General features: G+C 43.0%; 54 protein-coding genes, 1 tRNA gene and 1 rRNA gene (1 of these 56 cut by a window edge). 17 read left to right on the top strand and 39 right to left on the bottom strand.

Annotated features, from left to right (window positions below; translation table 11 throughout):
• Positions 1-121, bottom strand: the beginning of a protein-coding gene (gene rpsF / locus HQN88_RS23245; RefSeq protein ID WP_056622648.1) for a 30S ribosomal protein S6. The gene continues 167 nt to the left of window position 1, outside the view; the window shows 121 of its 288 coding nt (coding positions 1-121); the start codon lies at positions 119-121; its stop codon lies beyond the left edge, outside the window.
• A gap of 243 nt (positions 122-364) precedes the next feature.
• Here rpsF and HQN88_RS23250 point away from each other — a divergent pair, with 243 nt between their 5' ends.
• Positions 365-556, top strand: coding sequence for a YjzC family protein (locus tag HQN88_RS23250; RefSeq protein ID WP_028557224.1), 192 nt, complete (start codon positions 365-367; stop codon positions 554-556).
• A gap of 77 nt (positions 557-633) precedes the next feature.
• On the opposite strand, the gene HQN88_RS23255 is transcribed toward HQN88_RS23250, so the two are convergent.
• The 18 genes from HQN88_RS23255 to HQN88_RS23335 form a co-directional block, all read right to left on the bottom strand.
• Entirely contained in the window at positions 634-1,080 is a 447-nt protein-coding gene (locus HQN88_RS23255; RefSeq protein WP_173117005.1) for a hypothetical protein, read from the bottom strand.
• 879 nt (positions 1,081-1,959) lie between these two features.
• Positions 1,960-2,394 (bottom strand): phBC6A51 family helix-turn-helix protein, encoded by a 435-nt coding sequence (locus HQN88_RS23260; protein ID WP_173117007.1) that lies wholly within the window; start codon positions 2,392-2,394, stop codon positions 1,960-1,962.
• A 15-nt stretch (positions 2,395-2,409) separates the two neighbouring features.
• On the bottom strand, positions 2,410-3,000 hold the full coding sequence (locus HQN88_RS23265) for a hypothetical protein (protein ID WP_173117009.1): 591 nt from the start codon (positions 2,998-3,000) through the stop codon (positions 2,410-2,412).
• On the bottom strand, positions 2,997-4,946 hold the full coding sequence (locus HQN88_RS23270; RefSeq protein WP_173117011.1) for a phage tail tape measure protein: 1,950 nt from the start codon (positions 4,944-4,946) through the stop codon (positions 2,997-2,999). Before HQN88_RS23270 ends, HQN88_RS23265 begins: the two co-directional genes overlap by 4 nt.
• Positions 4,947-4,991: 45 nt before the next feature.
• Positions 4,992-5,372, bottom strand: a complete 381-nt coding sequence (locus tag HQN88_RS23275; protein ID WP_173117013.1) for a hypothetical protein — start codon at positions 5,370-5,372, stop codon at positions 4,992-4,994.
• Between the two features lie 61 nt (positions 5,373-5,433).
• Positions 5,434-5,715: a hypothetical protein gene (locus HQN88_RS23280; RefSeq protein WP_173117015.1), complete on the bottom strand. Its 282-nt coding sequence runs from the start codon at positions 5,713-5,715 to the stop codon at positions 5,434-5,436.
• A 17-nt stretch (positions 5,716-5,732) separates the two neighbouring features.
• On the bottom strand, positions 5,733-6,572 hold the full coding sequence (locus HQN88_RS23285; RefSeq protein ID WP_173117017.1) for a hypothetical protein: 840 nt from the start codon (positions 6,570-6,572) through the stop codon (positions 5,733-5,735).
• Between the two features lie 29 nt (positions 6,573-6,601).
• Complete coding sequence (locus HQN88_RS23290) at positions 6,602-6,943, bottom strand: cold-shock protein (RefSeq protein ID WP_173117019.1); 342 nt, start codon at positions 6,941-6,943, stop codon at positions 6,602-6,604.
• Positions 6,944-7,055: 112 nt separating this feature from the next.
• Positions 7,056-7,277 carry a hypothetical protein gene (locus tag HQN88_RS23295; RefSeq protein WP_173117021.1) on the bottom strand — a complete coding sequence of 74 codons (222 nt, stop codon included), beginning with the start codon at positions 7,275-7,277 and terminating at the stop codon, positions 7,056-7,058.
• Between the two features lie 128 nt (positions 7,278-7,405).
• Entirely contained in the window at positions 7,406-7,615 is a 210-nt protein-coding gene (locus tag HQN88_RS23300; RefSeq protein WP_173117023.1) for a hypothetical protein, read from the bottom strand.
• Complete coding sequence (locus HQN88_RS23305) at positions 7,605-7,991, bottom strand: hypothetical protein (protein WP_173117025.1); 387 nt, start codon at positions 7,989-7,991, stop codon at positions 7,605-7,607. The genes HQN88_RS23300 and HQN88_RS23305 overlap by 11 nt, the downstream gene beginning before the upstream one ends.
• A 98-nt stretch (positions 7,992-8,089) precedes the next feature.
• Positions 8,090-8,314 carry a helix-turn-helix transcriptional regulator gene (locus tag HQN88_RS23310; RefSeq protein WP_173117026.1) on the bottom strand — a complete coding sequence of 75 codons (225 nt, stop codon included), beginning with the start codon at positions 8,312-8,314 and terminating at the stop codon, positions 8,090-8,092.
• 111 nt (positions 8,315-8,425) lie between these two features.
• A complete protein-coding gene (locus HQN88_RS23315; protein ID WP_173117028.1) occupies positions 8,426-9,295 on the bottom strand; it encodes a hypothetical protein in 870 nt (289 codons plus the stop codon).
• 12 nt (positions 9,296-9,307) lie between these two features.
• Positions 9,308-10,510 (bottom strand): hypothetical protein, encoded by a 1,203-nt coding sequence (locus HQN88_RS23320; protein WP_173117030.1) that lies wholly within the window; start codon positions 10,508-10,510, stop codon positions 9,308-9,310.
• An 839-nt stretch (positions 10,511-11,349) separates the two neighbouring features.
• Positions 11,350-11,541 carry a hypothetical protein gene (locus tag HQN88_RS23325; RefSeq protein WP_173117032.1) on the bottom strand — a complete coding sequence of 64 codons (192 nt, stop codon included), beginning with the start codon at positions 11,539-11,541 and terminating at the stop codon, positions 11,350-11,352.
• A gap of 47 nt (positions 11,542-11,588) precedes the next feature.
• Positions 11,589-11,915, bottom strand: coding sequence for a hypothetical protein (locus HQN88_RS23330; RefSeq protein WP_173117034.1), 327 nt, complete (start codon positions 11,913-11,915; stop codon positions 11,589-11,591).
• 14 nt (positions 11,916-11,929) lie between these two features.
• A complete protein-coding gene (locus HQN88_RS38160) occupies positions 11,930-12,055 on the bottom strand; it encodes a hypothetical protein (RefSeq protein WP_274319845.1) in 126 nt (41 codons plus the stop codon).
• Positions 12,052-12,279, bottom strand: a complete 228-nt coding sequence (locus HQN88_RS23335; protein WP_173117036.1) for a hypothetical protein — start codon at positions 12,277-12,279, stop codon at positions 12,052-12,054. The genes HQN88_RS38160 and HQN88_RS23335 overlap by 4 nt, the downstream gene beginning before the upstream one ends.
• A gap of 142 nt (positions 12,280-12,421) precedes the next feature.
• On the opposite strand from HQN88_RS23335, the gene HQN88_RS23340 reads away from it, so the two are divergent.
• Positions 12,422-12,670 carry a helix-turn-helix domain-containing protein gene (locus tag HQN88_RS23340; protein WP_173117038.1) on the top strand — a complete coding sequence of 83 codons (249 nt, stop codon included), beginning with the start codon at positions 12,422-12,424 and terminating at the stop codon, positions 12,668-12,670.
• Positions 12,671-12,901: 231 nt separating this feature from the next.
• Here HQN88_RS23340 and HQN88_RS23345 read toward each other — a convergent pair whose 3' ends face one another.
• A complete protein-coding gene (locus HQN88_RS23345; protein WP_173117040.1) occupies positions 12,902-13,729 on the bottom strand; it encodes a hypothetical protein in 828 nt (275 codons plus the stop codon).
• 118 nt (positions 13,730-13,847) lie between these two features.
• On the opposite strand from HQN88_RS23345, the gene HQN88_RS23350 reads away from it, so the two are divergent.
• The 4 genes from HQN88_RS23350 (at position 13,848) to HQN88_RS23365 (ending at position 16,085) form a co-directional block, all read left to right on the top strand.
• Entirely contained in the window at positions 13,848-14,039 is a 192-nt protein-coding gene (locus HQN88_RS23350) for a hypothetical protein (RefSeq protein WP_173117042.1), read from the top strand.
• A 177-nt stretch (positions 14,040-14,216) separates the two neighbouring features.
• A complete protein-coding gene (locus HQN88_RS23355; protein ID WP_173117044.1) occupies positions 14,217-15,227 on the top strand; it encodes a fibronectin type III domain-containing protein in 1,011 nt (336 codons plus the stop codon).
• 158 nt (positions 15,228-15,385) lie between these two features.
• Positions 15,386-15,571 (top strand): type II toxin-antitoxin system HicA family toxin, encoded by a 186-nt coding sequence (locus HQN88_RS23360; protein ID WP_173117046.1) that lies wholly within the window; start codon positions 15,386-15,388, stop codon positions 15,569-15,571.
• Between the two features lie 85 nt (positions 15,572-15,656).
• Complete coding sequence (locus HQN88_RS23365) at positions 15,657-16,085, top strand: type II toxin-antitoxin system HicB family antitoxin (protein ID WP_173117048.1); 429 nt, start codon at positions 15,657-15,659, stop codon at positions 16,083-16,085.
• Between the two features lie 165 nt (positions 16,086-16,250).
• On the opposite strand, the gene HQN88_RS23370 is transcribed toward HQN88_RS23365, so the two are convergent.
• Entirely contained in the window at positions 16,251-16,592 is a 342-nt protein-coding gene (locus tag HQN88_RS23370; RefSeq protein WP_173117050.1) for a hypothetical protein, read from the bottom strand.
• Between the two features lie 380 nt (positions 16,593-16,972).
• Between HQN88_RS23370 and HQN88_RS38690 the strand changes: the two genes are divergently transcribed.
• The gene (locus HQN88_RS38690; RefSeq protein ID WP_420794190.1) at positions 16,973-17,104 is read left to right on the top strand and encodes a putative holin-like toxin; all 132 of its coding nucleotides are present in this window, start codon (positions 16,973-16,975) and stop codon (positions 17,102-17,104) included.
• Between the two features lie 184 nt (positions 17,105-17,288).
• On the opposite strand, the gene HQN88_RS37805 is transcribed toward HQN88_RS38690, so the two are convergent.
• From HQN88_RS37805 to HQN88_RS23395, 6 genes are all read right to left on the bottom strand, one after another.
• Positions 17,289-17,657: a tyrosine-type recombinase/integrase gene (locus HQN88_RS37805; protein WP_337995206.1), complete on the bottom strand. Its 369-nt coding sequence runs from the start codon at positions 17,655-17,657 to the stop codon at positions 17,289-17,291.
• Complete coding sequence (locus HQN88_RS37810) at positions 17,546-18,337, bottom strand: tyrosine-type recombinase/integrase (RefSeq protein WP_274319853.1); 792 nt, start codon at positions 18,335-18,337, stop codon at positions 17,546-17,548. The genes HQN88_RS37805 and HQN88_RS37810 overlap by 112 nt, the downstream gene beginning before the upstream one ends.
• Before the next feature lie 153 nt (positions 18,338-18,490).
• A tRNA-Ser gene (locus tag HQN88_RS23380) sits at positions 18,491-18,578 on the bottom strand.
• A gap of 76 nt (positions 18,579-18,654) precedes the next feature.
• Positions 18,655-18,870: a DUF951 domain-containing protein gene (locus tag HQN88_RS23385; RefSeq protein ID WP_173117052.1), complete on the bottom strand. Its 216-nt coding sequence runs from the start codon at positions 18,868-18,870 to the stop codon at positions 18,655-18,657.
• Position 18,871: 1 nt separating this feature from the next.
• Positions 18,872-19,726, bottom strand: a complete 855-nt coding sequence (locus HQN88_RS23390) for a mechanosensitive ion channel family protein (protein WP_274319856.1) — start codon at positions 19,724-19,726, stop codon at positions 18,872-18,874.
• Between the two features lie 12 nt (positions 19,727-19,738).
• On the bottom strand, positions 19,739-19,981 hold the full coding sequence (locus HQN88_RS23395) for a putative Se/S carrier protein (RefSeq protein ID WP_063868179.1): 243 nt from the start codon (positions 19,979-19,981) through the stop codon (positions 19,739-19,741).
• Between the two features lie 96 nt (positions 19,982-20,077).
• On the opposite strand from HQN88_RS23395, the gene yyaC reads away from it, so the two are divergent.
• Positions 20,078-20,701, top strand: coding sequence for a spore protease YyaC (gene yyaC / locus HQN88_RS23400; protein ID WP_173117054.1), 624 nt, complete (start codon positions 20,078-20,080; stop codon positions 20,699-20,701).
• Here yyaC and HQN88_RS23405 read toward each other — a convergent pair.
• From HQN88_RS23405 to rpmH, 12 genes are all read right to left on the bottom strand, one after another.
• Complete coding sequence (locus HQN88_RS23405) at positions 20,676-21,167, bottom strand: DUF4446 family protein (protein ID WP_173117056.1); 492 nt, start codon at positions 21,165-21,167, stop codon at positions 20,676-20,678. The genes yyaC and HQN88_RS23405 overlap by 26 nt on opposite strands.
• A gap of 15 nt (positions 21,168-21,182) precedes the next feature.
• Positions 21,183-22,343 carry an aminotransferase class V-fold PLP-dependent enzyme gene (locus tag HQN88_RS23410; RefSeq protein WP_173117058.1) on the bottom strand — a complete coding sequence of 387 codons (1,161 nt, stop codon included), beginning with the start codon at positions 22,341-22,343 and terminating at the stop codon, positions 21,183-21,185.
• A gap of 138 nt (positions 22,344-22,481) precedes the next feature.
• Positions 22,482-23,354 (bottom strand): ParB/RepB/Spo0J family partition protein, encoded by an 873-nt coding sequence (locus HQN88_RS23415; protein WP_056622671.1) that lies wholly within the window; start codon positions 23,352-23,354, stop codon positions 22,482-22,484.
• On the bottom strand, positions 23,351-24,109 hold the full coding sequence (locus tag HQN88_RS23420; RefSeq protein ID WP_056622827.1) for a ParA family protein: 759 nt from the start codon (positions 24,107-24,109) through the stop codon (positions 23,351-23,353). Before HQN88_RS23420 ends, HQN88_RS23415 begins: the two co-directional genes overlap by 4 nt.
• Before the next feature lie 165 nt (positions 24,110-24,274).
• Complete coding sequence (noc, locus tag HQN88_RS23425) at positions 24,275-25,090, bottom strand: nucleoid occlusion protein (protein WP_056622673.1); 816 nt, start codon at positions 25,088-25,090, stop codon at positions 24,275-24,277.
• 304 nt (positions 25,091-25,394) lie between these two features.
• On the bottom strand, positions 25,395-26,120 hold the full coding sequence (gene rsmG / locus HQN88_RS23430) for a 16S rRNA (guanine(527)-N(7))-methyltransferase RsmG (protein ID WP_173117060.1): 726 nt from the start codon (positions 26,118-26,120) through the stop codon (positions 25,395-25,397).
• Between the two features lie 4 nt (positions 26,121-26,124).
• Entirely contained in the window at positions 26,125-28,020 is a 1,896-nt protein-coding gene (gene mnmG, locus HQN88_RS23435) for a tRNA uridine-5-carboxymethylaminomethyl(34) synthesis enzyme MnmG (RefSeq protein ID WP_173117062.1), read from the bottom strand.
• A gap of 46 nt (positions 28,021-28,066) precedes the next feature.
• Positions 28,067-29,443, bottom strand: coding sequence for a tRNA uridine-5-carboxymethylaminomethyl(34) synthesis GTPase MnmE (gene mnmE, locus HQN88_RS23440; RefSeq protein ID WP_173117064.1), 1,377 nt, complete (start codon positions 29,441-29,443; stop codon positions 28,067-28,069).
• Positions 29,444-29,517: 74 nt separating this feature from the next.
• Positions 29,518-30,135, bottom strand: a complete 618-nt coding sequence (gene jag / locus HQN88_RS23445) for an RNA-binding cell elongation regulator Jag/EloR (protein WP_057314190.1) — start codon at positions 30,133-30,135, stop codon at positions 29,518-29,520.
• Positions 30,132-30,905: a membrane protein insertase YidC gene (yidC, locus tag HQN88_RS23450; protein ID WP_068667027.1), complete on the bottom strand. Its 774-nt coding sequence runs from the start codon at positions 30,903-30,905 to the stop codon at positions 30,132-30,134. Before yidC ends, jag begins: the two co-directional genes overlap by 4 nt.
• Before the next feature lie 71 nt (positions 30,906-30,976).
• Positions 30,977-31,336, bottom strand: coding sequence for a ribonuclease P protein component (gene rnpA / locus HQN88_RS23455; protein ID WP_173117102.1), 360 nt, complete (start codon positions 31,334-31,336; stop codon positions 30,977-30,979).
• A gap of 135 nt (positions 31,337-31,471) precedes the next feature.
• On the bottom strand, positions 31,472-31,606 hold the full coding sequence (gene rpmH, locus HQN88_RS23460) for a 50S ribosomal protein L34 (protein ID WP_028557239.1): 135 nt from the start codon (positions 31,604-31,606) through the stop codon (positions 31,472-31,474).
• Positions 31,607-32,230: 624 nt separating this feature from the next.
• On the opposite strand from rpmH, the gene dnaA reads away from it, so the two are divergent.
• The 9 genes from dnaA to HQN88_RS23505 all read left to right on the top strand — a co-directional run.
• Entirely contained in the window at positions 32,231-33,598 is a 1,368-nt protein-coding gene (dnaA, locus tag HQN88_RS23465; RefSeq protein ID WP_056622690.1) for a chromosomal replication initiator protein DnaA, read from the top strand.
• Positions 33,599-33,778: 180 nt separating this feature from the next.
• On the top strand, positions 33,779-34,921 hold the full coding sequence (dnaN, locus tag HQN88_RS23470; protein ID WP_173117066.1) for a DNA polymerase III subunit beta: 1,143 nt from the start codon (positions 33,779-33,781) through the stop codon (positions 34,919-34,921).
• Positions 34,922-34,933: 12 nt separating this feature from the next.
• Positions 34,934-35,149 (top strand): S4 domain-containing protein YaaA, encoded by a 216-nt coding sequence (gene yaaA / locus HQN88_RS23475; RefSeq protein WP_056622694.1) that lies wholly within the window; start codon positions 34,934-34,936, stop codon positions 35,147-35,149.
• A gap of 27 nt (positions 35,150-35,176) precedes the next feature.
• A complete protein-coding gene (gene recF / locus HQN88_RS23480) occupies positions 35,177-36,295 on the top strand; it encodes a DNA replication/repair protein RecF (protein WP_173117068.1) in 1,119 nt (372 codons plus the stop codon).
• Between the two features lie 5 nt (positions 36,296-36,300).
• Positions 36,301-36,549: an extracellular matrix regulator RemB gene (gene remB / locus HQN88_RS23485; RefSeq protein WP_173117070.1), complete on the top strand. Its 249-nt coding sequence runs from the start codon at positions 36,301-36,303 to the stop codon at positions 36,547-36,549.
• Positions 36,550-36,584: 35 nt separating this feature from the next.
• The gene (gene gyrB / locus HQN88_RS23490; RefSeq protein WP_173117072.1) at positions 36,585-38,501 is read left to right on the top strand and encodes a DNA topoisomerase (ATP-hydrolyzing) subunit B; all 1,917 of its coding nucleotides are present in this window, start codon (positions 36,585-36,587) and stop codon (positions 38,499-38,501) included.
• A gap of 48 nt (positions 38,502-38,549) precedes the next feature.
• Complete coding sequence (gyrA, locus tag HQN88_RS23495; RefSeq protein ID WP_173117074.1) at positions 38,550-41,042, top strand: DNA gyrase subunit A; 2,493 nt, start codon at positions 38,550-38,552, stop codon at positions 41,040-41,042.
• An 82-nt stretch (positions 41,043-41,124) separates the two neighbouring features.
• Entirely contained in the window at positions 41,125-42,192 is a 1,068-nt protein-coding gene (locus tag HQN88_RS23500; RefSeq protein WP_173117076.1) for an HD-GYP domain-containing protein, read from the top strand.
• A 342-nt stretch (positions 42,193-42,534) separates the two neighbouring features.
• A 16S ribosomal RNA gene (locus tag HQN88_RS23505) occupies positions 42,535-43,130 on the top strand; the annotation flags it as partial.

Consider the following 43,130-nt stretch of genomic DNA (forward strand, 5'->3'; position numbering starts at 1 on the left):
CATGTTTGGAGATTTCTCCCCCACCGTTCGAGATGATGCCTTGAAATTTTTCTACCGTAGATTGAACAACTTCTTGCTCAACGTCAGTACGAATGATGTACATCAATTCATATTTGCGCATGTATTTCACCTCCTTTTGGACTAAGCGGCTCCTATTCTAACTTGCTAGGCAAGCGAAGGAGCAAGGAGCGAGGATTCTTATTCAAAACTCGCACCTGAATACTATAGCAAATCATGCGGCAAATTACAAGTTTTTATCACAAGCTTCGCACAGGTGGAAGCTGGAAGCCCAGCAGGTACATGCTTCCCTTTCTTGCGGGCATGCTAACTATGATTGTTATTCTTACAAAGAGGTGATTCAATCGTGGGTGAATGGACACATTTTAATGAAGGCGATCATGTTCCTAACGACGGTGAATATATGGAAATTGGCGAGAATGCCTTCCATATGGGGATTAACAATCCCAAGACTGTTACCCTTCGTAAAGGGGACACCTTTCCGGCAACAAGCAATCATAATCGCAAATGGCACAAAAAAGGCGGCAAGCGAATGTAGTTCTTCTATATGAAAAGAAAGGAACACCTCTCAGTTTAATGAGAAGTGTTCCTTTCTTTCACCTTTACCTGTATCCTCTACTTCTGAAACACACGCTTCTCTGAAATCTTCCCATCGTTAAAATAGACGATTTCCGCATAATACCCTGCTTGATTAGAGATCGCAAATTCATAGGTTCGTTTACCATTTTCCTCTTTCACGAGTTTCCCCTTGGATCCCGTCTGCTTAACCAGATCATCGTAGGTACTCGTCAAGGTGATTTTCTCAATTTGCTCCTTCGTTATCGTTGAAGGTGTCTCTGCTGTTCCACCACCTGTTCCACCACCGGTAGTTCCCTTTGGTGTACTCGTAGGCGTCGCTGTCACAGCCCCTCCAGTGGTCGTCCCACTAGGCGTCGCAGAAGCCCCTCCTGAGGGCTGTACCGTCACTCCCGCTGATGGACTAACAGTCGACGAATCATCCTTCTTAGAGCAGCCTGAGGCCACCACAGTAAGTATTGCAAGGGCCAGTATCCATTTCTTCATTTATCTCGTCCTCCTATGTAGCTGTTTTCCATGACCTAACTGTTAGGTTGCTTCGGATCTTTAGTTTTTATCCCTCTCTTTCATATAAACCAATACCATGATGTCGAAACACGGCAATAAAAAAGCCGCCCATATCCCCGAAGGATATAAACGGCTTTCATCTGATTGTTCTAGTACGGAAAGAGTGGGAGTCGAACCCACGCACGCCTCGCGACGCCTAACTGATTTCGAGTCACATTCTTCCGTATATTATATTATAAACCCGCTGTATACAACGATTTGCTTACGATCACATATCGGACTGATTCCGTTACTTCTACGCTTATTGAGTTTGTTTCTACTATTATAATACCATATTCGCGCGATATGATTCAACGAATGGAAATAACCCCCGAGTAAATTTTATTTTGCGGTATGTTCGCGGGCCTGCTGGCGGGGTATTGGCGTATGGCCTTGGGGGGTCACGGAGTATGCATACGGTATTCATACGCGTACCTAGCTGATTGTTAATCATATCGATGTGCTTTCATTCGTAGATGTGGCGGAGATCCCTTACGCGGCGTGACTTTCGAGGGTACGTGTGGATATCTTTTTCATACGGATATTTATGCACCCGTATGCATTAACGCGAATAGCCCGTCGTTACGCGGTTCTTCATTTAGCGCCAGGCGATCGGTATGCAGCGTTTATGCACGCCCCCCCCGAGTTACAGGCGCACGTCCATCCGGAGCCTCCACCCGGTAAATCTCGCTAATTCACATAGAATCACAACGTACTGAGTCGCGTTTCTGTGCATTATTGCGCATATCTCCGTTAAACAAAAAATAGCGCCAGCACAACGTTTTTAGGCGTTATACTGGCGCTTAGTTTATTGCACGCTTATCCGTTCATCATCGCGTCTAAATCAGCGATATCTTGACGAATTTCATCGTCTGTCTTACGTTTTGGTGCGTCAGATTCGCGTGAATCCTTAATTTCGGTAACATTCGTGAGCAAACTATGGCGACGGTAGAATAAATCGAGTGCCTTTACGCTACCAGCCTTAATCAATCGCATAACAGACGCGTTCGCCACTGGCCTCATCGCGCTAAACTGTATGTCTGATATGTAATTCAGATACTCTCCGAACTCCTCTTTATCTTTCCATTCGTAAAGTGTCCGCCTGCTAACGCCTACCTCCTCCGCGATTTGCTGCATCGTCTTCTTTTCTACGCCTTCAACGATACCGGCCCATTCGTTCTCCGCCATTAAATCAGCCGCTTTCCGCTGTTGAGCGGTAATTTGCGCCTCTAATACGCTCCTTCGCTTACCCATACGTATCCCCTCCGTCTAAATTTCGTGTTTTATCGTCTCATAGTGCGCCCAAGCTGCGGTTAATTCTGCTTCGAACGCTTCTGTATCCGCTTTAAGGCGTTCAATCTCAGCTTCAGCTAGTGTTATCTGGTTCGAATAGCTAACGTTTATGGTCGAGTTGTAAGCGTCATCGATCGGATCATGACCGCGCATCATCTTTATCGAGAAATGTAGCAAACGCAACACTTCTCCTACGTGAATAGCTTCGATATTACCGCTCTCTATCGCGCTATTAACTTCGTCCATTTGGCGGAGTATCCTATTTACCATACCTGCGTACAGTCCCGTTTCGAATCCAACCGACATACGTAATAATTCCGCAGTCTTTCGATACTCTACGAGCTTCGACATATCAATTGAAATTAGGCGTCCCTCCGCGATGATACCGGCATACTTGATTGCGATTGGTTCAAACGGTTTCAGCCGCTCAGCTAGTATGATCGATAACGGTAGCGGTACGAAATCCTCCGGAGGCTCCGCTGATTGACCGTTTTCTAAGCGTGCTTTCGTTAGTCGCTCTCTCAACTCTTCGGTTCGCTTGCGTATATCATCTAGAGTTTCCGTCATCTCGTCATCCCCCTTTGCTGCCATGCCTGCGTTGCGATGGCCTTCGCGATTGCGTCAATATCGGATTCATTGCGGATATTAAACGTGTTTCCGGTTACCGTGACGTTTCCGCCTGAGCCGCCTCTGTTAGCTCGGTAGTCATCTGCAGAAGCCTTATCGAGGACCATTTCATCGCGGTGAAGGAGTGCGGGCATACGATTATAACCTACCCTGCTCAGACCTCCGGCGTATCCGCTAGGTTCCGGTGATTTGATCCCGAAGAATCTTCCGAGTCCTCCGTTAACCTTGGTTAGCCCATCGTCGCCGAGAATTGCTTTCGGAATACCGAGAATCTTATTCCAAGCGTTATTTAACTGCTTCATTCCTGGGACGGTAGTCATCTTAGCTGTGAAATCAGTCGCAAACTCGGGAATTCCGCTATTATTAAATGCATCGCGAGCCTGATTCGAGTAACCCTGTGCAGCAATAGTTGCAGCGACTATTGCTTTACCTTGAATAGGAACAGGTGCTGCGGTTCCAGCTACAAGTCCTGACAGCAATGGGTGTTTTGTCAGCATCCCATCCAGGCCTTGGATTACTCCCTCACCTATTGCGCTACCCAGTTTAATTCCTGCGTCTGCTAGAGGGCCTGCTAGTACTCCGAGCTTTTCACCAAGAAAAGAGGTTATTTTCTCTGCGGTACTCTCGATAGAAGTCTTCCCACCGGTTGCATACCATTTTTGATACGCTTTATCTATCTCTTCAAAAGCGAAGTCAATCTTAGCGGAGAACGACATATCTCGGAAAGCTTGGTTATTCTTGAATGTGTCGTTAATCCACTTCGAAGCTTTTGTGGTAGCCGTCTCCATAGCAGCCGTAATCTGCGGAGTCTTATTGTTCACGTAATCACCTAGCGCATTAAACGTCGTCTTAATTGCAGGCAGTAACGGTTTGACAGCTTTTATCTGCAACGTTTCCAGTGCTCCTTTAAACTGCTCGATCGCACCTTTACCGTTGTTCATCTTCTCCGTAGCGACTTGGAGCGCAGTTACGTTGCTCATTTCGTCATAGAATTTCTTAACGCCATCAGCGCCCTCTTCGTAAAGAATATTACCGGCTCGTATTGCATCCGTTCCAAACATCGCCTCTAATGCCGCTTGACGCTGCATCTCATTCATTTTTCCGAGTGACTTGCGCAATGTTTCCGCAACGTTAGCGAGTGACTCAATCTTCCCGCTCGCCGTGAAAAACTTATTACCGGCGCCCTTCGTCGTGATACCGAGTTTATCGAATAGTGCGATTTGTTCTTTCGTACCAGGCTGCAAGTTTTGGAGCATCGTTTTCAGCGACGTACCGGCATCGGAGCCCTTGAATCCGTTATTAGCGAATAATCCCATCGCCGCATTCGTATCTTTGAACGTCATACCGAATCCTGCCGCAACTGCGGATACAGCCGCCAGTGACGTACGCAAATCCTCGACACCTGTTGCAGAGGCATTTGCAGTCCCGGCGAGAATATTCGATGCTTCAGCGGCAGATATCCCGTCCTTCTTATATGCGTTAAGAGCTGTCGACATAATCTCAGCTGCGTTCGCTAGTTCTATTCCGCCCGCTGTCGCGAGATTAAGGGCCGCTTCAAGTCCGCCAGTCTGCACTGTTGCCGGCGTTAAACCTGCTTTAAGCAACTCTTCTATACCGGCCGCAGCTTGAAGCGCGGAGTATTTCGTTTTACTTCCCATGGTGAGTGCGAGCTCTTCCATTTGTGCCATTTGAGCTGTACTGGCGCCGGTTAAAGCTTTAATCGTCGACATTTCTGCTTCGAAATCGAGCGCTTTACTGAACGATTTTGTCGCTATCGCAGCGGTTCCAAGCCCCGCCGTTAATGCGCCAACCGCCGCACTTACTCTGGTGATTTTCGCCCCGAGGCTAGCCATTTTTCCGATTGCTTTTGTCGCAGTTGGCGTCATATTATCGATTAATCGTAGACGCGCTATTAAATCAAATGCGATAGGTCATCTCCCCTTTCCGATCGGTAGCGCTTCACACGCGCTTACTAGGTTTTGAAAAGCCCGCGCCATTAGATCGATCTGCTTGCGAGCATGGCGTGGTACTGGCTTGCCTGGCACGTACTGTGCGAACGTCTTATCGGTTTCTGTTAGCTCCAATAGCACGCGGTCCATGCGGAAGGCTAGACGTGATAATTGCGGGATCCCTGACGTTCGGAACTCGCCAGCAATACTCTGATACTGCGCGTGGTCATCCGGATGCCTCGTTTCAAACCGGAAGTCTCCGAGCTCGCATCGCTCCGTTATTTGCGCAATAATTTCGTTAATACGACCGGCCTTCTCAATGAGCTCCCATTGATGGTCGGTTAACTCCGTGTTATTTTTCAATTTGATCACCTCTCCGTTTAAATAAAAGAAGCCAGCGGTAACCCGCCGACTCCTCACGTTTCTATTCGTATCTGGCGCCTGTTTGATCACGCTTGTTAAATGACGCGATAATCCTCGCCTTATGCTTCACGTAGGCCGCCGCATCGATCGGCTGTTTACTAGACTCCGCTTTTAAATAAAGCGAGCTGAGTGCGCCTAGATTCGGTCTCATACCGCGAATATCGAGCGTCGTTCCATCCGGATACGTCCACGTTGCCGCTTCTAGATCAACGCCCGCTGACAATGCTACCACTATCTCATCTTGATCAATCGTTGTTACCGCGTTACTTGTAGATACTCTCATACTCATCCTCTTTTCGGTTATTGTCTAATAGTTCTTGGTGACTGCATCGACATCGTTGGTCGCGAATTTTGCGGGCTCGCTTTAGGTATACGGGCAATAGGGTCCTCGAAAATAAACCCTGTCTCCTCAGGGATAACAGGCGCATCTTCGTCCGGATTATTCGCAAAATACTCATCCGGTCGATTTACGAACGATGAAATCCGCGGACCGAAGTTCTGTCCGATTGCAGTCTCGATTGCAAGGTTAAACGTCCGCGTTTGCAGTAGCTCCTCACTTACCCCCAGAAGTTCAATCGCCTCTTGCGCTTCCTCAGATAATGTCGACGTTTTCACTCCCTCGAACAAACCTAGAAGCTGTTGCCTATACGATCCCGCATCCGATCCGGCTGCTTGGAGAATCGGTGTAACTAAATCCGTAAATATATCTCTTACTCGCGTTGCAAATGCCGGCTCGTCGATCGACTGAATGAACGCAGCCAGCTTGTCTTTAGCGGTTTTAGGATTCGCAAGTAAAATTTCCGTTCTCAATTCAGTAAGGCATTTTTCGAATCGCTCCTGTTTCTCTGCGTCCACCTTCGGGACCTTAGCATGAATTAATCGCTCAGCTAACTGCTTAGCTTGTAATAGGGATTCGGTGTATTCTCGTTTCTGTGAGCGCAATGATAACAAGAGTTCGCGTGCCTTTACTTTGCCAAAGTAGTCCGATACCTCTGCTGCTTCATCTGAAGAATACTTGCGTTTTATTTGCGCCTTTTTCACGACGTAGTCGTCTTGGAATTGGCGATATTTGTATGTAGACGTCTGCTTAACCTCTTGCGCTTTTTCGATTAATGATACAATTTCTTGTACTTTACTCATGGTTTGGTTCCCCCTAGTTTTGTGTAATTTTAATGAATATCGGAAATGTTTACAGCGATCTCGCGACCGCTACGTTCATCAATTCGCAGTTTAAATCGAAGTTTATCGCCTCTTACAACGCGATCAATTCCTGCCTGTTGTAACTCTGTTGCGTGGATAAAGGCGTCCTTTTCACGTCCTGGGACTTTCGCGAATCCAAAACCACGGTCAAAGTAGTAGTGTACAACGGTCCCCGTAATCTTTTCCTCGCCTGGTGTCGGTTTAGGCTTCGGTTTTTCAACTTCTATCTTACGATCGTAATCTGCGAATGGGACTAACCAATCAAGTTCCTCGCCAGTACCCGTACCGCCACGCCATGTGTTTGATCTCATCGTAATTCCTCCTCTAACGTGTCCGTGATTGCTTCTAATTCTTCTTGAAGTCGCGTAATCTCCGCTTTAATAGCGCTTTGTTGTTCTTTCAGATGCTCTTGCAACGTAATCTTCATAGAAAATCCTCCCGTTTCATTGGTTTAGTTTTAGAATCGTTAACTAGCGTTGATAGCAGCACTTTTGCGCGAGCCTCCGTGCAGTCATCCCCGACGCGATAAAACAGCGCACGTTCATCGGAAGTGATAACGCAGGCCAGTTTCGTCTTCGTGCCGGGGTAATATTGGCCGCCATCGCACAGCATAATCGAAGCTACCTCCGCTTTACGTTTAGGCATTGGCTAACCTCCCCGTTATTTCCGTGCATATTTGGTACGCTTTTGGCATCGTATGCCTTAAAGCGCGACAAAGAGGCCCCGAAGGTGTTTATACCTTCCGTGCTTTGAACCGCTTATATTGCGGCGAATCAGCGTAAAACGTCCACTTCGAACAGATTACGCGCCGAGCGTTTTCGTTCGGATGGGATTCGGTACTGTAGCGCAACTAACTCGCCATCTCGGTAATATCGCGCCATAATTTCAAAATGGTATGAGCGTTTGATCTTCGCCATTACTGCGTGATCCTCTGTATATCCTGCGAGGTTGTCCCCGTCCAGTCGCCATAACTTATTGCCCACGATAATCACCGCCAAACTGGACGAACGTGTCTTTCCGGATCGGGTACGCCTCGGGCCACTCTCCGTGTTTAACGGCTTCTAGAAGCAAGAAATAAATGGCTCCGCGAATCTCGAATTTAGGAATATTGCGATTCGTTTTAGGTGAGTACTCGTAACAGAACATAGTGCTGAATCGCTCGATCAGCGCAAAAAACTTCCCAGGTTCCATACGCGAAATATATTCGAGTTTGTTTGCTTCCCTCTTTATGAAACGTAATATTAGGTTCAGAAACTCCTGGGATTCTGGCGAGTCAATAATAAACACGTCTAACTTGATTGCTCGTTTGGTTTCTGAATATCTGACGTATGTATATCCCTTATCATCGTGATAAAACATTTCCCCTCTTCCTCATTGCGATTGCTGCGGTCTACATTCGACTAATTTTCGCCCGCGTGAAGCCCGACCGTTTAACGTCCGGAAGTAAGACGTATTTATCACAGCGCCAGTTTAGCGGAAGCCTTCGCTGCTGCGATCGCTTCAAGTATGTCCGCGCTCATTCCGAAACGTTGCGCAACTATAACCCGCAACTTATCTGAAACATTAAGGTAGCCTGACTCTGCCGACGCTACGCATGACTTCGAGATGCCGAGCGCAGCCGCGAATTGCGATTGCGTCATACCGTGGTAGATACGAATTGCTCTCAATGCTTCTCTGTTCATATCACAAATCTCCTTTCTGTTTTTGAATAGTCACATTTCAGCACAAAAAATTAGATGGCCGAAGCATCTCGCCTCTGCCTTCTTCCCACCTACGTATAGTAATACGCCAAACTAGGACACTTTTTTAGTCATCACCCTCAGCGCCCTCCCTAAACTGTCCTCGCGTAACTTCAATTTACGGGCAATGTAGCGTACTTTAATCCTTATCCTACCGTTTAAATCCGTTACATAATCGGCTAAATCGAAGCCTGACGCCATATCCGCCAATATTACCGCATCTATTGACTCGACTAACGCAGCCTGCCGCCTGGATAATCTCCCTCTTTTCGCTGTCCCGATACCAAATATAGCGTAATCGACAGTGTAAAAATGCTTATCTACATACCGTGTCTTACCACCTCTCCGGACTCGCCGCTTATCGGCGAATTGCTGGCGGACGTAAGCCGTCTTAGTTACGCGATTGATATAGCGGACTATCTCTCTCGGAGTCCTCGCAGAGTCGACGTGTAATAGTGCGTAAACTAGCGCCTCCTCAATATCGGACCAGTGTTCCGCGATAATGACCGCCGCCGCTTTGGCTCTTTCGGACTGCGCCTGCCCGTTCAGCACCTTATACGCCTGCCACAAGTCCCAGTAGGCGTCTCCGTAGTATCGGTAAAGGTACGGCGCGTGTTGGGCGTAATTCTCTAAAGTACAATCGCGACTATACAAACGGTTGTATACTCCAACGTAATAATCGAACGTCGAGCGCGGGCTATCCTCTGCATGCCCACCTGTATCCGGCATTCCGTACTTTATCGTTGATAATCGGCCGCTGATTAGGCGTAGACATCGAAGCGCGATATAGTTTACGTCAGGTAGATCGCGCACCCCGCGGCTGAGATAATCATAAGACATGGCCGTTTTGATATCGTCGAGAATAGCGCGGTTCCCGTCCGTCTGGTATGCTTGGATCGCTTCGTTTATTAACGTTACCAACACGTCTCCCCTCCCCTAAATTTCGTATTTACTCCACGCTATCAGCAGCGAGCGCATGCGACTTGACGGTAAATATAAGCGGATAGGCTGTCCAACACGAATACGCGAGCGCCATATCCACTGTAAGAGGTCGGATACCGCCAGTAGGTCCTGGTCAACGCTGATGCCGCGATCTTCAAAAAATACTCGCTCAATTGGGCTCAAAAATTGATTGAATATATAAGCGAGTGCCCACCGATCCTTAAACTCGTTCGTTGCGCGGATATTTACAGGAACAAACGACTTCGCATAACCTCTCCCTCTCAAGTCGTTTTGACAATCCTTTAAAGTTGTCCAAAGGATTTCCTCCCCCTTAGCTTTGCAGATATTTCGGAAATAGTTATAAGTGTTTCGTTGTATACGTCCTAGTGTGTCGGCATCATAATTGCGTAATCTCTTTGAACTTAAAGCGTAATAGGTGTCGCCGTACTCGTTTAGGGGACCATCATAAACGTCGATCAAACACATTACTTCCTCGCGTTTCTCTTGCCTTCTATCATACTCAACTAGCTCATAATCGCCGTCTTTGCGCCTAGTTACCGACTTGTACTCATATACCATCCCGTGGAGATCGTAATAATAGCGCTGAACCTGTGCTGCGAACAAATAAGTCATGACGATAACCTCATCGAACGCTTGAAATACACGAGGAGGAAACGCCCATAAAAAGAAATTGTCGCGGTGAACGAAAAGGTTTCCGGCTTTGGCGAGCAGCTTAATATCGTCGAAGCGCCCGTCTGTATAGTCGTCGCTAATCCAATAAACACGCGTGTCACGCACCTCTATACGCCCGGAGTCAATCAGCGTTCTGATATCCGATGCGCTGATAGGAGCCCGATCGATCACGTCCATCACCTCATCAAGTAACAACGTATAGCCTGCGTCTGTAAGCAGCTCTATCAACTCATCGTCCGCGGATTGAAATAAGCTGTGCGTGGCTACGATATTCCGTTCCGTCGCGATTAACTCCTTGAGACTCCGTAATTTCCGCCCTTCACTATTAGCGTTATTTGGTTCGCTGAATCTCCGATTTGTAACCGTGGCTATCACGCGTTGTACTTCGTCAAGGTATGGCGTTATGTATATGAACTTCTGGTCCGCTGGCGCTTCGTTAACGTGCTGTAACGCCCATGACGTTTTACCGCTACCCATAATCGAATCTACAACCGTTATCTTCATACCATCCGAGCCTCCTCTTATTTGTAGATAGCGCTACTCCTTCCGCTAATTACGTCTGACTCCGATCTAGCACGTCTATATATCCTCTCTATAGGAAATCGCGATAAAAGCCCGTAGTGGCGCGGGTTTTCAGCTACGTTTAGCACGTTTGATGTGCTAACATTATCAAAACGTTCGTTCGCGTTGATTCAGATTGAATCCTCGGGAACTAATGTGACTGCCGCGGCCGAAGATCGGCCTTGCCCCTTCCGCGTAAAGAACACGCGTCAGGGATGGTGTTAGTAAATATATAAATATAATTTCATCGCGGAGATTTGAGGACGGCAAGCCGGACTCAAGCAAGGGGGCGGTTTATTGCCCCCGCGCTAGGTTCCTACATTGCTTTTATGTACAATCAAGGTAGGTTCGCGCATTTTTACGTAAAACTTAATCTCGTTCTATACTAATACTTACGCAGTAACTTTCGTTCTCGCACATTTATTACGACGCCGTCCGGAAGATTTCCGTACAGTTGACTGTATCCACCTTATGTGACTTTCGCGCACATTTTTTCGAAAAAAGTTTTGAAACGTTGAAACAAAGCGAATGTACGTTCGTATTATTAGGTATAAGAAACGCGCAGACGATTTTACGGTCGCCTACGCGTTATAATTAAACCGACGCAATGCCTATGAGCGTTAGCGCGCTCCACATTCTAATGTAAACAGGGGCAGAAGATTCCGGCGTGGCGATTCCACACAGTTAGCGCTATGTAGACACCGGTAAAACAACGGAGTTGGCGTACGAGCATTTGGCGCTGCTCCTCCAGCAAGTACGGTTAACAGACGTTGGCGCGCGAGTTAACCAAGGCATACATTACGTATAATTGCGAGTTGATCCGGTGTTTCAAACGCTCGAATCGTTGAAACACCGGTGTAGCCGTTCTCACTTTGCTTAACGCGTTGTAGAAGCACGGCAGCAGATTCGTTATTGTAAACCAATGCTACAGCATCACACACGATTACGGCGGTATTCCCGTCGACAGTAATCAAATAAATCACCCCCTTTCCGGCCATTTTCGGAAAAAGAAAGACGCTTATCAGGCGTCAGGAACGAGATTTAGCTCAATATCGTATTCGGTTTCGATAAGTTCATGCGTAACAAAGTCGTAGGCGGAGCGCCCCTTTAACATCGCGACAATCTCCGGAATAACGGTTTCATCGCGATCGGTACGGCCGATTAAAAGGAATGCACCAATTTGACGGTATAAGTCCGGCTTGTCCAGCACTTCAACTCGGATAACCCAAACGTTACCGCCATCTTCGCGATCAATGAAAAACACGGTGTTTTCTGAGGTAAGGACGCCAGGAACTGGTCTATATTCACCTTGGTCAAAAGGTCCAATTTCAGCAATAACTTTTTTCATTAGTTAGCGACCCCCTACGATAATAATTGGCGAATGACTTCCGAAATCGTAAACGCAAGCAGCTTCGCGAGTGCCCGTCCACTAATGCGGCGACGGCGGCCTGGTGGCGGCGGGTAAAGAGATGCTCTAACGTAAGTCATACAGCGACATCTCCTTTCGCGAGAGATACGATGAAGCCGAGTGCGGCTGCAATGGATGGCGCTACTTCTACGGCACCTAACACAGCGTCACGTCCTACGCCTGTTATCGCGCAAAAATATCCGCGTTGAAGCGAAATAGTCTGACGATCGGTAGCGTTTAACATAGTTGCGTGAATAGTTCCGGACAAAGAGTGCATAATGAATTGGATATGTACGTTATTCATAATTTTTGAAACCTCCTCGAATTGTTATCGTATAGTGTTTAACTTCTGTCGTTTAACATTAGTTTATACGCCCTAACGTTAAACGTCAAGAAGTAATTTCCAGTTGATAAGTATTACGTTATAATCGGGAGGTGAGGAGTTGATGGAGTTGGCAATTCGGATTAAGTTAAACGAAGTTCTTGAAGCCACGAAGATCGATAAAGAAATAACAAAGAACGCACTCGCCCGTGAAGCTAAAGTACGTCCTAATCTTATTTATGATTTATGTGAAGGTAAGACAAAGCGTATTGAGCTAGAAACGTTAAGCACCATAATAGATACATTGCAGGAATTGACGGGTAATACATACTCCCTTGGCGATGTTCTTGAATATGTCTCCGATAAGAAATAGACCGTGCCCTCACTAGAGGAACGCGGTTTTTATTTTTATATCCATATTAAATTATTAAACTGCCATTCATGGTTCCTACCGAGCACCATTTGTATTCGATGAGCATAAAATTGTTGCGGACGATAAAAACTCGGTGACTCTAGCCTCTTTATCACATTAGTTGGCAAATCAAACCTTGCGGCGAATTGATCCTGCGTCATACTAGTACATAATGCACATCCCCCAAAGAAATTAAAAATCTAACTCAAGTTCCGATTCGGCTATCTTTAATTGATTTAAAATGAATTCTTGGCTACTTCTAGTATCTTCTTCAATTACATCTTCCTCAAGTGAGATCTCCCGCCTCGATATAATCTCATAAACATACCAGTGAACCGCTAAATTGTAATAAATATATTTTCGGAAGTTTAGTTTCACTGTGTCCCCCGATGAATAATTAAGATCCGTGCAATCATTTAGAAATCTCTTATCTACTTTACCGTTTCTATGGACAATGAGATTCCTAAGGCTGATTAACTCAAGGATTACCTTTCTCACATGTTCATTAATTTGCCCACCGTACCCAATTGAATCGAGAAGTGATTCGAATTTACCGACACCTCTCTTTAAGTTTGATTTTGTTTCGTGTTTTATTAAATCAAGAATGTACTCTGATCTATCTTCTTTTGTAAGTCCTGAAAATTCTATGATCGGAACTTTTACTTTTTTTAACACCTCTATTTCCGTCAAATTTATTTCATTTTCGATTATATAAAAAGCAAATTCATCCACAAAAGTCTCTAAGAGTGAGCAGAGTTTAATTATAATTAACCTGTAAGAATAATCATTTCCATTTCTAATTTGTCCCGTTGCAAAATCATGATACCTTGCTATATGATACAAATCTTGCTCTTTAGAGACGTTTGGCATTGGTCTATCATCTCTAAAGTAACTATCATGCTCAAACATTCCGTGATCTGAAATCATGCTAAAGTAACCTAAATACTCAAGCTCACTTAGCATTTCTGTGAATAAATTTGTTTCTTGAGAATCCTTATTATATTTATCTATTATACCCACCGTCCTTTTCACTCAAATTATATCAAAAATTTGTTGTTCATTCCGCTATTAAATGATAATATTCGGGTAAATCCGCCGGAAGCAACGGTAAAAATACGATAACTTCCGGAGGTATTGAATGATTAAAAATCTAACGACCAGCGTCGATCTCTTTACAGCCGCCTTATCGCAGACTACCGTTACTATTAGCATTGATGGAAACTTGGAATACGCAGGCATCATACGTGAGTATTGCGATAACTATGTGAAGGTAAATGACGTTTTTTATTTGCAAAGTAAGTACGAGTTTAGCGTAGTTACGCGTTCCTAACATTAATATAGCGCCAAGTTTAACGGATGAGATTCCGCTAGGCTTGGCGTTTTTTACATAAAATTAACGAACGAAATACTTATATTACATTATTTTACTGGAAATGTTTAGACAGATTATGTCGAATAATGTAATATTCACTAAGTAACTTAAAATTAGTAAAAGGTGGTAGTTATTTTGAAAAGCGATAAAAAAGTATTAAAAGGCCTTAGTTTGGTAGTATTTATGTTATTTTTGACTCTTTCTTTATCTGTCACAGCAAATGCAGCTACCGATTATTCAGGCGGTTTGCTGGATAACAAGCCAACAACGTCAGGAGCAGGTTTTGCCACTTACTATTCTACTTACGGAGTTCAAACGGATAATAACGAAGCTACCACGGCTTCGTACTCCGCATATGGTGGAAACGTCGACTCAGCTTGGTATGTATTTTCTCAACCACAATCAATTGGATCTTTCCGAGTAAATGCTTTAAATAAAAAAGTCGGGATTTATTTCTTCGATTCTACTGGAGCTCTTATTCAAAGCATGACTACGGGGCTTGTTTCTGATGGTTCGTTAAATACAATTCCAACGGTAAAAAACGTAACGAAAGTAGGATTTAGGAATCTAGAAACATCAATAATTTACATAAATGAATTTAATGTTTATGCAGCACAACCGGTAGCGAATTCGCCAATAAATCTAGAAGCAGTCCCTTCAAACTCATCAATCAATCTCAACTGGACCGCTGTCACCGGAGCAACGTCCTACAACGTCAAACGCGCAACAACCGCTGGCGGACCGTACACAACGATTGCAACAAGTGTTACAGGAGCTACGTACACGGATAATTCAGTTACTAACGGTACTACATACTATTACGTTGTCACAGCGGTAAATGCCGGCGGTGAGAGCGGAAACTCTAACGAATCATCCGCAACTCCAACCGCACCAGTAACACCACCGCCTTCTGGCCGTGCCTTACTCGTCATCACGCTAGTTAACGGACTCGAAAAAGAATACGATTTACCTATGGCGGACGTAAACGCGTTCATCAACTGGTACAACGGTCGCGCTGATGGAACCGGATCAGAAGTTTACACGTTTAACAAAACGTACAACCTCGCGAAGTTTGTCAGCCGCAAAGATTACATCGCGTTCAGCAAAATCGAAACGTTCGAAGTTAACGAATATAATCCGAATTAACTGAAATAGCGCAAGTGTACCGGAATTTTTCCGATGCACTTGCGCTATTTTGTTGTTCGTCTCAATGATATAGATAACACGTGTAATAGCACGTATTTAATTATTGACACGTATTATTATACGTGCTATAATTAATTCATAGCAAAGGAGTTGACGCGATGGCGAGTAGCAGAGAATTAATAGCGATGATCGAACGCGATGGATGGATCGAAGTAAATCAAGTCGGAAGTCATAAGCAATATAAGCATCCGACCAAAAAGGGACGCGTCACTATCCCCCATCCGAACAAAGACATACCGATTAAAACTGTACATAGCATCCTGAAGCAGGCGGGGCTTAAATAGCCCCTATGCTTAGGATTATATATAAAATAAAAATAACTAAAACACACATCCTGTATTGTAATTCAACACATAAAGGAGGTAAACAATGAATAAAGACCGCTACGTTTTCCCCGCGATTTTTGATTATGCTGACGACGGTATTACCGTAACATTTCCTGACCTGCCTGGCGCCATCACTTGCGGTGATACAGACAGCGAAGCTTTACGAATGGCGAAGGAGTGTTTAGCGTTGCATCTCTACGGAATGGAACGCGATAACGATGATATTCCGGAACCATCCGCGGCTAAAGCGCTTCGTAACGTCGCCAATAGCACGAATGAGGTTATCGTACTTATCGAAGTTTGGATGCCGCCATTCCGCGATGAAATGGCGAATAAAGCCGTCAAGAAAACGCTGACTATCCCGAAATGGCTCGATGATATAGCCGCAGAAAATAACGTAAACTATTCGCACGTTCTCCAAGACGCATTGAAAACGCATCTCGGCGTAAGCGATCGAAAAAATATAAAGTAAAAATAATATACGACGAAGAACCTACCGTTTAATTGCGGTAGGTTCTAAGCGTTTGTAGCCCCTAATTAGACGCGATTCACCTTCGGATGAGTAAATACCCTACGACCGCCTCAATCGCGCTAATTTGACGGCAAAAAGCGCAGTCATCTCTTGAAGAAGCTGCGCTTAACGTGTTACTGTGACATCTTGTACTTCACTAACTGCTTTTCCGGACATCCGAAATAATACAAAGGATAGTACCGCAAATATTAACATAATCCAGCTAAGAAATGCGCCAGTTAGCAGCGATATTACAAGCGCGATTACAAACATGAGTCCTGCTCTCATCGGCTCTCTAAATGATAACGCTCCACCGAAGATATAAAGTAACATTACGATAGCACTGGCTACACCTGCGAGTGTATACGATAAACTATTCAACTCTTGCCCCAAGGTGTAACGACTGTAAGCATACAACCCTAATAGAAGCGCAAGGAATAGCGCAGAAACTCCCGTTGCAATACGCATGAATTACAATCTCCTTTTTTTCGCGTAATTTTCCATAATTATACTACATACTAAATGAGCCCGCCATAGTTTCGTGTAAACGCAGAAAAAGCGCCACCCTACCGCGATTAGGCGATAAGATGGCGCTATTTTTACTGTGTTGGTAAATCGGCTGCTCTACGCAATTCATTCGCGAGCCAGTGAATATATGCCCGCTGTTCGGCGTCCTCAGTCGCATGCCATGCTGGGGATTATCGCGTAAATATTCTCAGTTGATGATTAAACATACTTTGAAATATAATTGCATTAGCAAAGTGGGAAATGATAGAAATCACAGCATACCACCCCTATCATTAATTGCAAAATTTTATGTTATAATATGTCTAGTAAAGTGATAGGGTATGAAAGGGGGTCTAGCTCGACTCTTGACTACATTCCAATTGCTAACACTTATGATATCTTTTGCTGCACTTATTGTTACTTCTTTTGGCGTAATTATTGCTCTACTAAACGTTGTACAAAACAAAAAATAGCCCAACCTCAGCCCGAGATAAGAAGCTACTTTTTAACAACCAAATCACTTTGCTACAACGACCGAGGTTTCGCAGGCCTCGGTTTTGTTGTGTATAATTTCATTTTACTTTTATAACACACAAAAGTAAATATTATTATTGACTTTTATGCGTCACACATACATTCATGTCGACTTGTATTACGCTAATTCCGCCTTAAAACTTTCCCCAACGGACTAAACCGCTTATGTTGTTCCGCTAGATCCTCTCCGCTAACCTGCACGTATTTTCGCGTTGTAGCTATGTCTGCGTGCCCCATCATCTTCATTAAACTAAACACGTCCATTCCGTTGATTGCGGCCATAGTAGCAAAGTTATGTCTCAGCACATGCGGCGATACTCTCTTCTCTATTTTCGCTTTTTCCGCGTAGTTTACAAACGATTTCTGCAACGTCTTCTCGCTCAATTGTTCACCATAATTCGTATTGAAAACGAACCGACTCTCGAAGTGCTCTTCAGACTCTGCAATAAGTTGTCGTAATAGTCGAATCGTCTCAATGGAAAGAGGTAAGATTCGAGATTTACGATTCTATTTTTGATTGCCGGTAGGATGATCTGCTTTTTAACAAAATCTATCTCAGACTTCTCAAGCGAGCATATCTCATTCAAACGCATACCAGAATCCAAAATTAATATTAACGCGATATAGTCCCTCCATTGAGCATATGACTTCTGGTCCGGAGCTCTTAACAACCGTTTTAGCTCGTCTTCTGTCAGTGGCTCAACTGTATCGACGTCCTGGCGCATTAGGGACAGGTTTAGAGCGGGATTACGGTCTATAACCTCCTCTGAGTAGAGAATATTAAAGAACGTCCTTAGAACGCGAATACGGACGTTTACGGAGGACGCAGCTAACCCCACCTTATCCTTACTAAATTCAGATTTAAACGGATGCCCCTCATAATAACCTTTTTCTTTTGCACACCAAAGAACGTAATCGCGCATTACTGTCGCGGTAACGTCCTGTACCGATACTTCTCCGTACTTCGCGTTAACCCATTCGATAAAATAATCCATATTCTCAATATAGCCGCGAAGAGTACGTTCCTTTAGATTATTCGCGCGTTTAATCTTCATTACGTAATCTACCGCTTCTTTCAACGTATAACTCGGTAGATTAACGTCAGGCAGCGGCTGCCGATCGAACAACTGCTTACGCCCCTCACGTTTGTCATTACGATTACCAATTCGCATAACGAAAAAACCTCCTACGCATTATTTGCGTAGAAGGTTAACGAGTCAGTTAGGTGTAAGCGAATCAGTTAGCGACTAAAACGAGTTAATCGAACTGCTTACGTTACACATATCGTACTGAAAACGTTGATACAGCGGGCTTTTGAAACGGTACGGAAAGAGTGGGAGTCGAACCCACGCACGCCTCGCGACGCCTAACTGATTTCGAGTCAGCCCCCTTGGACCACTTGGGTACCTTTCCAAGAAAATGAGAACAGGACTTATTGTATCAAAAAAGTCTGTCTCTCGCAAGTGTTTTACTATTTTTTATGAAAAGTTTAGTTCGTCTCTTCGTCTGTCACCGCATTGCTGCGTAATATTTTTTTGAGCTTGCTCTCAAACTTCGTTCTTGGGACGAGGACGCTGTGCTTACATCCTACACACTTGATCCGAATGTCCATCCCCATTCGAATAATTTCCATTTCATTTGTACCGCATGGATGGGGCTTTTTCATCTGTACAACATCGCCAAGTTGGTATTCCTTCTTTTCCATCTTAGTTCCCCTCCACCTTTTCTTGTTTAATGCCATGGGTATCTAAATATTTTTTAATCTCTGCATTTAAAATCCGGCTGACTTCCCCTTGTTTGTTCGGCTTACATTCCGCAATAACTCGTATCTTCAAATCCGTGTTTCCAATCATTTGCACACCAAGCACTTGTGGCGCTTTAACGATACTCTCTGTGCGCTCATGCACTTCAGCGACAACTTCATTTAATAAGACCATCGCACGATCGATATCAGCGTCATACGCGATAGATACATCGACAATAGCAATAGAATTATAAGTGGAAAAGTTGGTCACTTGTTTAATGTTTCCGTTAGGGATGATATGAACCTCACCGGTCCAGCTTTTGATCCGAGTCACGCGAATGCCAATTTCCTCAACAGTCCCTTTGAACTGGTCAATTTGAATAACATCGCCAACGCCGAATTGATCTTCGAAAATAATAAAGAACCCTGTAATAACATCCTTCACCAAACTCTGTGCTCCGAAACCTATCGCCAATCCAAGAACACCTGCACCCGCTAATAATGGACCTAGATTCAATCCTACTTGCCCAAGAATCAACATAATAGCCACTAGATTTACTGTATATGCGATAAGATTATGTACAAGAATAGAAATGGTATTCGATCTTCGTCTATCAATTTTGAGCGGTGACTTCTCTCTCGCAATGACCATATGAGCAATTGTTTTATCCGCAATTTTGATGATAACTCTAGCAATGACATAAATGAGTACGATTTTGAGAGTGATCCAGAATATGGAGGCAATGATTTCAGGTTTACTGATATGTTCCCGAATCCAATGCATCAAATCTTCGAAATATTGTGTTTCGTAATTCACTAGTAAGCCTCCTTACTTTTCTACTATGGTACCATATCCATCTTCTTTTTTAAAATAAATGCCTCTAATCTCGACGTTCTCGCTCTCTATTATCTCTTGAACTCGCACAAGATCTGCTCCTGGAAATTCAATAGAAAGAGCGCATCCTGCTGTAATCTCTTTTGGCGTAGGCCTTATATCGATCTCAATATCCGCATATTCTAGCAGCATCTCAGCTCTCAGTGCTTGTTGAGTAGAATCGAAAGCTAGCAACATAATAGAAAATTCCAGAGAAAGCTCTCCTCTCTACGTATAAATGTACCTCTCTCTCCATATACTAGTAAAAAAGATTTACTACTTTGGAGGGATATCATGAAATTCCATTTCGGATTCGACGGCGATAAAACCCCAGTGCAAGAACCTTTGAAAATTCAACATACCGATTCCAATACACCTCATCTTCTCGCCAAGCATTTGCAAGCGATTTTCAGTAAACTACCAACCTATCAACCTATCGTCGTCATTTGTGTTGGAACGGATCGCTCTACAGGTGATGCTCTCGGACCACTCGTTGGCTCTCATTTAAATCGTACGACCACACTCCGCAATCTTCATTTATTCGGCACCCTGGATGAACCTGTCCATGCTATGAATTTGGCCGAAACAGTTGAAACCATCCACAAGCAATTTCAGAATCCTTTCATCGTCGCTGTTGATGCTTGTTTAGGGCAAGTTGCCAGTGTCGGCTGCATTCAAGTCGCGCATGGACCACTTAAGCCAGGTGCTGGTGTCAATAAAGATCTGCCTCCCGTTGGTGATATTCATGTAACTGGTATCGTGAATGTGGGCGGCTTCATGGAATACTTCGTCTTGCAAAATACACGGCTTAGCCTCGTCATGAATATGGCTACCGTCATTGGCGATGCCCTCTACGCTTCGATCAGACGGACGCAATCTTTTGCACCGAGTGCTACGACTGCTTTAAAGTTTGAGTAAGTGTTTCCTTCTCTTCTGGACTTAACGTGTAACTGGATTGCCCCTTTGCGATCGGCTTCGCATATACATACATTTGCTCTCGACTATGTATTCCCGTAATGATCACACCATCCTGCTCTTCGTTCAGCATCGCCAACGAGAAACTGAGATCACTACCACCTTCATTAAAGGCATTGTAGCGACGAACTTTGATGTTCGATGTCATCTTCTTCATGGACTGATGAATACCAGATATTTGGGCCGAAGCCTTAACGGATTCGGCCTTTTGCTCATTCAAGGCGTTCTGCATATCAATAAGTAATTGTTCCATATTCTCAGCGCTTGTACCATTGATCATCCGAGTATATCGTTTCCGCAAGGATGACAATCGAATCGAAATAATGATAACCATAACCAATAAAACAAGAATGAATGCGAAACAAACTAACATCACATATTCTGCATTCAAGCCAAACAGTTCCCCCATGCCTTATCCCTCTTTCTACTTCGCATATTGCGCTTGAATCTCTTTGACAGCTTCAATGAGTGCTGTTACTTCTTCGTCCGTCGTAAAATAACCGATACTGGACCGCACGGCTCCCTTGGCCAAAGTCCCGGCCACTTCATGTGCTAGCGGTGTACAATGATAACCTGACCGCACAGCAATTTGAAATGACTGATCAAGGATAAAAGCAACTTCCGATGAATCCACATCTTGAATGTTAAAGGAAACGATTCCTGTTTTATTTTGTCCAAGCTTTGGCCCCAGAATCGTAACTCCTTCAATTCCCAGTAGCCCTTCCATTAATTGCTGGGTATGTGCCCATTCTTTCGCATGAATCTTGTCCACGGTTTCCGCTAGGACGAACTTCACACCTTCATTCAACCCAGCGATGCCTGGCGTGTTCTGAGTCCCTGCTTCATAACGATCAGGCCGTACTGTTGGCTGGTGGATGGCCTCCGACTGACTACCCGTCCCACCATGCAGCAACGGCTCCAAATCGATATCCGGATGGATGTATAGCCCACCCGTTCCTTGAGGCCCCAGGAGCCCCTTGTGGCCCGGGAAGGCCAGTATGTCGATATTCATATCTGCGACATGAATAGGCAGTATACCGGCGCTCTGAGCCGCGTCTACAAGCAGTTTCGCGCCGCGACTTCTGCAGATCTCCCCAATCTCTCCAATTGGCATAATGGTGCCAAGTAGATTGGAACTGTGATTTACAACGACAAGTGTTGTATTCGCGCGAAATGCTTCTTTCAAATCTTTTAATTGCACATTCCCCTGCTCATCGTGTTGCAAATAGGTAAGCTCAACGCCTACAGAGGCTTTTAAATATTCTAGCGGCCTTCTCACCGAGTTGTGTTCAACATTGGTACAGATCACATGATCGCCAGGCTTTACAAAACCCTTGATTGCCTGGTTTAGTGCATGTGTCGTATTTAATGCAAATGAAATATCGTTTGGGTTTCTCACACCGAATAATTTAGCTAGATTCTTTCTCGTCTCGAACAACGTACGGCTTGCCTTCACAGCCATCTGATGGCTGCCTCTTCCAGGATTAGCTGCATACTCCTGCATGCATTGCATCATCGCGTCCAACACCGCAGGCGGCTTCGGCCACGAGGATGCGGCTTGATCGAAATACATAACGTCTTTCATATGTCCGTCCCCTTTCGAGAAATCCCTACCCGACAATATACCTAGAAAATATCTTTTCAATTATAAATGGTCAAAAATATAGCATACCCTAGTTTGTTCCTTCTGTTCGAAAGAAAAACATAGGTATGCTAGCAATTTCTAAGAGATTTTACCTTGCAATAATTCTAGCAGTCGGTTGAGATCGTCTTTTGAATAGTAGAGCAACTCGATCTTTCCTTTATCCTGCTGACTCTTAATTTTCACGGATGTCCGATAAATGTCTCGCAATTGCTCTTCTGCTTGATTAATATACGGATCTCTATTTTTTTCTTTTTGCTTTGCCTTTTCCTTTTCAGGGCCAGGTGGTTCTTCTAACATCTTGATTGCTTCTTCAAGTTCTCTAACACTCCATTGTTTAGAGATCGTTGATTCTGCAAGTTCTTTCTTAATCTTATCGTCCTTCACACCAACAATTGCTCTCGCGTGCCCCATGGATAATGTTCCACGTGAAACATATTGTTTGATCGATTCGGGAAGGGAAAGCAATCTTAGGAAATTGGCAATATGGGATCTACTCTTACCAACCTTCGCTGAAAGCTCCTCTTGTGTTAGAGAGAATTGATCAATGATACCTTGGTAGGCAAATGCGATCTCAAGCGCATTAAGATCCTCACGCTGCACGTTCTCAATCAAGGCGATTTCCATGACCTGCTGATCGGATAGAATTCTTTCAACAGCTGGAATAGTTGGTGTTCCTGCAACTTGTGATGCACGGAAACGACGTTCACCCGCAATGATCTCGTAGCCCTTAAGTACCTTCCGAACAATGATTGGCTGAATGACGCCATGTTCCTTGATCGACTCTGAAAGTTCCTTAATGCTATCTTCATTAAAATGCTTTCTAGGCTGATACGGATTGGCTCTTAATTGAGCCAGTGGAATCTGAATGACTTTATCGCTCTCATCAATATGCAAGGACGTAATTAGTGCGTCTAATCCTTTACCTAAACCTTTAGAGAGGCCTTTGGTCATACTGAGATCACTTCCTTAGCAAGTTCTAAATAAACTTCCGCGCCCTTTGATCTAGGATCATACGTAATAATGGATTGCCCATGACTCGGCGCTTCACTCAAACGTACATTACGAGGAATAATCGTTTGATAAACCTTTGTTTGGAAGTACTTTTTAACTTCTTCAATAACTTGAATACCTAAGTTCGTCCTTGCATCAAACATCGTCAATAACACGCCTTCAATTTGAAGTCCTGTATTTAAATGCTTTTGCACCAAGCGCACTGTATTCAGAAGTTGGCTTAAACCTTCTAATGCGTAGTATTCACATTGAATAGGAATGATTACGGAATCCGCGGCAGTTAAAGAATTGATCGTTAAAAGGCCAAGTGATGGAGGGCAATCTATCAAAATATAATCATATAAGTGTTTGACAAGTTGAAGTGACTTCTTTAATCGAACTTCTCTTGAAATGGTTGGAACCAATTCAATCTCTGCACCAGCCAATTGAATCGTAGCCGGAACAATTTTAAGATTCGGTACATTTGTTTCCACTGTTGCATCTTTTGGATGTACGTCATTAATCAATACATCATAAATGCAATTTGTAACATCAGCTTTATTCACACCAATACCACTTGTTGTGTTCCCTTGAGGGTCAATATCAACCAAAAGAACGCGTTTACCAAGCGAAGCTAATGAAGCGCCTAGATTCACAGAAGTCGTCGTCTTGCCGACGCCACCCTTCTGATTCGTTATTGCAATAATTTTAGACAAAACCATTTCACCTCTATCGCTTATGTTCCATAATGCTATTTAACAAGCAGTAGTACTATCTTACCATATCTATCAATCAGTTACCTTATGAATATTTGATAGATTCGTGCCATTAGATGCAAAAAAAACGGCTTGCGCCGTTTTTAGGTAGCAGGAATGCCTAAATTATCGCTTAGGAATCTTAATTATAATTTCGTAATGGTCCTCATGATCTTGTTCTGAGGTATTAATATGTAATCCCGAGCTTGATACCATCTCTACGGATTGACGAATCGTATTGAGAGCAAGTCGAACATCCTTCGTAAAGGAAACACGACGTGACTTCTTAATCTTCGCCGCTTCCTTCAGGAAACTTATTTTGATTTCCGTTTGTTTCACGTTTAATTCTTTAGTTATAATCTCTTCTAGCAATTTGACCTGTTGCTCTTCTTGATCTAAAGCTAATAGAGCCCGTGCGTGACGTTCTGTAATCTTACGTTCCATCAATGCCATTTTAACAGGTTCGCATAATTGTAATAAACGAATTTTATTGGCGATTGTGGATTGGCTTTTGCCCAGTCGTTGTGCAAGACTTTCCTGTGTGAGATCATGCATTTCAATCAGTTGATGGTAAGCTGCAGCCTCTTCTATTGCAGTAAGTCCTTCACGCTGCAGATTTTCAATAAGCGCAATGGATGCCGCTTGTGAATCATTAAAGTCCCGAACAATAGCTGGAATTGTATCAAGCCCTAATTTTTTCACCGCACGCAAACGTCGTTCGCCTGCAATCAACTCAAATGTATTATTTTTGACTCGAACAACGATGGGTTGAATAATACCATGTGTTCGAATGGTTTGGCATAGTTCATCAATACGATCATCATCGAATAAAGTTCTTGGCTGATAGGGACTAGGAATAATACTATTTACGGGTATGTTTTTGACCTCATCCGTCGTTGAACGATCTGCAAGGCCAAATAGCTTCGATATTTGTTCTTTCATAGGAAAACTTACCACCAACTCTTCCCGTAGTTTAAGCGATCAGTACAGTTACAATAAACGGATACAACGCCCTGTACAAGGTAAAAAGATCTTTTCGCCATTCCGAGACGATGTCATTCATGCTGTCTGATTCTAGTAAATTTAATCTATCAATTGCGAATATCCAACCACAACATCACAAATAAAAGGTAAGGCGAAGCCAGCTTATGACCGGCTTTCACCTTATATAGATATTCTCCATCGAAGGCCATAATCCTTCTATTCAACAGATAAGCTGACAAATGTTTCACGTGAAACATTTGTGTTATTTGAAGAGTGGTTCCTTTAAAGGGATCCCAGCTTTTCTAGGATATTTAGCTGGCGTAGCAGCTGTCTTCTGAATCTCAACAAAATGCCTAACGGATTCTTCAATAGGCAAAATCATTCGATTAACCTTCGTTACTTTCCCTCGCAGCTCTACTAAACTAAAGGAAGAGTCTTTAATCTCATCGTCAACATCGGAACCCTTCATCGCAATGAAAGTTCCTCCACTCTTCGCAAATGGAAGACAGAACTCATTTAGTACTTGCAATTTTGCAACAGCTCTAGCTGTTACGAGATCAAAGTGGTCGCGATAACGAGATAATCTAGCAATATCCTCTGCCCTACCGTGTACACAGTCCATATTCGTCAGACCAAGCTGAGAGACAATTTCTTTTAAAAATAGAATACGTTTATTCAGAGAATCAACAATAGTAACTTGAAGATGAGGAAATGCAATTTTAAGAGGTATGCTTGGGAATCCCGCGCCTGACCCGATATCAGCAAGAGATGTAACCTTCCCCATGTCATAATTGAAAGCTACAGAAAGAGAATCATAAAAATGTTTGAGATAAACTTGATCTCTCACTGTAATACCTGTTAAATTCATTTTCTCGTTCCACTCTACGAGTGTCTTATAGTACTGCTCAAACTGCTCTAATTGATGCGTAGAAAGAGTGATATTTTCTTGGGCTAATAACTCTGTGAATTGTTGCTGTGTAGCATCCATATCTTTAACCTCTAGCCGCTATGACTCTGTTGTAATGTTCGAGATAAACAAGCAAGATAGAAATATCCGAAGGTGTAACCCCACTAATCCGAGATGCTTGCCCAATCGATATAGGGCGAATTTTTGCGAGCTTCTGTTTGGCTTCGGTAGCTATCCCATGAATATCACTGTATTCAATATCATCTGGAATCTTTTTCTTTTCCATTTTGCGCAGGCGATCAACTTGATTGCTTTGCTTTTCAATATAACCAGCATATTTCACTTGAATGCCTACTTGCTCCTTCATATCTTCATCTAAGTTAAAAGGAGACATCGTCATTTGTTCAATATGTTTATATTCAATCTCAGGACGACGCAACAAGGAAATTGCAGGAACCGAATTCGTCAATTCCACACTTTCCAAGCTTCGAAGCAATTCCTGAACATGAGGCTCTGGCTTTACCTTCACTTCAGATATACGTTCAATTTCTTGTTCTACCAACGATTTTTTATTCAAAAACTTCGCATAGCGCTCTTCAGATATCAACCCAATTTCATGACCAATTGGTGTCAAACGAAGATCTGCATTGTCATGACGAAGCAACAAGCGATATTCTGCACGTGATGTAAGCAAGCGGTACGGCTCACTAGTTCCTTTTGTCACGAGATCATCAATGAGAACTCCGATATAGCCTTCCGAACGATCCAGAACAATAGCTTCTTTCTCTTGTACTTTACGCGCTGCATTAATCCCTGCCATAACACCTTGACCGGCAGCCTCTTCGTATCCAGAAGTCCCATTAATCTGACCAGCTGTAAATAACCCACTAACCAGCTTCGTTTCTAATGATGGTTTTAATTGTGTTGGTACTACCGCATCATATTCGATGGCATAACCCGTACGCATCATTTCTACTTTTTCTAGACCAGGAATAGAACGCAGGATACCCAACTGGACATCTTCCGGCATACTTGTAGAGAGACCTTGTACATAATACTCTGAAGTACTGTGACCTTCTGGCTCTAGGAAGATTTGATGCTTTGCCTTATCAGCGAAACGAACGATTTTATCTTCAATAGAAGGACAATATCTTGGTCCAGTCCCTTCGATAGCACCTGAGAACATCGGAGCGCGATGGAGGTTATCATTAATAATTTGATGAGTTTCAGCAGATGTATAAGTTAACCAGCAAGGCAATTGTTGATTATGATTAGAACCATACTCCGTTTCGAAAGAGAAAAACTTCGGTTGCTCATCACCAGGCTGAATTTCTGTTTTACTAAAATCAATCGTATCTCCATGAACACGCGGAGGCGTACCTGTCTTGAAACGAACTAGATCGAACCCTAACTTGCGCAAGGACTCGGATAATTTAACGGATGGCTGCTGATTATTAGGCCCACTCTCGTACATCAGTTCGCCCATGATGACTTTACCGCGCAAATACGTCCCCGTTGTCAAAACAACAGATTTTGCGTAATACTCCGCACCAGTTTTTGTAATCAGACCTTTACAAACACCGTTCTCAACGATAAGCTCTTCGGCCATCCCTTGACGCAAAGTCAAATTAGCCGTAGCTTCAATCGTTTCTTTCATTTTGTGCTGATAAGAAAATTTATCCGCTTGAGCGCGCAGTGCATGAACAGCGGGGCCCTTACCTGTATTCAACATACGGAGTTGAATATACGTTTTATCAATATTGCGCCCCATCTCACCACCAAGTGCGTCGATCTCACGAACAACGTGTCCTTTCGCTGGACCACCGATGGATGGGTTACAAGGCATGAAAGCAACCATGTCTAGATTGATCGTTAATAGCAACGTATTACAACCCATGCGAGCTGAAGCTAAGGCTGCCTCACAACCTGCATGACCAGCACCGATAACGATAACGTCATAATTCCCTGCATGATATCCCATAGAAACGTCCCTCCCTCTTTTATGAAAACGCAAATGCTGTCGATTTTCATTTTCCTAAGCAGAATTGTGTAAAAATTTGATCGATTAAGGACTCACCTACAGAATCGCCGATAATCTCCCCTAACTGCTCCCAAGCAGCTCGGATATCAATTTGAATCATATCAATCGGAACATATTGCTCATTGGCATCCAATGCATCCTGCAAGGAACGCTTGGCCTGCTTCAACAAGGAAATATGGCGAACATTACTCACATATGTTAAATCACTAGATTCGAGCTTTCCTTCAAAGAAAATCGCCGCGATCGCTTTTTCCAAATCCTCAATACCTTTATTCTCAATCAGGGACAGTTCTACAATACGTTCTTGTGGGAAATAACTAAGCACCTGATCCACATCTAATTTGCGATCCAAATCAATCTTATTCAGAATAACGATCGTTTGTTTATCCGCCAGCTGCTTCATTAATGCAATCTCGTCGAGTTGAAGCTCATCATTACTATTCAGTACTAGTAAAATGAGATCAGCCTCAGCTAAGGCAGTCTTTGATCGCTCCACACCAATCTGTTCGACAATATCCGAAGTCTCGCGAATACCAGCCGTATCAAGCAGCTTCAGCGGAATACCGCCAATATTAACGAACTCCTCTATGACATCCCGCGTGGTTCCTGGAATATCAGTAACAATTGCTCGATTCTGTTGAGCTAATTCATTTAACAAAGATGACTTCCCAACATTAGGTTTGCCGACAATTGCCGTCTCAATGCCTTCGCGCAAAATTTTGCCTTGCTCTGCGGTCACCAATAAACGATCAATATCCAACATGACCGTATCACACTTCGTTTTGATGAACACATTTGTCATTTCCTCTACATCATGTTCTGGGTAGTCAATATTCACCTCAACATGAGCCATTAACTCCACCAGAATGTAGCGCAAATGCTTAATCTGTTTGGATAAATTACCTTCCACTTGCTTCAAAGCTACTTTGAAGGCTCGATCCGATTTAGCTCGAATTAAGTCAATAACTGCTTCTGCCTGTGTTAAGTCAATACGACCGTTCAAAAAAGCTCGCTTTGTAAACTCACCAGGCTCCGCTAAGCGAACCCCTTGTACTAGCAATAAATCAAGCACCTTCTTAACGGAGACAATCCCTCCGTGACAGCTAATTTCGACTACATCCTCCATAGTAAAGGATCGCGGAGCTTTCATTAACGTAACTAGAACCTCCTCTACCTTTTCGGCGGAAGCAGGTTCTATAATGAATCCATAATGTACCGTATGCGTATCAGCAACAGATAATTTCGTTTTTGAGCGGAAAATACGTTCAACGTATGTGACAGAATCCTCGCCGCTCACACGAATAACCGCTATCCCACCCTCACCAAGCGGTGTAGAAATAGCAGCAATCGTATCATTTAACATAGTATTTGCACCTCGAATTTACCTCATCTTAAAGAAAAAGCAATGACATATGAACTAGGTCATTGCGATCTGTGTTATTTAACAGCGATGACAACCCGACGATTCGGTTCTTCGCCTTTACTGTACGTTTTGATAACGGGATGCCCTTGTAATTCCGCATGAATAATCTTACGTTCTTGCGAATTCATCGGCTCCAAAATAACTTCTTTTTTCGACTTAATCACGCGATTAGCCAGTCTTAACGCCAGCTCTTCCAACGTTTTCTTCCGTCGATCACGGAAATTCTCCGCATCTAAGATGATGCGAAAATGAGAATTCGCATAACGATTACCCACAATATTAACTAAATACTGAAGCGCATCGAGTGTTTGTCCTCTTTTTCCGATCAAAATACCTAATTCCGAGCCACTCATGTTTAAGATATAGCCTTCACGATCTTTATGTGTATCTATGGTGATGGAAATTTGCATCGCTTCGAACATATCTTGTAAGAAAGCTATCGCTTCCTCAAGTGGATCGGGTATCAATTCGAGCTCAACCTTCGCAACTCTGGATCCAATAAACCCGAACAACCCTCGTGAGGGCTGTTCCAAAATATGAATATGTACACGATCCTCCGAAACTTGCCATTGATCTAGACCAGATTTAACTGCTAGCTCAATTGTCTTTCCAGTCACCACGATTTTCTTCATTTCGACAGGCCACCCTTATTATTTTGAGATCCAGGCTTTTTTTGTGAACCAGGAGCACCATAGATGAAATAAGACTGAACGATTGTGAAAATGTTACCGTAAATCCAGTATAGCGGAAGTGCCGATGCAAAATTCATGGACATAACGAAAATCATGACCGGGAAAATGTACATTAAACTTTTCATTTGTTGATTCATTTGGGAAGACATGAACATTTGTTGAATGAACGTCGTAGCCGCGGCAATCAACGGTAAGATGTATAAGTGATCCGGTTTACCAAGATTCAACCATAAGAACGTGTGCTCATGAATCTCTTGATTACGCATAATCGCTTGGTAAAGAGCAATTAGAATTGGCATTTGCACGATGATTGGAAAACAACCTGCTAACGGATTAACACCATTTTGTTGAAATAGTTTCATCGTTTCTTCTTGTTGCTTTTTCGCATCATCTTTATATTTCTCTTTAAGCTTCTTCATTTCAGGCTGCAGATCCTGCATCCGTTTAGAGCTTTTGTATTGCTTAAGCGTAAGCGGCAAAATAATCAATCGAATAATCAATGTAACAACCAAGATGGATAATCCATATTGACCCCAAAGATGATCGGCGAACCAGTCAAGCGTTTGTGAAAGCGGGTACGTAAAGTACTTAGTAAAAAAATTAGCCGTGTTCAGGTCAATTGGCGCAGATGCTGCATTTGACGGGCTACATCCGGACAAAAGTAAAATCACCGAAGACAGTGCTACTAGCATATAAATTCGACGAGTCAAAATGAGATCCTCCTAAATGTCTTTTCCAAGATAAACTATAACACATCTTCAGTCCGCAAGGAAATATTGCGTCACTTTTTTGTGGCGTCATTTTTTTTATATAAAGAAGCTTTACGAATGACATGCCAGATGCTCTTCTCCATGTCTGCGTAAGCCATATCAACAACCGGTTTTCTAGCCAGCAGAATGTAGTCATATTGAGGCGTCATATTTTCTTTTTTCAACCGAATAATTTCTTTCATCATTCGTCTTAATCGATTACGTACAACCGCATTGCCAATTTTCTTGGAAACAGAAACACCAAAACGAAAAACTTCTGCTTTGGGCTGCGGCAAATAATATAGAACGAATTGTTGATTGGCCATCGATTTCCCATAGCGATACACCTTACTAAAGTCTTCCCTTTTTGCTAACCGATATTGTTTCTCCACAGCCATGTACACTCCAGACAGATCACATTCATTAGTTGAAAGAACACTACATATCTAATCTAGTTTTAACAAAACCAGTTCAATGTAAACCGTGCAGCAAAATGCAAAAAAAAAAGCCCCTTTCGGAGCCTCTTCTTACGCGCTAAGAACTTTTCTTCCTTTAAGACGACGAGCTTGTAGAACTTTACGACCGTTCTTCGTGCTCATTCTTTTACGGAAACCATGGTTCTTCTTACGCTTTCTCGTATTCGGGTTAAATGTTGGACCCATCTATAGCACCTCCCTACCTGGCTGAGGATATCCATCCTACAAAATTTCTACTACTCATTAAATCATTTTCACAGAAGAAAGTCAACCTACCCAAGTGTGCAGTATTTGGATCGCAGATTTCCTCGCTACCGACAAAAAGAACAACCTGTGCATAAAGTTTTGACGAGAAAGAACAAACTTTGTCGAAAATCAACAGAATATCAACAATATCTTGTGTTGTGAACAATTTCTACCCACAAGTTGTTGTTATTGTGGATAATGCGAAACAATCCGTTGATTAACAAGGTATCTTTTGTTAAGATAGTAATGTTTCTGCTGTGGATATACACCACTAATCCTCCAAGTTATCAACAACCTGTGGATAACAATGTGCACAAACTTCCCTCTACAAGAATAAGTCATTTCTGCGGATCCTTAGTTATGTGGATAAAACCGACAAAAGTCATCCTTTTTTGACCCCACCAGACACTAGATTCTTTTGGACGATATTTGGGCACACTAAATGCTAACTACTATTCTTCGAGATTCCTACGTGAGTTGTTTGTTTTCACGTTTTATCCATAAATCATAACCATCTTTCCCCTGGCCTATGCCACATGTTTGATTCAAAAGGAGTGAAGTACTGTGGAAGGCCATTCTACGGACCTTTGGCAACAAATTTTAACGATTATTCAAACAAAGCTTAGCAAACCAAGTTTCGATACTTGGCTCAAATCAACGAAGGCAACTGTATTCAATGATTCAACAGTCATTATTTGCGCACCTAATAATTTTGCGCAGGAGTGGCTAGAGAGTAGATACACGAAGCTAATCGAAGGAACGATCTATGATTTTACGGGAAAGCATGTATCCGTTAAATTCATCATCGAAACCGAAGATCAGAAGTCGCAATCGATGCAAGCCATTCAACCGGTTGTCATTCCTCCCAAAGGTCCAGCCATTGTAGCTGGTGAAGAAAACTTTACAAGTATGATGAACGCTAGGTACACATTTGATACCTTCGTCATCGGTTCTGGCAACCGTTTTGCTCACGCAGCTTCCCTTGCAGTAGCTGAAGCGCCGGCCAAAGCGTATAATCCCCTCTTTTTATATGGGGGTGTTGGACTAGGTAAAACTCATCTCATGCATGCGATCGGACATTATGTACTTGAACATAACCCTGGCTCTCGGGTTCTATATATATCCTCCGAAAAGTTTACAAATGAATTTATCAATGCAGTCCGTGATAACCGCGGCGAAGGCTTTCGTAACAAGTATCGAACCATAGATGTACTGCTTATCGATGATATTCAATTCCTTGCGGGGAAAGAAGGAACGCAGGAAGAGTTTTTCCACACATTTAACGCGCTTCATGAGGAAGGAAAACAAATTATTATCTCAAGTGACCGTCCACCCAAAGAGATTCCAACCCTGGAAGATCGGTTACGTTCACGATTTGAATGGGGACTTATTACAGATATTCAACCGCCAGATCTAGAAACACGTATCGCCATTTTACGCAAAAAGGCTAAAGCCGAGAATCTAGAGATTCCGAATGAAGCTATGATCTATATCGCGAACCAAATTGATACGAATATCCGAGAACTCGAGGGCGCATTAATACGTGTTGTAGCGTACTCGTCCCTAATTAATCAAGATATAAGCGTTCATTTAACGGCTGAAGCATTGAAGGATATCATCCCATCGAACCGACCAAGAGTCATTACGATACAGGATATTCAAGCGCGAGTTGGAGAATTCTATGGTTTAAAGCTCGAGGATTTCAAAGCGCGTAAACGAACAAAAGCCGTGGCTTTCCCAAGGCAAGTAGCCATGTACCTTGCACGGGAGCTCACAGACTTCTCTTTGCCGAAAATCGGAGATAATTTTGGGGGTCGCGATCATACGACCGTTATACATGCGCATGAGAAAATTGTACAGCAGCTCAAAGTGGATCAAGAATTATATAAGATTGTCCATAACTTAACGGAACGCATCAAAAACCCCTCTTAATAACATCACATTTTTCATAAGCCTATGCACAATCTATTCACATGTGGATAGGCTTGCTCTATCTCAGGTTCATCCACATATCCACATATCCAGAGCCCCTACTGCTATTACTAATAAAGAATGTTATTATATAATGATTATGCTAACGCGTCGTAAAAAAAGAACTGCAGGAGTGAAGTCATGAAATTAACTATCCTAAAAGACCATTTAATCGAATCCATTGGTCACGTTTCCAAAGCCATATCCTCTCGAACAACGATACCCATTCTTACAGGGATCAAAATAGATGCAACCTTAAGCGGTGTTACGCTAACGGCTAGTGATACCGACATTTCTATTCAGAGCTTTACAGCAAGTGAAAACAGCACAATTAAAATTATTGAACTTATTCAAGCAGGGAGTGTTGTACTTCCCGCTAAATTTTTCGTTGAAATTATTCGTAAGCTGCCAGCACAATTAATCGAAATTGAAGTTAAAGCCAACTTTCAAACGATTATTCGTTCCGGTTCTTCTGAAATTCAAATCATGGGCTTAGATCCAGATGAGTATCCGCTGCTTCCAGAAATCGAAGAAAGCAAAATGCTTCGTCTACCAAGTGATTTGCTTAAAACCATGATTAAACAAACGTCTTATGCTGTATCCACCAATGAATCAACACCTATTCTTACAGGAGTTCTTTGGAACATTTCAGGTGATAAGTTGAAATTTATCGCATGTGATCGTCATCGCCTGGCAAGCAGAGAAGTCACTGTTGATAACGAACAAGCACAAAACCTGCCTAATATCGTTATTTCAGGACGTACACTGAATGAGTTAAGCAAAATTTTGCCTGATCAAAACACCCTTATAGATATAGTTATTGCGGACAATCAAGTTTTATTCAAAATTCAAAACATTTTATTTTATTCGCGTATTTTGGATGGCACATATCCTGATACGTCTAAGCTCATTCCCCAATCCTTTCAAACGGAAATGGTTGTTCCAACGAAAGAATTGGCAGAAGCGATTGATCGTGCCTACCTTCTCTCCAAAGAAGACAAAACGAATATTGTTAAAATGATGATGCTTGAGGACAAAACCATTGAAATCTCATCCAGCTCCTCCGAGCTAGGTAAAGTAACCGAACAAATTGCCCTGCAGCATATTGTTGGTGATTTACTGAAGATTTCGTTTAACTCCAAATATATGTTGGATGCGCTCAAAGTACTCGATTCCGAGTTTATTCAAATTGGATTTACAGGAGCTATGCAGCCCATTATCATGAAACCACAAGATTCCACAAATATTCTTCAGCTGATTTTGCCGTACCGAACAACGAATTAAGGAGTGCGTAACATGAAACAAATAGTTATCAACACTGCATATATTACACTTGGGCAGTTTTTGAAGTTATCGGACTGTATATCCACAGGTGGACAAGCTAAATTTTTTGTTGTGGAAACCAAAATCGAAGTGAACGGGCAAGCTGAAAATCGCAGAGGTCGGAAACTTGTGCCACAGGATATCGTCAAGGTAGAAGGTTTTGGACAATTCGAGGTCATAAGCTCCTGATCGGAATAACCAGGGGGATGATCGGCCATGTTTCTGAATAAACTCGTACTCAGTCATTATAGAAATTACGATCATGTTGAATTAACAACATCGAATAACGTGAATATTTTCGTTGGACCCAATGCGCAAGGTAAAACGAATTTGCTGGAATCCATCTATGTGATGGCCATGACCAAATCGCATCGTACTCACCAGGACAAAGAACTAATTGGCTGGAACGGTGAGCAAACGCTGCTGCATGCAGAGATTCAGAAATTGTACGGCAACTGTAAACTGGATCTCTCCATCTCTTCCAAGGGGAAAAAAGCGAAAATTAATGGTCTTGAGCAGAAAAAGCTCAGTAATTTTATTGGTGCACTGAACGTTGTCATGTTTGCGCCGGAGGATTTAGAGATCGTCAAAGGGACGCCTGGCATAAGACGACGTTTTCTTGATATGGAAATCGGTCAAGTACAGCCTTCCTATATTCACGACTTGTCTCAATATCAGAAAATACTGGTGCAGCGGAATAATTATTTAAAGCAGAATTACCCCGGAAAAAGCACTCCTGACGCCATGTTGGACATCTGGAATGAACAATTAGCACAGTATGGTGTTAAAATTATGAAAAAGCGTCAAAACTTCATAAAGAAGCTTCAAAAATGGGCGGAGAATATCCACAGAGGGATAACGAACGACAGTGAATCATTAGTGATTCGCTACTCCCCTTCTTTTGACATGGAGCCATTTGAAGATGAATCTGTTTTATTAAACCAATTTATGATAAAGTTATCTTTGGTGAAAGATCAGGAATTCCGAAGAGGCGTAACTTTAGTGGGCCCTCATCGTGACGATCTTCTCTTTTACATAAATGACAAAGAAGTCCAAACGTACGGTTCCCAAGGTCAGCAGCGTACAACTGCGCTATCACTCAAGCTAGCAGAAATTGAGCTCATTCACGAGGAAGTTGGTGAGTATCCTCTGCTACTGCTAGATGATGTCCTATCGGAACTGGATGAATATAGACAGACACAGTTAATTCGCACGTTTCAGCAGAAAGTCCAAACGTTTATTACGACAACAGGTCTAGAGAGTGTTCATTTGGACCAACTGGATCATGCTTCCGTGTTTCATGTTTTGAAAGGAAATGTAAGCGGCAGGAGCTGAGAAGCATGTTTATTCATTTGGGTGGAGAGAAAATCATTAGAGCATCTGAATTGATTGCTATATTTGATATTTCGATTGAGAAGTCATCCAAAATATCAAAGCAGTTCATTCAACAAGCATTAAAGGATAAAAGAACGGAGCAAATTGGTGAGGAAGATTGCAAATCGCTAGTCGTTACCAAAAGTAAAGTCTACTATTCCCCCATTTCCTCGACCACGCTCAAGAAAAGAGCCAATCAGTTATTGACGAATTAACTTCTTTTAATATAAAAAAGCAGGTGAAGAGTAGCATGTCTGTGAATCAAAATGCGTACGATGACAGTCAGATTCAGGTTTTGGAAGGTTTAGAAGCCGTTCGCAAAAGACCGGGTATGTATATTGGTTCAACCAGTGCCCGAGGACTTCATCATCTCGTTTGGGAAGTTGTAGATAATAGTATTGACGAAGCTTTGGCCGGATTTTGTACAAAAATTGATGTTATAGTCCATAAAAATAACAGCGTTACCGTTATTGATAACGGACGTGGGATTCCTGTCGGAGAAAATGCGAAACTGAAAAGACCAACGCTTGAAGTTGTACTTACGGTGCTTCATGCAGGGGGGAAATTCGGTGGAGATGATTCCGGTTATAAGGTATCTGGTGGACTACACGGTGTAGGTATTTCCGTAGTTAATGCACTGTCCGAGTTACTGACAGTTCAAGTTAAACGTGAAGGCAAAATTCATGAGCAAGAATACCGCCGCGGTGCGCCCCAGTATGACGTAAAGGTGATCGGTGAAACGGAAGAAACAGGTACGGTAGTCACGTTCCAACCAGATCCGGAAATTTTCAAAGAAACAACAGAATACGATTTCGATACGCTGCAATCCAGAATTCGTGAGCTTGCTTTCTTGAATAAAGGCATTGAGATTAATTTAATTGATGAACGTACGGATACAGTAGCAACGCATATGTACGAAGGTGGTATTGTGTCCTTTGTGCAGCATTTAAATCGCAATCGTGAAGTCGTCAATGAAGTCCCGATCTATGTTGAAGGTGCTAAAGACAATATTTCGATTGAGATTGCGCTACAATACAACGATAGCTATACCGAGAATATTTACTCTTTTGCTAATAATATCAACACACACGAGGGTGGAACGCACGAATCAGGCTTCAAAAGTGCATTGACGCGGATCCTGAATGACTACGCCCGTAAAAATAATTCGATCAAAGAAAGCGACTCGAATCTTTCTGGGGATGACGTGCGCGAGGGTCTTGCTGCGATTATTTCCGTGAAAATTCCAGAGCCACAGTTCGAGGGTCAAACCAAGACAAAGCTTGGTAACAGCGAAGTTCGTGGTATTGTGGAATCGCTTTTCGCAGAGAAACTACAAGAGTTCCTTGAAGAGAATCCTGCTGTAGCTCGGAAAATCCTTGAAAAAGGGATTCAAGCTGCTAGAGCAAGAGAAGCTGCGCGTAAAGCTAGAGAACTGACTCGCCGCAAAAGTGCGCTTGAAGTCAGTGCCCTGCCAGGTAAACTAGCAGATTGCTCTTCCAAAGATGCTTCAATCAGTGAGATTTACATTGTAGAAGGTGACTCTGCAGGTGGTTCAGCTAAGCAAGGTCGTGACCGACACTTCCAAGCGATTCTGCCTCTGCGTGGTAAAATTTTGAATGTAGAAAAGGCTCGTTTGGATCGTATTTTATCCAATACGGAAATTCGTGCGATGATTACGGCTTTCGGCACAGGGATCAGTGATGATTTCGATATTGCCAAAGCACGTTATCACAAAATTATCCTCATGACGGATGCCGATGTGGATGGTGCGCATATTCGTACATTGCTGCTTACCTTCCTATACCGCTATATGAAAAAACTAATTGAGACTGGCTATGTGTATATTGCACAACCACCACTCTTTAAGCTTGAGCGTAATAAAACAATTCGCTATGCGTATAACGAAAAGCAACGTGAAGTCATTATGCAAGAGTTTGGTGAAGGCGTGAAAGTCAATGTCCAACGGTATAAAGGACTTGGTGAGATGAATCCGGGGCAGCTGTGGGAAACGACCATGGATCCGGAAAGCCGTACACTTCTGCAAGTGACGATCGAAGATGCTATAGAAGCAGATACACTCTTTGATTCATTGATGGGCGATAATGTAGAGCCGAGACGTGATTTTATCGAGGAACATGCGAAATACGTGAAAAATTTAGATATCTAACGTCGTCCGAGACGTTGCAAACGATGTAAGCTTTCAGGAGGAACATTCATGAGCGAAGAATTACATTCGCAAGTCAAAGAAATTGACATTTCGACCGAAATGCGTACATCCTTCTTAGACTATGCGATGAGTATCATTGTCAGTCGCGCACTGCCAGATGTTAGAGACGGTCTGAAGCCGGTTCATCGTCGTATCTTGTTTGCGATGTCTGAACTAGGTATGTCTCCAGATAAGCCACATAAGAAATCAGCGAGAATCGTTGGTGAAGTTATCGGTAAGTATCATCCACACGGTGATACTGCTGTATACGAAACCATGGTTCGGATGGCACAAGATTTCTCCCTGCGTTATATGCTTGTTGATGGACATGGGAACTTTGGATCGATTGACGGCGATATGGCAGCAGCTATGCGTTATACCGAGGCTCGTTTATCGAAGATTGCTATGGAGCTTCTTCGTGATATTAACCGCGAGACTATTGATTACAAACCAAACTACGATGGCGAAGAAAATGAACCCGTTGTTCTTCCTTCTCGTTTCCCGAACTTACTTGTTAACGGTAGTTCAGGGATTGCCGTAGGTATGGCAACGAATATTCCTCCACATAACCTAAGAGAGGTTATCGAGGGTATTCAGATGATGATCGAAAATCCAGATGTCACGCCTATGGAATTAATGCAAGCTATCAAAGGACCTGATTTCCCAACGGCCGGATTCATTCTTGGACGCGAGGGCATCAGATCAGCCTATACCACAGGTAGAGGCTCCGTTACGATGAGAGCTAGAACGGTCATTGAAGAGAATAATAATAAGGCTAGAATCATCGTGAATGAGCTGCCTTATCAAGTAAATAAAGCAAGATTAGTAGAGAAAATTGCTGAGCTTGTACGTGAGAAGAAGATTGATGGCATCACAGATCTTCGAGATGAGTCAGATCGTAACGGGATGCGTGTAGTTATTGAGCTGCGACGCGATGTTAATCCTAACGTTGTTCTGAACAACTTGTTCAAGCAGACAGCTATGCAGTCCAATTTTGGAATCATTATGCTCGCTCTCGTCAACGGAGAACCAAAAGTTTTGAATCTTCGTGAGATGCTGCATTATTATCTTAAACATCAGCAAGAAGTTATTCGTCGTAGAACCGAATTTGATCTGCGCAAAGCGGAAGCGAGAGCGCACATCTTAGAAGGTTTGCGAATTGCACTTGATCACTTGGATCAAGTCATTGCGCTAATTCGCTCTTCTCGTACAACGGATGAAGCGAGAGAAGGACTCATGTCGACATTTAGTCTGAGCCTAGATCAAGCACAAGCCATTCTCGATATGCGTTTACAGCGTTTGACTGGTTTGGAACGTGAGAAGATTGAAGCTGAATATGCCGAACTCATGAAGAGAATTGCTGAACTTAAAGCGATTCTTGCCGATGAGCAATTAATTCTTGGGATTATTAGTGAAGAACTGAATGAAATTAAAGAAAAGTTCGGTGATGACCGACGTTCTGAAATTACAGTTGGTGAAGAAAGCATTGAAGATGAAGACCTTATCCCACGTGAAGATGTCGTTATTACAATCACGCACACTGGCTACATTAAGCGCCTACCGGTTACGACATATCGGAACCAGAAGCGTGGAGGACGCGGTGTAGTTGGTATGGATACGAAAGATAATGACTTCGTCGAACATTTGTTCGTTACGAATACACATCATTATCTCATGTTCTTTACGAATAAAGGTAAAGTATACCGTTTGAAAGCTTACGAGATTCCAGATTTGAGCCGTACAGCTCGTGGGACACCAATTATTAATTTGATTCAAATCGAACAAGGGGAAACCGTAAATGCGGTGATTCCTGTTGAAAGCTTTGAAACAGAGCAGTATCTCTTCTTTGCAACGAAGCAAGGGGTTGTTAAGAAAACACCGATTGATGATTACTCAAACATTCGTAAAGGTGGTTTAATCGCCATTAATTTACGAGAAGATGATGATCTTATTGGTGTGAAACTTACAGACGGTAACCAGGGCATTATTATGGGGACTAAGCTAGGGATGTCCATTCACTTCCCTGAGAGCGATGTGCGTTCGATGGGTAGATCAGCTACGGGAGTAAAAGGTATTCACTTGGATGATGAGGATGCTGTTATTGATATGGACGTTGTTCATGAAGATAATAGTGTACTAATCGTAACATCCAAAGGCTTCGGTAAGCGGACACCTGTTTCCGAGTATCGGATTCAGTCACGTGGCGGTAAAGGGATTAAGACTCTAAATGTCACGGAGAAGAACGGTCCGATTGTTGGTCTTAAAGTCGTGCAAGAAGATGAGGATCTGATGATTATTTCAGCATCTGGTACTGTCATCCGTACGAGCATGGACGGCATATCTGTCATGGGGCGTAATACACAAGGTGTTCGTCTCATTAACATACGTGAAGATGACGAAGTAGGGACGTTGGCTCGCGTTCAGAAGAATGAAGAACAGAACGAGTCTGAGGAAGACGGCGACTGGGAAGAGTCAGCAGAAGCAACAGAGTCAGAGGAATAAAATGTAGGGATGGGGGCTTACAAACCCATCCCTTTTACTTTACAATATGAAGTATTCGAAATAGTAAGGTGAGTGAGTGACCGTGCCGACAGTAGCCGTTTCGCAAATAAAATATGGTGAAAGATTAGGCGATAATGTAACAACTAAGATGGGTAATACACTTTTTCATAAAGGAAGAGTCATTCAGGAGAGGGAACTTGAAATTCTCAGGGCATTTCTCATTTCTTCTGTTTATATTGAGTCCAAGAACAGCGATGAAGTAGAACAAGAGAGTGAAGGGCCTAAAGTTAAAGAAGTTGAGGCAGTTCATCCCTTTTATGTGGAATATCAGAATATGGTGAAACTGCTCAAGAGAGTATTCCTTCTTGCTAATGGTGGACAACAGCTTCCTATCTTAGAAATTCGAACAGGCCTCGAAACGCTTATTCGACATATTGATGCTTACAAAGTGCTCACATTCACACCTAAGAATCGGAATCTACATGAGTATATTCATCATAAAAGTATTTTAGTAAGCTTAACTTCATACTCCTTAGCAAGATGGGCAGGTCTTCCGCAGAAAGATTTACTTCAAATAGCAATGGCAGGTCTACTTCACGATATTGGTACCAGCAAAGTAGATCGCGCACTTCTGGAGAAGAAGACTCCCTTAAATGCATCAGAAATGGACGAGATTAAGCAACACACATTGATTGGCTATCAAATTCTCAAGAATATGTCTGGCATTAATGAAGGTGTAAAACTAACAGCCCTTCAACATCATGAAAGAGAAGATGGTTCAGGCTATCCACTCGGCGTTAAGTCAGACAAGATTCATGTATATGCCAAAATTGTTGCTATTGCTGACATCTATAACGCGATGACGAATGAGCGTTATTACAAAGCTGCTTTATCTCCTTATGTAGTATTAGAGCAGTTGCTGAACGAGTCCTTCGGTAAAGTAGATCCTACACTCGTCCAAGTCTTTATGAACAAATCTACGCAAATTAGTAACGGAACGCTTGTGAAACTAAGTGACAACCGTGTAGGTGAGATTGTGTTCTCTGATCGCTCACATCCTACAAGACCATGGGTTAATGTAAATGGTACAATTGTTAACTTAACCGTTGAAAGAAATCTATTCATACAAGATGTGATCAGCACCATATAAAATATTCTAGTCAACCTTCACTCGCTGAGAGTGAGGTTTTTTTATATATTGGTTAATTAATAATATATTGAAAATAAAACTTGCAATCCTTTTAGCTATTTGTTATATTACTCCTTGTCGCTTTGGCGGTCGAACGAAAGAACGAAAGAAATTAAAAAAAGTTCTTGCAATCGAGTAGGCCGATGTGGTATATTGATCAAGTCGCCTTTGAGGGGCGAAGGATTAATAAGGAAATAATTGATCTTTGAAAACTGAACAACGAGTGAGTAAGCACAGTCGAGTAATCGACTATAAAAGAGATTGCGAAATCTCGCTAGCTTCAAATGAGCAAGTCATCTTTCTACTATGGAGAGTTTGATCCTGGCTCAGGACGAACGCTGGCGGCGTGCCTAATACATGCAAGTCGAGCGGGTTTATCCTTCGGGATAAGCTAGCGGCGGACGGGTGAGTAACACGTAGGTAACCTGCCTTTAAGACTGGGATAACTATCGGAAACGATAGCTAAGACCGGATAACTGGTTTTCTCGCATGAGAGAATCATAAAACACGGAGCAATCTGTGGCTTGAAGATGGGCCTGCGGCGCATTAGCTAGTTGGTGAGGTAACGGCTCACCAAGGCGACGATGCGTAGCCGACCTGAGAGGGTGAACGGCCACACTGGGACTGAGACACGGCCCAGACTCCTACGGGAGGCAGCAGTAGGGAATCTTCCGCAATGGACGCAAGTCTGACGGAGCAACGCCGCGTGAGTGATGAAGGTTTTCGGATCGTAAAGCTCTGTTGCCCTAGACGAACAGCAAGGAGAGTAACTGCTCTTTGTGTGACGGTATAGGAGAAGAAAGCCCCGGCTAACTACGTGCCAGCAGCCGCGGTAATACGTAGGGGGCAAGCGTTGTCCGGAATTATTGGGCGTAAAGCGCGCGCAGGCGGTCATTTAA

Origin of the sequence: Paenibacillus qinlingensis (assembly GCF_013204845.1) — a bacterium.
Taxonomy (GTDB): domain Bacteria; phylum Bacillota; class Bacilli; order Paenibacillales; family NBRC-103111; genus Paenibacillus_E; species Paenibacillus_E qinlingensis.

Excerpts from the sequence above, each read along its gene's own strand:
- HQN88_RS23255 (WP_173117005.1), bottom strand. The coding sequence starts at position 1,080 with ATGAAGAAATGGATACTGGCCCTTGCAATACTTACTGTGGTGGCCTCA.
- HQN88_RS23260 (WP_173117007.1), bottom strand. The coding sequence starts at position 2,394 with ATGGGTAAGCGAAGGAGCGTATTAGAGGCGCAAATTACCGCTCAACAG.
- HQN88_RS23265 (WP_173117009.1), bottom strand. The coding sequence starts at position 3,000 with ATGACGGAAACTCTAGATGATATACGCAAGCGAACCGAAGAGTTGAGA.
- HQN88_RS23270 (WP_173117011.1), bottom strand. The coding sequence starts at position 4,946 with ATGACGCCAACTGCGACAAAAGCAATCGGAAAAATGGCTAGCCTCGGG.
- HQN88_RS23280 (WP_173117015.1), bottom strand. The coding sequence starts at position 5,715 with ATGAGAGTATCTACAAGTAACGCGGTAACAACGATTGATCAAGATGAG.
- HQN88_RS23285 (WP_173117017.1), bottom strand. The coding sequence starts at position 6,572 with ATGAGTAAAGTACAAGAAATTGTATCATTAATCGAAAAAGCGCAAGAG.
- HQN88_RS23290 (WP_173117019.1), bottom strand. The coding sequence starts at position 6,943 with ATGAGATCAAACACATGGCGTGGCGGTACGGGTACTGGCGAGGAACTT.
- HQN88_RS23295 (WP_173117021.1), bottom strand. The coding sequence starts at position 7,277 with ATGCCTAAACGTAAAGCGGAGGTAGCTTCGATTATGCTGTGCGATGGC.
- HQN88_RS23305 (WP_173117025.1), bottom strand. The coding sequence starts at position 7,991 with ATGTTTTATCACGATGATAAGGGATATACATACGTCAGATATTCAGAA.
- HQN88_RS23310 (WP_173117026.1), bottom strand. The coding sequence starts at position 8,314 with ATGAACAGAGAAGCATTGAGAGCAATTCGTATCTACCACGGTATGACG.
- HQN88_RS23320 (WP_173117030.1), bottom strand. The coding sequence starts at position 10,510 with ATGAAGATAACGGTTGTAGATTCGATTATGGGTAGCGGTAAAACGTCA.
- HQN88_RS23330 (WP_173117034.1), bottom strand. The coding sequence starts at position 11,915 with ATGAAAAAAGTTATTGCTGAAATTGGACCTTTTGACCAAGGTGAATAT.
- HQN88_RS38160 (WP_274319845.1), bottom strand. The coding sequence starts at position 12,055 with ATGACTTACGTTAGAGCATCTCTTTACCCGCCGCCACCAGGCCGCCGT.
- HQN88_RS23335 (WP_173117036.1), bottom strand. The coding sequence starts at position 12,279 with ATGAATAACGTACATATCCAATTCATTATGCACTCTTTGTCCGGAACT.
- HQN88_RS23340 (WP_173117038.1), top strand. The coding sequence starts at position 12,422 with ATGGAGTTGGCAATTCGGATTAAGTTAAACGAAGTTCTTGAAGCCACG.
- HQN88_RS23350 (WP_173117042.1), top strand. The coding sequence starts at position 13,848 with ATGATTAAAAATCTAACGACCAGCGTCGATCTCTTTACAGCCGCCTTA.
- HQN88_RS23360 (WP_173117046.1), top strand. The coding sequence starts at position 15,386 with ATGGCGAGTAGCAGAGAATTAATAGCGATGATCGAACGCGATGGATGG.
- HQN88_RS23365 (WP_173117048.1), top strand. The coding sequence starts at position 15,657 with ATGAATAAAGACCGCTACGTTTTCCCCGCGATTTTTGATTATGCTGAC.
- HQN88_RS23370 (WP_173117050.1), bottom strand. The coding sequence starts at position 16,592 with ATGCGTATTGCAACGGGAGTTTCTGCGCTATTCCTTGCGCTTCTATTA.
- HQN88_RS38690 (WP_420794190.1), top strand. The coding sequence starts at position 16,973 with ATGAAAGGGGGTCTAGCTCGACTCTTGACTACATTCCAATTGCTAACA.
- HQN88_RS37810 (WP_274319853.1), bottom strand. The coding sequence starts at position 18,337 with ATGCGAATTGGTAATCGTAATGACAAACGTGAGGGGCGTAAGCAGTTG.
- HQN88_RS23385 (WP_173117052.1), bottom strand. The coding sequence starts at position 18,870 with ATGGAAAAGAAGGAATACCAACTTGGCGATGTTGTACAGATGAAAAAG.
- HQN88_RS23395 (WP_063868179.1), bottom strand. The coding sequence starts at position 19,981 with ATGTTGCTAGCTTTCGATTCTACTCAACAAGCACTGAGAGCTGAGATG.
- yyaC (WP_173117054.1), top strand. The coding sequence starts at position 20,078 with ATGAAATTCCATTTCGGATTCGACGGCGATAAAACCCCAGTGCAAGAA.
- HQN88_RS23405 (WP_173117056.1), bottom strand. The coding sequence starts at position 21,167 with ATGGGGGAACTGTTTGGCTTGAATGCAGAATATGTGATGTTAGTTTGT.
- HQN88_RS23410 (WP_173117058.1), bottom strand. The coding sequence starts at position 22,343 with ATGAAAGACGTTATGTATTTCGATCAAGCCGCATCCTCGTGGCCGAAG.
- HQN88_RS23415 (WP_056622671.1), bottom strand. The coding sequence starts at position 23,354 with ATGACCAAAGGCCTCTCTAAAGGTTTAGGTAAAGGATTAGACGCACTA.
- noc (WP_056622673.1), bottom strand. The coding sequence starts at position 25,090 with ATGAAAGAACAAATATCGAAGCTATTTGGCCTTGCAGATCGTTCAACG.
- rsmG (WP_173117060.1), bottom strand. The coding sequence starts at position 26,120 with ATGGATGCTACACAGCAACAATTCACAGAGTTATTAGCCCAAGAAAAT.
- mnmG (WP_173117062.1), bottom strand. The coding sequence starts at position 28,020 with ATGGGATATCATGCAGGGAATTATGACGTTATCGTTATCGGTGCTGGT.
- mnmE (WP_173117064.1), bottom strand. The coding sequence starts at position 29,443 with ATGTTAAATGATACGATTGCTGCTATTTCTACACCGCTTGGTGAGGGT.
- jag (WP_057314190.1), bottom strand. The coding sequence starts at position 30,135 with ATGAAGAAAATCGTGGTGACTGGAAAGACAATTGAGCTAGCAGTTAAA.
- rpmH (WP_028557239.1), bottom strand. The coding sequence starts at position 31,606 with ATGGGTCCAACATTTAACCCGAATACGAGAAAGCGTAAGAAGAACCAT.
- dnaN (WP_173117066.1), top strand. The coding sequence starts at position 33,779 with ATGAAATTAACTATCCTAAAAGACCATTTAATCGAATCCATTGGTCAC.
- yaaA (WP_056622694.1), top strand. The coding sequence starts at position 34,934 with ATGAAACAAATAGTTATCAACACTGCATATATTACACTTGGGCAGTTT.
- recF (WP_173117068.1), top strand. The coding sequence starts at position 35,177 with ATGTTTCTGAATAAACTCGTACTCAGTCATTATAGAAATTACGATCAT.
- remB (WP_173117070.1), top strand. The coding sequence starts at position 36,301 with ATGTTTATTCATTTGGGTGGAGAGAAAATCATTAGAGCATCTGAATTG.
- gyrB (WP_173117072.1), top strand. The coding sequence starts at position 36,585 with ATGTCTGTGAATCAAAATGCGTACGATGACAGTCAGATTCAGGTTTTG.
- gyrA (WP_173117074.1), top strand. The coding sequence starts at position 38,550 with ATGAGCGAAGAATTACATTCGCAAGTCAAAGAAATTGACATTTCGACC.